Source organism: Massilia sp. LjRoot122 (assembly GCF_964252725.1).
In the GTDB taxonomy this organism is placed as follows: Bacteria; Pseudomonadota; Gammaproteobacteria; order Burkholderiales; family Burkholderiaceae_D; genus Telluria.
This window is the reverse complement of record NZ_CAXUPB020000001.1, coordinates 1302970-1359622: the sequence shown is the minus strand read 5'-3', so window position 1 is coordinate 1359622 and position 56653 is coordinate 1302970. Positions and strand designations below refer to the sequence as shown.

Genomic DNA, 56653 nt, shown 5'->3' with positions numbered 1-56653 from the left:
CTGCTCCCTGCAATGTATGCGCGCGACGTCTGCCACGACCTGCCGGACACAGCACGCATCATCTGCGTGGGCCGCGACGACTTCACGCAGGAAGACTTCCTTGCGTTTATCGAGAAGAATTCGAAGCCGCACATCAAGGAGGCGCCCGCCAGCGACACCTGGGCGCGCTTCCTGAAGCGCATCGTTTACGTGTCGCTGAACGCCACCGACGTCTCCAGCTTCGGCCCGCTGGCCGCGGCCCTGCGCCAGGACGAGGGACTGACCCGCGTCTACTACCTCGCGACTCCGCCGCATTTGTTCGCGACCATCTGCGACAACCTGGCCGAAACGAAGCTGGTGACGCCAAGCTCGCGCGTGGTGCTTGAAAAGCCGCTGGGGCGCGACCTGGCCTCGGCCAAGCAGATCAACCTGGATGTCGGCAAGGTGTTCGCCGAATCGCAGATCTACCGGATCGACCACTACCTGGGCAAGGAGACCGTGCAGAACCTGCTGGCCCTGCGCTTCGGGAACATCCTGTTCGAGCCGCTGTGGCGCCGCGAATGGATCTCGGACGTGCAGATCACCATCGCCGAGAAGATCGGCGTCGGCAACCGCCTGGGCTACTACGACACCTCGGGCGCCCTGCGCGACATGCTGCAGAACCACCTGCTGCAGCTGCTGTGCATCGTGGCGATGGAACCGCCGACCTCGATCGCGCCGGACGCCGTGCGCGACGCCAAGCTGCAGGTATTGAGGTCTTTGAAGCGCTTCACCCCGACCACCCTGGCGCAAAACATCGTGCGCGGCCAGTACCGCTCCGGCCACATCGACGGCCAGGCCGTGCCGGGCTACCGCGAAGAACCTGAGGCGCCGAAGGGTTCGAAGACCGAGACCTTCGTCGCGATGAAGGCCGAGATCGACACTTGGCGCTGGGCCGGCGTGCCCTTCTACCTGCGCACCGGCAAGCGCATGGCCGACCGCCTGGCCGAAATCGTGGTGCGCTTCAAGCAGATCCCGCATTCGATCTTCAACCAGCCGACGTCCAGCTTCCAGCCGAACAGCCTGGTGATCCGCCTGCAGCCGGACGAAGGCCTGTCGATGAACCTGATGGCCAAGACCCCGGGCGATTCGATGCGCCTGAAGCAGGCCGAGCTCGAACTCGACTTCCGCGAACAGTTCACCAGCCCGCGCATGGAAGCCTACGAACGCCTGCTGGTGGACGTGCTGCGCGGCCAGCTGACCCTGTTCATGCGCGGCGACGAGCTGGAAGCGGCCTGGGAATGGGTCGAGCCGATCCTGCAGCACTGGGAACAGAACGACAACGCACCGGTGCCCTATACCTCGGGCACCTGGGGCCCCGCCGCCGCGAGCGCGCTGATCGGCCGCGACGGGCTGCAGTGGCGCGAAGAAGTGCTGCCGGAAGACTGACCCTTAGGCCATCATGCTGCTCGATTCCATCCGCACCCAGCTCGACTCGCTCTCGAAATCCGAGCGCAAGGTGGCGCTCGCCGTGCTCGCCGCGCCTGCCAATACGGTGAGCCAGAACATCACGGCGCTGGCCAAGAGCGCCCAGGTGTCCGAACCCACCGTGGTGCGCTTCTGCCGCACCCTCGGCTACGACGGCTGGCACGAGTTCAAGCTCAAGCTGGCCCAGGGTCTCGCCCTGGCCCTGCCGGGTGCAAACGAGCAGCCGGCGCCGGACGACCTGGCGGCCGACCTGGTCAATAAAATTTGCAGCCGTTCGATCAACACCCTGCTCGACCTGCGCAACAACCTCAAGCCGGAGCTGGTCCAGAAGGCGCTCGACATCCTGTCTCGCGCCAACAAGATCGAGTTCTACGGCCAGGGCTCGTCGGGCTTCGTGGCGGCGGATGCCCAGCACAAGTTCTTCCGCTCGGGGGTGCCGACGGTGGCGTATACCGATCCGGCGATCCACTCGATCGCGGCGGCCCTGCTGCGCGAGGGCGATGCGGTGGTGGCGATTTCGCAGCGCGGCAACAATCCGGCGCTGACCCGCTCGGCCAAGCTGGCGCGGCGCGGCGGCGCCGACGTGATCGTGCTGGCGCCCTCCGGCACGCCGCTGGCGGACATCGCGACCCTGTTCATCCCGATCGACCTGGTGTTCGCGATCGATCCCTACACGCCGATTTCAGCGCGCCTGGCTTACCTGGTCGTGATCGACGTGCTGGCGGTGGGGCTGGCGCTCAAGCGCGGGCCGGAGTTCCGCAAGAAGATGCAGAACGCGCAGAAGGCGCTGCAGGAGTTTGACATGCAGTTTGATTCCTTCATCGGTTAACTCGACGCATACAAAATTGGGTACCGGCCTTCGCCGGTACGACGGCTCATCGTCAAGTGGTACTCTCAGCACGTCGTTCCGGCGAAGGCCGGAACCCAAGTTCTGGCGGAGCAACCGCAAAGCGTCCAACCCACCACCCGTGTAAAATACCCGGTTTCCATAGTATCCCGGGTCACGCCATGCACATCAATCCCGAACGCAGCTCCCGCCCTGACTACGCCCTGCTGGTGCGCCAGGTCGAAAGCGTCCTCGAAGGCGAACGCAATCTGATGGCGAACGCCGCGCAGTTCTCTGCCCTCGTGTACGACACCCTCGCCGACCTGAACTGGGCCGGCTTCTACTTCACCGTCCCGGCCCGCAAGGGCGACGGCCAGGATCTGCTGGTCGGCCCCTTCCAGGGCAAGCCGGCCTGCGCCCGCATTCCTTTCGGCCGCGGCGTCTGCGGCACCACCGCGGTCGAGCGCAAGACTATCGTGGTGCCGGACGTGCACGCCTTCCCGGGCCATATCGCCTGCGATTCGGCCTCGGCATCCGAGATCGTGATCCCGGTGATCAAGGACGGCGCGCTGCTGGGCGTGTTCGACATCGACAGCCCGGTACTGAACCGCTTCTCGGACGAAGACCGCGCCGGCCTGGAAGGCATGCTCGCCGCCTTCATCGACGGCACCGATTTCTCGTAATCCGTAGGGTGGGCAAGTTCCTTGCCCACGCGTCCAACCGCAGCGTGCACGGCTGCGCAAAAGCTGGTTGAACGCGTGGGCGGGAAACCCGCCCACCCTACGAAAACCAACTCCTATTGTGGATTCCCCGCCATGAACCAACTCGAACAACTCAAGCAATACACCACCGTCGTCGCCGACACCGGCGACTTCCAGTCGATCAAGGCCTACGCGCCGCAGGATGCGACCACCAACCCGTCGCTGATCCTGAAGGCCGTGCAGAAGCCGGAATACCGTCCGCTGCTGGAAAAGGCGATCGCCGACGCGCCGCACGCCACGGTCGATGAAATCGTCGACAACCTCCTGATCGGTTTCGGCGTCGAGATCCTGAAGTACGTGCCGGGCCGCGTCTCGACCGAGATCGATGCCGCCCTGTCTTTTGACACCGAAGCCACCGTCGCCAAGGGCCGCGAACTGATCGCCCTGTACGAAAAGGCCGGCGTGTCGCGCGAGCGCGTGCTGATCAAGATCGCTTCGACCTGGGAAGGCATCCGCGCCGCCGAGATCCTGGAGAAGGAAGGCATCCACTGCAACCTGACCCTGCTGTTCTCGCTGTGCCAGGCGGTCGCCTGCGCCGAAGCCGGCGTCCAGCTGATCTCGCCCTTCGTCGGCCGCATCTACGACTGGTACAAGAAGTCGACCGGCACCGACTACCAGGGCGCCGACGATCCGGGCGTGCAGTCGGTCAAGCGCATCTACCAGTACTACCGCAAGTTCGGCTACAAGACCGAAGTCATGGGCGCGAGCTTCCGCAACACCTCCCAGATCCTGGAACTGGCCGGCTGCGACCTGCTGACCATCTCGCCGGACCTGCTGCAGAAGCTGGCCGACACCCAGGCGCCGGTCGAGCGCAAGCTGGTGGCCGATGCCAATGCGGATATCCAGAAGATCGCAATCGACGAGAAGAGCTTCCGCTTCATGCTGAATGAAGACGCGATGGGAACCGAGAAGCTGGCCGAGGGCATTCGCGCCTTCGTGGCGGATTCGATCAAGCTGAAGAAGATGATCGAAGAAATGAAGTAACAAGGAAAACGCGCTGTCAACAGCGCGTTTTTTGTAGGGTGGTCGGCTATGCCGACCGCGCGTTCAAATCACGGACGCGCTGTGACGACGCATTCTTCAGTTGAACGCGCGGACGGCGAAGCCGTCCACCCTACCAGTCAGCAGTTCTGCAAGCCGGCCAGGTAAGTATCCATCATCGCCTCGCCGAGCGCGACCAGGTCGTAAGACTCGGTGTCGAACAGCCAGTTGCGGATCAAGCCGTCGAGAATGACCCACATGCCGTTCGCGACAGTGGCCGGGTCGAGTTCCTGCTTGACCAGTCCCAGCGCTTTCGCTTGCGCCAGACGGGTTTCCACGCGCTGCATCCAGGTCAACTGCTTCTCACGGCGGCCTTCACGCATGATGACGGCGTCCGCCACGAACTCCATTTTCAGCGTAACGATCTCGAAGACCCGGCGTGCCTTCTCGTCGCTGGCCGTGACCCGCAGCACGGTCATCACGTAATCGCGCAGATCCTGCATCGGATCGCCGCTCTCGCTGGTGTCGAGCAGGAGAAGCGCCTCTTCCAGCGGCATTTTGGCGCGCTCCATCATCGCCTGCAACAAGGCGCCCTTGTCCAGGAAATGCCAGTAAATTGCGCCACGAGTGACTCCCGCAGCGCTCGCAATATGTTGTAAAGTCGTTCTTGAAACGCCTTGTTCGGCGAACAATTTTTCTGCAGCGTCAAGGATGCTGTCGCGGGTCGCCGCAGCCTCCGCCTTGGTTTTACGTGCCATTTTTTCATTGCCCTCAAATTTGAATGGGCTCTCCAGCAATAAACATACAGCCGTGATAGTATATAAAACTGTCCCCAAAAGCCAGTAACAATTCTCGCGCCGTCCACGAGTCTGCGCCAGATATCGAAACAACAATGAGAAGGAAGCATACGTAATGCGCTCAGACCACTCCTCCCTGACCCTGACCCGCATCGCCGCAGGTACGCTAGTGGCCATCGCCCTGCTGTCGGGCTGCGGCAAGAAAGACGCCGCCCCGGCCGCCGGCGGCCCAGGCGGCGGCATGCCGGCACCGGAAGTCGGCGTCATCACCACCAAGTACGAGCCGGTGTCGCTGCTGACCGAATTGCCGGCACGCGCCGAGCCGGTCCGTACTTCCCAGGTCCGCGCACGCGTGGACGGCGTGGTGCTCAAGCGCCTGTTCACCGAAGGCAGCGAAGTCAAGCAGGGGCAGTCCCTGTACCAGATCGATCCGGCCCCCTACCAGGCGCGCCTCGCCGCGGCCCAGGCCGACGTCGGCAGCGCCCAGGCAACCCTGAACCAGGCCGCCGCCCAGGCCGAGCGCTACAAGCCGCTGGTCGAGGCCAACGCCATCAGCAAGCAGGAATACACCAACGCCGTGGCCGCGCAGAAGCAGGCGGAAGCGGCCGTGGCGGCCGCCAGGGCCCAGGTGCGCATCGCCCAGATCAACGCCGGATACGCCAATGTATACGCCCCGATCTCGGGTCGCATCGGCCGCGCGCTGGTGACCGAAGGCGCCCTCGTCTCGGCCACCCAGGCGACCGAAATGGCGCTGATCCAGCAAACCAATCCGATGTACCTGAACATCACCCAGTCGGCCACCGAACTGCAGCGCCTGCGCAAGCAGGCCGGCGGCGGCAATGCCAAGGACGCGCCGGTGACGGTGGTGCTGGACGACGGCACCGAGCTGGCCACGAAGGGCCGCCTGCTGTTCTCGGACGTCACCGTCGACCCGAGCACCGGCCAGGTCACCCTGCGCGCCCAGGTACCGAACCCGGACAACGCCCTGCTGCCGGGCCAGTACGTGCGCGTGCGCCTGGCCCAGTCCCAGCTCCCGAACGGCATCGTGGTGCCGCAGCAGGCGGTCACCCGCGGCGGCCCGCAAGGCGACACCCTGATGGTCGTCGGCGCGGACAACAAACCCACGCCGCGCACCGTCAAGATCGGCTCGCAGCAGGGCGCCAACTGGATCGTCACCGACGGCCTGAAGGAAGGCGAACGCGTGATGGTCGACGGCTTCCAGAAGCTGCAGATGCTGCCGCCGGGTACCCCGGTCAAGGTCGTACCATGGCAGGCTGCCAGCGCCGCGGCGCCTGGCGCAGCGCCGGCACCGGCCACCGCCTCGGCGCGCAACTGAGCCGCCGCAGGACAAGAACAGGACTAATTCATGGCACGTTTTTTTATTGACCGCCCTATTTTCGCCTGGGTGATCGCGCTCTTCATCATGGTGATCGGCGCGGTCTCGATCACCCAGCTGCCGATCGCCCAGTATCCGAACGTGGCCCCGCCATCGATCGTGATCAACGCCGCCTATCCGGGCGCGTCGGCCCAGACCCTGGAAGACTCGGTCATCTCCGTCATCGAACGCGAGATGAACGGTTCGCCGGGCCTCGTCTACATGGAATCGAGCAGCACCGCCAACGGCAGCGGCTCGATCACCCTGACCTTTGAAACCGGCACCAATCCGGAGCTGGCCCAGGTGGACGTCCAGAACCGCCTGTCGCGCGCGGCCCCGCGCCTGCCGGCGGCGGTGAACCAGCAGGGCGTGCGCGTCGACAAGGTGCGCGCGAACTTCCTGCTGTTTACCATCCTCTCGTCCGACGATCCGAAGTGGGACCCGATCGCGCTGGGCGACTACGCCTCGCGCACGGTGCTGCCCGAGATCCAGCGTATCAAGGGCGTCGGTACCGCGCAGCTGTTCGGTACCGAGCGCGCCATGCGCGTCTGGATCGACCCGGCCAAGCTGGTGGGCTTCCGCCTGTCGCCGGCCGACGTCAACGCCGCGATCCGCAGCCAGAACGCCCAGGTGGCTTCCGGCACCATCGGCGAACTGCCGCTGGCACGCGGCCAGGAAATCACCGCGACCGTGGTCGTGACCGGCCAGCTCTCCACCGTCGAACAGTTCGGCAACATCGTGCTGCGCGCGAATCCGGACGGTTCGACCGTCCGCCTGAAGGACGTGGCCCGCATCGAAATCGGCGGCCAGGCCTATGGCACCTCGGCGCGCCTGAACGGCAAGCCGTCCACCGGTATCGGCGTGCAGCTGGCCCCGAGCGGCAACGCGCTGGAAACCGCGCGCCTGGTACGCGAGCGCATGGACCAACTGTCGAAGTTCTTCCCGGCCGGGATGAAGGCCACCGTGCCTTTCGACAGCTCGAAGTTCATCGACATCTCGATCGAGCAGGTGCTGCATACCCTGGTCGAAGCGCTGGTGCTGGTGTTCCTGGTGATGTACCTGTTCCTGCAGAACTTCCGCTACACGATCATCCCGACCATCGTCGTTCCGGTCGCCCTGCTCGGTTCCCTCGGCACCCTGCTGGCGCTGGGCTATTCGATCAACGTGCTGACCATGTTCGGCATGGTGCTGGTGATCGGTATCGTGGTCGACGACGCCATCGTGGTCGTCGAGAACGTCGAACGCATCATGAGCGAAGAAGGTCTGAGCCCGCTGGCCGCGACCCGCAAGGCCATGGGCCAGATCTCGGGCGCCATCATCGGCGTGACCGTGGTCCTGATGTCGGTGTTCGTGCCGCTCGCCTTCTTCGGCGGCGCAGTGGGTAACATCTACCGCCAGTTCGCGGTCGTCATGGTGTCCTCGATCGCCTTCTCGGCCTTCCTGGCGCTGTCCCTGACCCCGGCCCTGTGCGCGCACCTGCTCAAGCCTGTCGAAGCCGGCCACCACCACGAGAAGAAGGGTTTCTTCGGCTGGTTCAACCGCCGCTTCGCCAAGACCGCCAAGGGCTATGAGGGCTGGGTCGGAAAGCTGATCCGCAACTCGGGCCGCGCGCTGCTCGCCTTCGTGCTGGTGATCGGCCTGGTGACGCTGTTCTTCACCCGCATGCCGAACTCCTTCCTGCCGAACGAAGACCAGGGCTACGTCATCGCCAACATCCAGCTGCCGCCGGGCGCCACGCTCGAACGCACCAACGAGGTGATGCGTACCGCCGAGGCCTTCATCATGAAGCAGCCGGAAGTGGCCAACATGGTCAGCGTGCTGGGCTTCTCGTTCTCGGGCGCCGGCCAGAACATGGCGCTGGCCTTCATCCCGCTGAAGGACTGGGACGAGCGCAAGGGCGAGAATTCGAGCGCCCAGGCCGTGGCCGGCCGCATCATCGGCGGCCTGTCCGGTGTGCGCGACGCCTTCATCTTCGCGCTGTCGCCGCCGCCGATCCCGGAACTGGGCCGCGGTACCGGCTTCAGCTTCCGCCTGCAGGACCGCGGCGGCAATGGCCACAACGCCCTGCTGGCAGCCCGCAACCAGCTGCTCGGCATGGCGTCGCAGAGCCCGATCCTGGCCGGCGTGCGTCCGGAAGGACTGGAAGACGCGCCCCAGGTCATGCTCGACATCGACCGCGACAAGGCCCAGGCCCTGGGCGTGAGCTTCGACGCGATCAACACCGCGATCTCGACCTCGCTCGGATCGAGCTACGTGAACGACTTCCCGAACGCCGGCCGCCTGCAGCGTGTCGTGGTGCAGGCCGATGCCGGCGCCCGCATGCAGCCGGACGACCTGCTGCGCCTGAACGCCATGAACGTCCAGGGCCAGCCGGTGCCGCTGTCCTCGTTCGCGACCACGCGCTGGGTGACCGGTCCGATGCAGACCCTGCGCTACAACGGCTATCCGGCAATGAGCATCTCGGGCGACGCCAAGCCGGGCTACTCGACCGGCGACGCGCTGGCCGAGATGGAGCGCCTGGCAGCCAAGCTGCCGCCGGGCTTCGCCTTCGAGTGGACCGGCCAGTCGCGCGAGGAACAGCTCTCGGGCGGCACCATGGGCATCCTGATGGCCTTCTCGCTGCTGGCGATCTTCCTGGCCCTGGCCGCGCTGTATGAAAGCTGGTCGATCCCGGTGTCGGTGCTGCTGGTGGTGCCTTTCGGTATCCTGGGCGCCGTGCTGGCGGCCATGCTGCGGGGCTACCCGAACGACGTGTACTTCAAGATCGGCCTGGTGACCATCATCGGCCTGGCGGCGAAGAACGCGGTGCTGATCATCGAGTTCGCGAAGGACCTGCAGGCGCAGGGCAAGTCGCCGATGGAAGCGGCGATCGAGGCGGCGCACCTGCGCTTCCGTCCGATCATCATGACCTCGCTGGCCTTCATCCTCGGCGTGCTGCCGCTGGTGATCGCGGGCGGCGCCGGCTCGGCCTCGCAGCGCGCGATCGGTACCGGCGTGATGGGCGGTATGATTACGGCTTCGACGCTGGGCGTGCTGTTCGTGCCGCTGTTCTTCGTCGTGGTCCGCAAGATCTTCAAGGGCAGCGAACGCCAGCGCAAGAAGTACGCGCATGAGGAAGACGCTGCAAGCGCAGTCCAGGAAAAAATATGATCGCCATGATGAAAAAAATGACCCGATTGACTCCGCTGGCTCTGGCATTGACGCTGGCAGGCTGCATGTCGCTGGCGCCGAAGTACGAGCGTCCGGCGCCGCCGGTGGCAGGGGCCTTCCCTGAACTGGCGAAGCCCGCCAGCGCCCCGGCCGCCCAGCTGGCGAACGAGACGCCGGCCACGATCGCCTGGCAGCGCTTCTTCCCGGACGCGCGCCTGCGCGGCCTGATCGAGCAGGCGCTGAGCAACAACCGCGACCTGCGCGTCGCGATCGCCAACATCGAGCAGGCCCGTGCGCAGTACCGCATCAGCCGCGCCGACCGCCTGCCGACCGTGGGCGTAGGCATCAGCGGCCAGCGCCAGACCACCGGCGAAGACGAGCCGATCTCGAGCCTGTACCAGTCGGGCTTCTCGGTATCAAGCTTCGAGCTCGACCTGTTCGGCCGCGTGCGCAACCTGTCGCAGGCGGCACTGGCCCAGTACCTGGCGACGGAAGAAGCGCGCAAGTCGGCGCAGATCAGCCTGGTCTCCTCGGTGGCCAGCGTCTACCTGCAGCTGCTGGCCGACGAAGAGCTGCTGGCGATCACCCAGCAGACCCTGGGCACGCGCCAGGAATCGCTGCGCCTGACCCAGCTGCGCTTCGACAACGGCGTGGCCTCGCGCTTCGAGCTGCAGCAGGCGCGCTCGCTGGTGGAAACCGCACTCGCCACGCTCGCGGCGCAGCAGCGCCAGCGCGCACAGGACCTCAACCTGCTGACGCTGCTGGTCGGCACCCCGGTGGAACCGGTGCCGAGCGGCACCACCCTGGCGACCACCGAGCTGCCGGACCTGCCGGCCGGCCTGCCCTCGGACCTGCTGGCCAGCCGCCCGGACATCCGTGCGGCCGAGCAGCAGCTGATCGCGGCCAACGCCAACATCGGCGCGGCGCGCGCCAACTTCTTCCCGCGCATTACGCTGACGGGCAGCGTGGGCAGCGCCAGCACCGAGCTGTCCGGCCTGTTCAAGAGCGGCACCTACGGCTGGACCTTCGCGCCGCAGGCGATCCTGCCGATCTTCGACTACGGCCGCAATACCGCCGTGCTGGGCAGCGCCCGTGCGCAGCGCGACGTCGCGGTGGCGCAGTACGAGCGCTCGATCCAGACCGCGTTCCGCGAAGTGGCGGATGCGCTGGCCGGGCAGTCGACCTTCAGCGAGCAGCTGCGCGCCCAGCGCGCGGTGGCCGAGGCCGAGGCCGACCGCTTCAACCTGGCCGACCTGCGCTACCGTAACGGCGCGGCCAGCTACCTCGAGCTGCTGGACGCCCAGCGCGCGCTGTTCCAGGCCCAGCAGGCGGCGGTGCAGGCCAACCTGCAGCGCCTGCAGAACCAGGTGACGCTGTACAGCGTGCTGGGCGGCGGCTGGACGGAACCGGGGACGCCGGTGGCGGCGCGCTGATCCGCTGCTTGTCCATGACATCGGGCCCTTCGCGGCCCGATTTTTTTTAGGTTCATGACCTGGCGAGCCTTTGGCTCGGCCCGGGCGCTGATCGCCTCTCCCCGCTTGCCGCCGGTGACGCTGTTGCCCAGGTGGTCATAGCCGAGGATGATCTTCCAGGCCCGACCGCTTCCGACCAGGGCTGGGCCGATCATCCAGACGAACGCGACGATGTGCGCGAGCTGGCAGGTTAGGAAGAGCACGGGTAATAAGAAAATCCTCGACATATTTACCCCTCCTAGAGAAGTTTAGAAAATAAGGACAATTGTCATCTTGCTAGGCTTTGTGACAAGTGCCATAGTCGACCTACTCAAAGTCAGGAGGCAGCATGAAGGAGAGGCATAACCTCGGTCCGCTGTGCCCCAACGTGGCTTGGACCATCGTGGTCGTTGTCGTGTGCATCGTGGCTGCCGGCTTGCCGCTCACTGGCCACCGGATCGCCGTGGACAACCTCGCGTTGCCAGTCCTTGGGCTCTCTGTGCTGGCAGCGCCCTTGCTACTACCCCGCTACCGCAAAGACCCGCGTCTCTCAAAGACCATATCAAGCGCGGTGTTGCTTCTGCTGTTCTCCACCGCCGGCGCCGTACTCAGCTATTTGGTGGTCGCTACAAATGCGCCACTTGTGGATGAGACGTTGGCGATGTGGGACCGCGCCTTGGGCTTCGACTGGATGGCTTTCAGCGCCTGGCTTCACGGACGACCCTGGCTGATGACATCACTTAACTTTGCCTACGCGAGCGGATTGCCGCAACTGGCGATCGTCGTCATCTTCTTGGGCATCAGTGAACGCCATGCGCGGCTGGATGAATTTCTGCGCCTGTACTTCATCGCTGTGCTGGCTGCCATCGCGATTTCCGGACCATTTCCAGCGGAGGGCACGTGGAAGTACTATGATGTCGATGCCACCGTGTTCGACCTCGCGTCGCTATCCCACTTTGATCTGCTGCGCCAGGGTCAGATGCCGGCCATCCCGCTAGGAATGGCATCTCAAGGCCTGGTCTCGATACCATCCCTCCATGCCGCAATGGCACTCCTGCTCGTGTACGCGATGCGTCGAACCGCCCTCTTCCCGCTATTTGCCCTGCTTAACGCGGCAATGTTGCTGTCGACCCCAACCGTCGGTAGTCACTATCTGGTTGACGTGATTGCGGGGCTTGGATTGATGGTTTGCCTGATCATGATTGACCGGGCAAGCCAACGCCGCGCTAACATCAGCCAGCCCATCGATCATCAGAATGGACGCGAAATGCAATTAGAGCGCCAGGATTTCGGCACCGCGCCCTTCGACAATCAGACCTGATGCTTCCAGCGCCTGCATGCCACTGACGGTAAGCGAATCAGTCAGTCTTGATTGTGAGATTGCCGCTACCGCCATTGCTAACCCCGTTGCCGGCCGCGACCTCAATGGCGCCGCCCGAATCAGTGGAGACATAGACTGCGCCGGTGCCGTCCCAGCCCCGCCTTTTAGGTGAAGGTCGCCGCAAGTGCCGTAGCTTGCCCTAATCCCACCCTGAACCCGCCGCCCCCGGCTCTGCTCGTCAACCCCGTCTTCCCCATTCCCCGCATAGAACCATTTTTTTTGCACTGTCGAATTGAAACGCGGAATCGAAACGATGCAGGTTTCACAAGCTCGCTACACTGGACGCATGAACGCTTGGGGGCCCGCTGCCCGACTGCCATGCGCAAATTCGCCCGCTCACACTGGAAAATCCTCATCGCGATCCTGCTTGCGATCGCGCTGGCGACGCTGACCCTGGAAACCGATTCCGCCCCGTCCGCTTCCGGCCCCGACCTGTCCGCCCGCCTGCGCGCGCACGTCACGGCGATCGCCAGCCAGGAACACAACACTGCCACGCCGCGCGCGCTGGAACAGGCCGCACGGCACATCGAGACCACGCTGCAAGGCTATGGCTACCGCCTGCGCCGCCAGGAATACCAGGCCGGCGGCCAGAAGGTGCGCAATATCGAGGTCTCGATCGCGAACACGGCGCCGGGCGCCAAGCCTGAACGCATCTTCATCGTCGGCGCCCATTATGATTCCGCGCGCGGCGCCCCGGGCGCCAACGACAATGGCAGCGGCACCGCCGCCGTGCTGGAGCTGGCGCGCCTGCTCAAGACCATGCAGCCGAGCCGCGGCACCGAAATCAAGTTCGTGTTCTTCGTGAACGAGGAGCCGCCCTGGTTCATGGGCGAAGAGATGGGCAGCATGCAGCATGCCCGCGAGCTGAAGAAAAACGGGCAGAACGTGGAAGGGGCCCTGATCCTGGAAACGGTCGGCTGGTACTCGCAGGCCCAGAACAGCCAGAAACTGCCGCCGGGGCTGGAGAAGCAGTACCCGAGCACCGGCAACTTCATTGCCTTCGTGGGCACGCTCGAATCGTCGGCGCTGGTGCGCCAGGCGCTGGCGGCGTTCAGGGCGCAGTCGGACTTCCCGGCCGAGGGCCTGGCGGCGCCGGCCCACGTGATGGGCGTGACCCTGTCGGACCATGCCTCCTATAACCGGCACGGCTACCCTGCCCTGATGATCACCGACACCGCCTTCCTGCGCTACCCCTACTATCACACGGCAGAGGATACGCCGGACAAGCTCGACTACACGGGCATGGCGCGCGTGGTCAAGGGACTGGCGCGCACCATTGAATCGCTCGCGGGTGCGGTGAAAACCTGAGCCTTACCCCGCCAGGAACATCTCCTGCAGGTCGTTCAAGAAACGCTGGCCGAGCTCGGTCGGCTTGATCAGTTTGTGGTCGCGGTAGAGCAGGCCCTTGCTTTCCGCCTCGTTGAGCGCCTTGCTGATGGCGCTGATGTTCATGCCGGTGCGCTCGCCGAATAGATTCGGATCGAAGCCGTCGACCAGGCGCAGGGCGTTGAGCATGAACTCGAAGCCCATGTCGGCGCGCGCGATCTCGTGCTCTTCCTGCACCGGGTTGCCGCGCTTCGCGGCGTCGATGAAGGAACCCGGCTGCTTGTAGCGCGCCTGGCGCAGCACGCGGTGCGGGAAGGAAATCTTCGAATGCGCGCCGGCGCCGATGCCCAGGTAGTCGCCGAACTGCCAGTAGTTCAGGTTGTGCTGCGCCTGGCGGCCTTCCCTGGCATAGGCCGAGACCTCGTAATGACCGTAGCCGGCGGCGGCCGTCGTTTCGAGGATCATGTCCTGCATGTCGGCGCTCAGGTCGTCGTCCGGCAGCGCCGGCGGATACTTGGCGAACACCGTGTTCGGTTCCATCGTCAGGTGGTACATCGACAGGTGCGGCGGGGCGAAGGACAGCGCAGTCTGCAGGTCGCGACGCGCTTCGTCGAGCGTCTGCGACGGCAGCGCGAACATCAGGTCGAGGTTGAAGTTATCGAAGGTCGAACGGGCGATCTCCACTGCGCGCAGGGCCTCGGCTTCGTCGTGGATGCGGCCCAGGGCCTTGAGGTGGGCGCCATTGAAGCTCTGGATGCCGATCGACAGGCGGTTCACGCCGCTGTCGCGGTAGGCCTTGAAGCGCTCGGCTTCGAAGGTGCCGGGATTGGCTTCCATCGTGATCTCGGCACCGATCTCCAGCGGCAGCAGGGTGCGCACGTCGGACAGCAGGCGATCGAGGCCGGCGGCCGACATCAGGCTGGGCGTGCCGCCGCCGATGAAGACGGTGTGGATCTTGCGGCCCCAGATCATGGGCAGCGATTGCTCCAGGTCGAGGCGCACGGCGTCCAGGTAGTCCTTTTCCGGCAGCTCGCCCTTGGCCTCGTGCGAATTGAAGTCGCAATACGGACACTTGCGCACGCACCAGGGGAAGTGGATGTAGAGCGACAGCGGCGGCAGGGCCGTCAGGTTCAGCGCGCCCGGCTGCAGGTATTGCAGGGCGGTCGTGGCGGGGGAACGCGGTTCGCTCGGCACTGGGCCGGCGACTTTAATCGGGATCATTTGGACAGTTTTTCCACGAGGGCGCGCAGGGCCTGGCCGCGGTGCGAGTGGGCGTTCTTGACGGCCGGCTCGAGTTCGGCGGTGGTCTTGCCGAGCGAAGGGATCAGGAAGTGCGGGTCGTAGCCGAAGCCGTTGGCGCCGCGTGGGGTGGCGATGATCTCGCCATGCCACTGGCCGTCGGCGATCACCGGCTGCGGGTCGTCGGCATGGCGCACGTAGACCAGCACGCAGTAGTAGTAGGCCGACTTGTCGGCGTGTTTCGCCAGGTCGGCCACCAGTTTCTCGTTGTTGCGGGCGTCGGATTTTGGTTCGCCGGCGTAGCGGGCCGAGTAGACGCCGGGCGCGCCGCCCAATGCGTTGACGCAGACGCCCGAGTCGTCGGCCAGGGCCGGCAGGCCGGTCAGGCGCGCGGCATGGCGGGCCTTGGCCAGGGCGTTTTCCACGAAAGTGCCGAAGGGCTCTTCCGCTTCCGGGACATTGAATTCGCCTTGCGGGTGCAGTGCGAAACCGATGGGTTCCAGCAATTGCGCGAATTCCTTCAGTTTGCCGGCGTTGTTGGAGGCGAGGATCAGGCGTTGGGTCATGGGGAGCTCAGGGCTTGGTTCTTGCGGAGGGTGGGTATTTTAGCGCGTTGGGCTAAAGGACGCTTTGGCGGCTGCAGCGCGAAATTGGGTTCCCGCCTCCGCGGGAACGACGGGCTTATGTTTGTGGCCACAATAATCGGCACGTCATTCCCGCGCAGGCGGGAATCCAAGTTCCTCACCGAAGTTAAAGGGCTGAATTACCCAACCAGTCCCAGCGACTGCTTCTGCAAACGAATCAACTCCGTAATCCCCAACTGCCCGAGATCCAGCAAACGGTTCATGCCCACGCGGTCGAAAGCCGCGCCCTCGGCCGTACCTTGGACTTCGATGAAATGCCCCTGGTCCGTCATCACGATATTCATGTCGGTATCGCAATCCGAATCCTCGACATAATCCAGGTCCAGCACCGGCGTGCCCTTGTAGACGCCCACCGAGATCGCCGCCACGAAGTGCTTCACCGGCACCGCCGCCAGCAGGCCCTGCCCCACCAGCACGCTGAAGGCATCATAGGCCGCCACCATGGCGCCGGTGATCGAGGCGGTGCGGGTGCCGCCGTCGGCCTGGATGACGTCGCAGTCCAGGTGCAGGGTGCGCTCGCCGAAGGCTTCCAGGTCGAAGGCGGCGCGCAGGGAGCGGCCGATCAGGCGCTGGATTTCCTGGGTGCGGCCGGTCTGCTTGCCGCGCGCGGCCTCGCGGTCCATGCGGGTGTGGGTCGAGCGCGGCAGCATGCCGTATTCGGCCGTCAGCCAGCCCTGCCCTTTGCCCTTCAGGAAGCCCGGCACCTTTTCTTCGATGCTGGCGGTGCAGATCACCTTGGTGTCGCCGCATTCGATCAGCACCGATCCCTCGGCATGCCGGGTGTACTGGCGGGTGATGCGGATGCTGCGCAGCTGGTCGACCGCGCGTCCGCTCGGGCGTTGTGCAAACGTCATGGGAGCCTTTGTTATTTAAGTAATTGGGAAGATTTTTCGATCGCCTCGCGGATCTCGGCAATCGCCTTTTCGATCTCGTCTTCGTCAAACGCGTCGGCGCCCGACGGCAAGGGCTGGCCGGCGGTGATCGTCGAGCTGACCTCGTCCTCGGGCAGCATCTGGGTCGAGATCACGTCCGGTCCCAGGCTGTCCTTCGCCTCCGCACCTTGCCAGGTGATCGCCAGCGCGGTCGTGTTGTCCGCGCGCGCGCCGCCGATCGCGGCCGCCATCGCCACCATGTCGGGCACGGCCTGCACGATGGTCGAGGTGGACAGCCGGTGCACGATCTCGGTCTCGGGCAGCATGCCCCACAGGCCATCCGAGCAAAGCAGCAGCGTGTCCCCCGGCTCCAGGCTGGCCTGGCGCGAGAGCTCGACTTTCGGCGCCTGGTTGGCGCCGAGGCAGTTCCACAGCTTGTTGCGGTCCGGGTGGGTGTTGCGGTCGGCCTCGCTGGCCTTGCCGCGGTCGATCAGGTATTCGAGGTGCGAATGGTCGCGCGTGCGCGCCAGTACCTGGTTGCGGCGTACCCAGTACAGGCGCGAATCGCCGCAATGCGCCCACACGGCGCAGTTGTGCTGCACCAGGCAGGCCACCACCGTGGTGCGCGGCGTCTCGGGCAGCTTGTTGGCCTCGGCGTAGGCGAGGATGTCCCAGTGGGCCTGGTTCAGGGCTTCTTCCAGGAAGCGCTCGGGCTTCTTCACGTAGGGCTTGGCCTGCATGCGGAACATCATCGACAGGGTCTGCAGCGTGATGGTGGCGGCGACCTCGCCGGCCAGGTGGCCACCCATGCCGTCGGCCAGCACCAGCAGCAGCGCGTCGCGCGTGAAGCTGTAGCCCATGCGGTCCTGGTTGACCTTGCGCCCACCGATGTGGGTCTGCTGGTAGACGGAAAACTGCATTTTCTGCTCTCCTAGCTGGCTTTACGCCCGAATCCGAGGCGTCCGGCCAGGCCGCGCCAGCCGGCGGCCGGCGCTTCGGGTTCTTCTTCCTCGGCCTGCGGCGCGATCGAGGGCGCGGCCTGCAGCACCTTCTGCATCGCGAACACGCTCTGCAGGCGCGCCAGCGGATCGAGCGCCATGCAGGAGCGGACCATGTCGACCAGTTCGGGCGAGTAGCTGCCCTCCAGCCTGGCCAGCGCGGCCTCGGTCTTGTCCTCGATCTTGCGGGCTTCCACCGGCTGCGGCATCGAACGCGTCATGCAGGCGTACATGGCCGCGCCGATGCTGTAGATGTCGGTCCAGGGTCCCAGTGCCGCCGCCTTGCTGTACAGCTCGGGCGCCGCGAAGCCCGGCGTGTACATCGGCGCCAGCATCGGCGCATCGATGTTGATGGTCTGGCGTGCCGCGCCGAAGTCGAGCAGCAGCGGCGAGCCGTCGCTGCGCAGGTAGATGTTGGCCGGCTTCAGGTCCAGGTGCAGCAGCTTGTTGGCGTGCACTTCGCGCACGCCGGCGCACACGCCCTTGAACAGCTGGCGAATCGAGGCTTCGCCCATGCGGCTGCCCCTGGCATGCAGGCGCGCGATATGGTCCTGCAGCGTGTGGCCGGATTCGTAGGCCATCACCATGTAGACCGTCTCGTGGGCGCGGAAGAAATTCACCACCCGCACCACGTTGGGATGAACGATGCGCGCCAGCGCCCGCCCCTCTTCGAAGAAGCACTTCAGGCCGATGCGGAAGACCGGCAGATTGGGCTTGGAAACCACTGGTATCAACTCGCCGGGCGCGCGCAAGGCGAGCTGGCTGGGCAGGTATTCCTTGATGGCGACCGCGTTGCCTTCGGCGTCATATGCCAGATAAACAATACTGAACCCACCGGACGCAATTTTCTTTACAATGCGATATCCGGCAATTTCCAGGCCATCCGGCAGGGGGGCGTTATTCTGTGCGGCCATTCAGGAGAATCCTTGCTTAAGACAAGGATTGTGTGGGATAAATGTCGCCTTTGTAAAGAATAAAAAAACGGGGATTTCATTGAGCATTTCAAGCATGACAGGTTATGCGGTGGCCACCAGCGAAGGCGCTGCCGGCACCCTCACGATCGAGATCAAGAGCGTCAATTCGCGCTTCCTCGACCTCCAGTTCCGCATCAATGACGACCTGCGCGCGCTCGAACCCGACCTGCGCTCCGCCATCATGGCCGCGATCACCCGCGGCAAGGTCGAGGTGCGGCTGTCCTTCGGCCGCAAGGCTGCCGGCGGCTCGCAGGCCCTCAACCAGGAATTGCTGTCCGACCTCGCGCGCCTGCAGGCCGAAGTGACGAAGCACTTCGCCGCGGCGCCGCAGATGACGGTGGCCGAGCTGCTGCGCTGGCCCGGCGTCATCGAAGAATCGACTGTCGGCCAGGAGTCCCTGCAGCTCGATGTCGCCGCCCTCACCGCCACCACCGTCGCCGCCTTCGTCGACAGCCGCAAGCGCGAAGGCGCGGCGCTCGAAGCGATGCTGCTCTCGCGCATCGATTCAATGGAAGCGATCGTCAAGCGCATCACGCCGCTGATCCCGCAGGTGATCTCGCAGTTCCAGCAGAAAGCCGTCGAGCGCATGCAGGACGCGCTGGGCCTGGCCGGCCACGGCAACCCCTCGGTGCTGAGCCGCCAGGAAGTACTGGAGCGCATCCGCCAGGAAGTGACGCTGTACGGCATCCGCATCGACGTCTCGGAAGAGCTGTCGCGCCTGTCGGCACACCTGAACGAAACCCGCCACATCCTCAAGAAGGGCGGCCAGGTCGGCAAGCGCCTCGACTTCATGATGCAGGAGCTGAACCGCGAGGCGAATACGCTGGGCGCCAAGGCTTCGGTCAAGGAGCTGGCCGATGCGTCGATGGAGCTCAAGTTGCTGATCGAACAGATGCGCGAGCAGGTGCAGAACCTGGAATAATTTGTTGTCGCCGCGCAACAATGCGCGAGCGATATTTGAACGCGCGGGCGGGGGACCCGCCCACCCTACGAAGGGTGGGTATGTTCCTTGCCCGCGCGTTCAACGTTATGATGACACCACGTACTAACAAGGAATACACATGATCACTCCCGCCCTCTCCGGCAGCCTGTTCGTCGTCGCCGCCCCGTCCGGCGCCGGTAAATCGACCCTGGTCAACGCCCTGCTGAAGCTGGAACCGGGCATCAAGCTGTCGATCTCGACCACCACGCGTCCGCCGCGTCCGGGCGAGCAGGACGGCCGCGAGTACCACTTCACGTCGGCGGAAGACTTCGTCTCACGCGCCGACCGCGGCGAATTCATGGAATGGGCGGAAGTCCACGGCAACTATTACGGCACCAGCCGCCTGACCGTGGAGCAGGAAATGAAGAACGGCACCGACATCCTGCTGGAAATCGACTGGCAGGGCGCGCGCCAGGTCAAGAAGCAGTTCCCCGATGCGGCCGGCATCTTCATTCTGCCGCCGTCGATCGAAGCCCTGGAGGAGCGCCTGCACAAGCGCGGCACCGACGAGCCCCACATCATCACCCGCCGCCTGCTGGCCGCCGGGGGGGAGATCGCTCACGCTCCGGAGTTCGAATATGCTATCATCAACGAAGAGTTCAACGTCGCCCTCGGGGAACTGCAGGCGATCGTCAAAGCGACACGTTGCCGTTTCGCCCAGCAGGCGGCCCGCAACGCCGACTTGTTTGCCCAACTGGGAATCCACGCGCATCAACCAACGTAAGAGCGCGGCGCCGTAAATGGCTTGCCGCACATTGTCTATTCAGGAGTGACCATGGCCCGTATTACCATCGAAGATTGCCTCAAGAATATCCCGAACCGCTTCCAGCTGACCCTGGCCGCGACCTATCGCGCACGCCAGCTGCTGCAGGGCCACACCCCGAAGGTCGAAGCCAAGGACAAGCCGACCGTCGTCGCGCTGCGCGAAATCGCCGCCGGCAAGGTCGGCCTCGAGATGCTGAAAAAGGTGCCGATGTAAGAGCCCCCGGGGTGGGCGGATTTAGGTATATCGATATTCTGTTATTCTGTGCCTACACTGGCTGATCGATAGAACGCATGAAACTGTCTTCCCCGGATTCGACCCATCCAGACACCACCCCTGCCCGCGGCAAGCGCCCGGGCAAACCGCAAGACGCCGAGGCACCGGCGCCCGCCCCGGGCGTTGCCTCGGTCACGCAGCTGATCAACAAGCTGTCCGACTACCTCACCCCCGCCGAGCTGAAAAAGGTCAAGGAAGCCTACCGCTTCTCCGACGAGATGCATCTCGGCCAGGTCCGCAAGTCCGGTGAGCCCTACATCTCCCATCCGATCGCCGTCGCCGAGATCTGCGCCGAGTGGAAGCTCGATGCCCAGGCCATCATGGCCGCGCTGCTGCACGACGTGATCGAAGACCAGGACGTCAAGAAGGACGAACTGATCGAGCGCTTCGGCGCCCAGGTCGCCAACATGGTCGACGGCCTGTCCAAGCTCGAGAAGATCGAATTCCAAAGCCAGATCGAGGCCCAGGCCGAGAACTTCCGCAAGATGCTGCTGGCCATGGCCTCGGACGTGCGCGTCATCCTGATCAAGCTCGCCGACCGCCTGCACAATATGCGGACCATGGGCGTGATGGTGCCTGCCAAGCGCCGCCGCATCTCGCGCGAGACCATGGAAGTCTACGTGCCGATCGCGCATCGCCTCGGCCTGAACGACATCTACCGCGAGCTGCAGGACCTGTCCTTTGCCCATCTCTACCCGCTGCGCTGGTCCACGCTGGCCAAGGCCATCAAGGCGGCGCGCGGCAACCGCCGCGAAGTGGTCAAGAAGATCCTCGAGTCGGTCAAGAACCAGCTGGCCAGCGCCGGCATCGAGGCCGAAGTCTACGGCCGCGAGAAGACCCTGTACGGCATCTACAAGAAGATGCGCAACAAGCACCTGTCGTTCTCGCAGGTGCTCGACGTGTACGGCTTCCGCGTGGTGGTCGACACGGTCCCGAACTGCTACGTGGCGCTCGGCACCCTGCACGCCCTGTACAAGCCGATGCCCGGCAAGTTCAAGGACTACATCGCGATCCGCAAGATCAACGGCTACCAGTCGCTGCACACGACCCTGATCGGCCCCTACGGCACCCCGGTCGAATTCCAGATCCGCACCCAGGACATGCACCGCACCGCCGAGAGCGGCGTGGCGGCGCACTGGCTGTACAAGACCGGCGACTCGAACATGTCGGACCTGCAGCAGCGTACCCACGCCTGGCTGCAGTCGCTGCTCGACATCCAGCAGCAGACCGGCGACTCGGCCGAATTCCTCGAGCACGTGAAGGTCGACCTGTTCCCGGATTCGGTCTACGTGTTCACGCCGAAGTCGAAGATCATCGCGCTGCCGCGCGGCGCCACCGCGCTCGACTTCGCCTACTCGATCCACACCGGCATCGGCGACCACACGGTCTCGGTCAAGATCAACAACGAGCCGGCGCAGCTGCGCAACGAACTGCACAACGGCGACATCGTCGAAATCGTCACCGACCCGGAATCGCGCCCGAGCCCGACCTGGCTGAGCTATGTCCGCACCGGCAAGGCCCGTTCGGCGATCCGCCACTACCTGCGCACGGTGAACGTCAACGAGTCGGTCGAGCTGGGCCAGGAACTGCTGGCCGGCGCCCTCGCCGCGCGTAACCTCGGTCCAGACCTGCCGCCTGCCACGATCGAAAAGCTGCTGGCCGAATCCTCGGCCAAGTCGATGGAAGAGCTGTATGCCGACATCGGCATCGGCAAGCGCATGCCGCAGCTGGTGGCGCGCCACATCTTCGGCCTGATGGACGCCGACCCCGAGCACAAGCCATCCAGCCTGCCGATGCCGGCCAGCGACATCGATCCCGTCACCATCTACGGCAGCGAAGGCGTGTCGGTGCAGCTGGCGCCCTGCTGCCTGCCGATCCCGGGCGACCAGATCGTCGGCCAGCTGCGCCGCGACCAGGGCCTGGTGGTGCATACCAAGGACTGCCTGCCGGCGGCGCGGATCCGCGCCAAGGAACCCGACCGCTGGATCGCGGTGCAATGGGGCGAGGAACTCAACCGCCGCTTCGACTGCCGCATCCGCCTGCTCATCAACAACGAGAAGGGCATCCTGGCGCGCGTCGCGGCCGAGATCGGCGAGTCCGACGCCAACATCACCTATGTCGGCATGGACGAGGACGACGAACACGTGATGACGCAGCTGCGCTTCACCATCCAGGTGAAGGACCGGGTGCACCTGGCACAGCTGATCCGCAACCTGCGGCGGGTGGCGGGTGTGAACCGGGTCGAGCGCGAGCGTTCCTAGGCTTGAGCACTGGATTCCTGTCCCTCCCCGTAATAAATGCCATTATTTACACATGCACGAGTCCGTTTCGTGGCTTGATTGCCATCATTGTGGCGTATGTACAGCATTTCATTGCAAAATTTATCACTCGTTCACTATCTTTTTGGAATTGGTGGTATATTTTTTAGTACAAGAGTTTGTCACGCGACCTAATTCCTAAACCCAATCATGGCGCGCGCAACTCGATGACGTGCACCTGATCCCGCCCTGAAAGCCGGCGGGATCTAGCCCGAATTTCCTGCTTTAACGATACCAATACCTGCGGGGGCCATGTGGGCAATGCATATTGCGGCGACACGTCCGTATGCGCGGATGTGGACGACCTGGTACTAATCGCAAGAATGCGAGCCCTCCTCGGGCTCGCGATTCTGTTGACGGCCATGGTGGATCCGGCCCGACTCGGCACAACCCATCCAGTTGCAAAACTGGTGCTGTGCGCATATACGTTTCAGAACATCGTAACCCTGGTGTTCCGGCAAAGCGGCACGACGGTCCACCATCCGCGGCTGAGTCACTGGCTCGACGTATTCTGGTTCACCTTGTTCCTCGCCGTGACGGGGCCGCTGTCCAGCGTCTTTGCCCTGTTCTTTTTCGCGATCGCCACTGCGGTATTTCGCTGGGGCTACGACGAAGGCGCGCGTGTCACCCTGGCCAGCACCGTTCTCTACCTGCTGACCTGCATCGATGACATTGGCCAGGTGCCCGCCGCCAATTTTTTGCTGCGCGCCATTCTCCTGCTCGCAGTCGGTTGCATGCTGTCGCACTGGGGCGAAGCCCTGCTTGACAGCCGGCGCCGTATCGCCCTGCTGCGGGACGTGAGCCGCCTGTCGAACCCACGTTTCGGCGTCGACCATACGATCGCGTCGGTACTCGAACACGTCCGCAGCTTTTTCGATGCGACGACCTGCCTGGTACTGGTCCGGGACGAAGAGACGCGCGACTGGCGCTTGCGCTCCGTGAGCGGCAAGAACAGCACTGCCCTCGCCGGCCAGGTGCTCGACGACGAGGTCGCCGGCCTGTTCGCCAGCCTTGCACCGCGTTCCAGCGCCATCTACAAGAGCGCCTGGCATGCTTCCCTGCCCTGGACCGAGTCGCTCGCGATACGCGACGAGGGCCTGGGTAAATGGCAGCGTACGGCGGCCGAAGCCGGCTGCCGGCTGGCAGACCTGCTCGGGGCACGCAGTTTCATCTGCGCACCCATTCCCTTGCGCGAAGGTGAAGGACGGATCTTCGTTCTGTCGCCCCGACGCGAGCTGCGCACGCAGGATGCAGCCTTCCTCGCACAGGTGGCGGCCCAGGCCTTTCCCGTCATCGAAAATATCGCCCTGCTCGACCGCATGGCGTCGGAAGCCGGCCACCAGGAACGCCTGAAATTCTCGAACGACCTGCACGACAGCACCGTGCAATCCACGATCGGCCTGTCGCACGCCCTGCGCGCGCTGCTGCGCGAAGCAGGCCAGGACCCCATGGCAGCCCGGATACGCCAGGTCGCCGACATGGCCGACCACATGGTGCACGACCTGCGCCGCTTTTCCATCGCCACCCGCAATGCCGAACCATCCGGCGAATCGGCCTTCCTGCTCGCCTTGCGCTCCCAGGCAGCCCACTTCAAGACCTACCACAACCTGGACGTCGACCTGAGCGGTGGCGACACCCTCGACATCAACGACCGCATGGGCGTCGAAGTCGTGCAGTTGGTCCGCGAAGGGATCAGCAACATCCGGCGCCACACCGCCGCCTCGCGTGCCGCGATCAGGCTGCATCGCGGCGACGGCTGGCTGCATATCCGGATCGAGAACGAATGTCCTTCCGGCCAGCCGGCGCCGTTCACGCCGCGCTCGATCTCCGAACGCGCCGCCATGCTCGGCGGCGTGGCCTACGTGGGCAACACCGGCACCGGTACCGCGGTCCATGTCGACATCCCGCTCTGAACAACGATGACATCAACCGCGTCCCGCGCCCCGATTTCCGTCCTGCTGGTCGACGACCACAAGACCATGCTATGGGGCCTGGAACGCCTGATCGACAGTGAACACAGCGGCATGCGCGTGGTCGCCTGCGCCAGCAACCGCCAGGAGGCGCTGGAACATGCGGCCCGGCACTCGCCCGATGTTATCCTGCTCGACATCGATCTCGGCGGCGAGTGCTCGCTCGACTTCCTGCCTGCCCTGCTCGTGAGCGGCGTGTCGCGCGCGCTGGTCTTCACCGGCGTACGCGAACAAGCCGTGCTCGACCGCGCCATCGTGGCCGGCGCGCGCGGCGTGCTGCGCAAGGACGCGCCTGCGGAGGTCGTCCTGCGCGCCATCGAGAAGGTGCACCAGGGTGAGATGTGGCTGGCGCATGACATGATGGCCCGCATCTTCGGCGACCTGACCCGCCCGCGCACACCGCCGCCCCCCGATCCCTACCAGCAGAAGCTCGCATCGCTGACGGCCAAGGAACGCAAGATCGTCGACGCCATCGTGCGCGGCAACGGCTTGACCAACAAGGCTCTCGCCGCAAGCCTGTTCATCTCCGAACATACGCTGCGCAATTACCTCGTCACCATCTACAAGAAGCTGGACGTGAGCAACCGGCTCGAGCTCTACGTACTCGCGTCCAGCCAGGGCGAGCGCAGCAAGTCGGTCTGAGCTTTCAGGCGCTTTGTCCTCCCGACACCGTGACATTTGTCCCGGTTCTCTCCCCAAAAAACAGCGCAAATGACACCCCCTGGAAGGGGCGTATGTTGGATGTCGTCCTGTCGGAGAACACCTACAGTGTCTACATCAGCGCTGACATCAAGGCCTGGTGAAATCCGAACGATGTGCGGCAGACGTGAAAGGTTGGTCATGGGCTTACCCGATCATCTTCCGCCGGCGCTTGTCGATTTCATCCGGACCGGGGCCGGCAGTTCGCGGTATGAACATGCCCTGGTCTGGTCGCTCGTCGCTGTCGTTTGCATCCTCGCGATCATCGTGTTGGTGTAGGACGGCTCGGCGGTACGGCAAGGCGCTGACAAACAACCACCTTTCGATGGACAACCTGGGAGAAATATCATGGAAATGATCACGAACTTTATTCAAGAAGAAGACGGTGTGACGGCGATCGAATATGGCCTAATTGCGGCGCTGATTGCAGTGGTGATTATTGGCTCCGTAACGTTAGTTGGTTCAAAGCTCGATGCAATCTTTGCATACATCGCTGGAAAGTTGGTAGTTCCAGCGTAAGCCTTGGCTCCCCACCCTGTTCAACAGGGTGGAATCCGATCACCTAACATCCGGCAACCATGAAATTTAGTCTTCCACTATTTGCTAGTGAGTTGCAAATTTTCAGCTCGTATGCCCTTGCTCTGCATCTTGCTGCTCTACTCATCCTCCTTTTCGTGGCTGCCCTGGTTGACGTACGCGAACGGCGCATTCCGAATTGGCTTGTCGCTACGGGCATGGTCATCGGTATTCTGTTCCATACAATCGCCCCGCAAGGATCAGGCGTATGGTTCGCATTGTCGGGACTAGGCGTGGGTATAGTCACGTTGTTCCCGCTGTTCGCGTTCGGCGTATTAGGTGCAGGCGACGTCAAGCTGGTCGGCATGATCGGCGCCTTCCTCGGAGTCGGTGAGATTCTCGGCGTCATCCTCTTCAGCATGGCAGCTGGCGGCATATTGGCACTCAGCATGGCTGCGAGAAAAAAAATGCTGCTCGAGCTGCTCGCCAACCTGCGCCTGATGCTAATTCAGCGCCATATCCGCCAGCTGAGCGGCTCCCCTGCCAACGCCATGCCCGACCCGCCCTCGGTCGGCAAGATGCCGTACGCGGTCGCCATCTGCGCCGGCACCCTGGTCCAGCTGTTTTTCCTCTCCTAGTACGGGTGCCGCCATGGATACCATCGAGATGCAGTCAAGCCCAGGCTCCCTGGGCAAGGCCGGCCAGCGCGGCGGACCTGCCGGAGCCACGCTCCCCCCCGCCCCGCGTACGGTGCAGGACACCGGCCTGCCCTTCATCTTCCTGATCGAACTGGCGGTCAAGACCCTCTTCCTCGGCGGCCAGCTGCGCCTGACCGAACTGGCCGGCCGCATGAAATTGAGCGTCGGCGTCATCGATGCCCTGATCGGCTACCTGCGCACCGAAAAACTCTGCGAGATCAACCGCTCGGGCAGCACTGGAACCGACGCAGACATCAGCTACCGCCTGACCGACCTGGGACGCATGCGCGGCGCCGAATTCCTGGGCCGCTGCGCCTATGCCGGCCCGGCACCCGTGAGCCTGGACGACTACTGCGCCACGGTCCGCTCGCACAGCGTCGGCAGCATGTGCATTCCACGGGCCAGGGTCCACGATCACTTCGGCGACATCGTCGTGAACGCGGGGATCCTCGACCAGCTGGGTGCGGCGATGAACTCCGGCCGCGCGATGTTCATCCACGGCCCGGCCGGCAGCGGCAAGACCTACCTGGCCGAGCGGCTGTCCGGGCTGCTGAGCGGTGACATCTGCGTACCGTATGCGATCTTTGCCGGTGGCGAAGTCGTCCAGGTGTACGACCCCGTCGTGCACGCCCCAGGCACCGTTTGCGATTCCAGCGGCGAGACGCTCTACCGCCGCGGCACGCGCGATGCGCGCTGGATCTGCTGCCGGCGCCCGGCCGTGCTGACCGGCGGCGAACTGACGCTCGACATGTTGGACCTGAAATTCGACCATACCACCCGCTACTACCAGGCGCCGCCACACCTGAAGGCGAACAACGGCATCTTCATCATCGACGACCTGGGCCGCCAGCGCTGCTCACCCACCGACCTGCTGAACCGCTGGATCGTCCCGATGGATCGCAAGATCGACTTCCTGGCCCTGCACACCGGCTACAAGTTCGAGGTGCCCTTTGACGTGATCGTAGTGTTCTCGTCCAACCTGCCGCCGGCGGAGCTGGGCGACGGCGCTTTCCTGCGCCGCATCGGCTACAAGATCCACGTCGGCCCCGTTGTCGAGGAGGACTACCGCAGTATCTTCAAGAGCGTGTGCGCCGGGGCCGGCATTGCCTGGGATGAAGACTCCTTCGTTTACCTCCTGCATGAGCGGCATGCGCGCGAAGGCCGCCCCCTGCTGGCCTGCTATCCGCGCGACCTGGTGGGACAGGTGCGCGACCGCGCCGCCTACGACGGCGAGGAAGCCGCCCTGACGCCGCAGGCCCTCGAATGGGCATGGAACAACTACTTTACCGGGGTCCAGGCGGCGCCGGCCCACATGACCGAAGGTGAATGACATGAAAAATACGCGTGGACTTCTCATGCTCGGGCTCGCCCTGCTGCTTGCACTCGGCGCCGTGTTCGTGGCGGTGCGCTGGATCAATCAGCGTGCTTCCGGCAATACAGGCAAGGTTGCCGTCGCCATGGTCGACGTCGGCCTCGGCTCGCGCCTGACGCCCGAGATGGTGCGCCTGGTCGACTGGCCAACCGGCGCCATGCCTCCCGGTGCATTTTCGGATCCGAAAGCGCTAGCTGGCCGGGTCGTGCATACGACGCTCCAGCGCGGCGAACCCGTCATGGAATCCAAGCTGGCGCCGCCGGGTACGCTCGGCGGCCTGTCCGCCGTCGTCGCCAGCGGCAAGCGCGCCATGACCGTGCGGGTGAACGATGTGGTCGGCGTGGCCGGCTTCGCCCTCCCCGGCAATTTCGTCGACGTCCTGGTGAGCACCCAGAATGCGGCGCCGCGCGGCGGCCAGAACGAGGATGCGTCGATCTCGAAGATCGTCCTTGAACGCATCCTGGTGCTGGCGGTCGCCCAGGATCCCAACCGCGACGAGACCAAGGCCAAGGTCGTCAATGCGGTGACCCTCGAACTGACGCCCGAGCAGACCGAGAAGCTCGACCTCGCCCGCAGCGTCGGCACGCTCTCGCTGGTGCTGCGCAACCAGATCGATCCCGACCCGGTGAGCACGCAGGGCGCGACCAAGCACGCCCTGCTCGGACTGGTGCGTCCGGTGGTGGCGCGGCCGCGTCCGGCGGTGCGCAAGCTCATCGTGGCGCGCGAGCCGCAACACAAGGTCGATGTCATCAAGGGCCTCGAACGCAGCACCCAACACTTCTGACGAGGGCGGACCATGCAAGCGACCTGGACACACAAGGCAGTAAAGACACCCTGCGCGGGGCTGGCAGCGGCCTTGCTGGCGGCACTGGCATGCACCGCGCCGGCAGCGGCTGCTGACCGGGCAGCACGCGTGACGGCACTGGAGAAGAGCACCTTGCCACGTCCGTCCACATCGACCATCGCACCCAAGGTCACCCTGTCGGAAGGCAAATCGACGCTCATGCGCCTGCCGTTTCCGGCGGCCCGCCTGTCGGTCGGCGACGCGCGCGTGGCCGATGTCATCCTGCTCAACCCCGGTGAGCTCTACATGCTGGGCAAGTCGGTCGGCAGCACCAACCTGATCCTCTGGAACAAGGCGGGCGACGCCACCATCATCGACATTGCGGTGGACCTCGACACCAGCGGACTCGCCGCACGTTTCGAGCAGCTGCTGGCTGGCGAAAAGGACGTGAAGATCACGACGGCTGCGGATTCCGTGATCCTGTCCGGCGTGGTGTCGGATGCGGTAAAACTAGACCAGATGCTCTCGCTCGCGAACGCCTATGCGCAGCGCGGCGGCCAGACCGGCGGCAGCGGCGACGCAGCCGGCGCGGCTGCCGGAGCCGCAGGTGCCGGCGCCCAAGGCAAGGTCAAGGTCATCAATATGCTGTCGGTCGCGGCACCCCAGCAGGTCATGCTGGAAGTGAAGGTTGCCGAGATCTCGAAAACTCTGATCGACCAGCTCGGCGTCAGCATCGGGGCGAGCCGGACCAATGGCAGCTGGACCTACAGCTTCCTCTCCAATCTGCTTTCCGGCAATCCCAGCGTGCTCGACGCCTTCAACAACCGCAACGGCAACTTCCTGAGCATCGATGCGCAAAAGCGCGATGGCCTGATCAAGGTGCTGGCGGAGCCGAACATCATGGCCATCAGCGGACAGGAAGCCAGTTTCCTGGCTGGCGGCAAGATTTTTATCCCGGTCAGCCAGACCCAGAACAACGGTATTCCGACCATTACCCTGGAAGAGAAGGAGTACGGGGTGGCGGTGAAATTCACGCCGACCGTCCTCGAAGGCGGCAGGATCAACCTAAAAGTGGCGCCGGAGGTGTCCGACCTGAACAAGGAAGGGGTGGGCATCACCGCCACCGGGATCTCGACCACAGCGATCCTGCCCTCGTTCACGACCCGGCGCGCGACCACGACCGTGCAATTGTTCGACGGCCAGAGCTTCGCCATCGGCGGCCTGATCAAGAATAACGTCACGACCAACGTCAAGGCATTCCCGATGCTGGGCGAGATTCCTGTGCTCGGCGCCCTGTTCCGCAGCAGCGAATTCCAGACCGACCGTTCCGAGCTCGTCTTCATCATCACGCCGCGCTTGGTCAAGCCGCTACCGACGGACTACCGCCTGCCGACCGACGACTACGTGGAACCGAGCCGTTCCGAATTCTTCCTCGGCGGCCGCCAGGAGGGCAAGACCAGGGCCGACGCGAAGCCTCCGGTCACCGCCGCCGCGCCAACGGGTTTCGACCTGAAATAGGAGCGATCATGCGCATGCAACCGCTACTTTCCGCCGTCCTGACCGGGCTCGCCCTGGCCGTATCCGGATGCGCCATGCAGAACACCAACGCAGCGCTCGGCAGCAGCGTTGGCCTGACCATGGCGCAGCAGATCATGTATCCACAGGCCGGCGTCGAGCGCCGCGCCATCAGCGGCATCGACGGCCAAGCAGCCAAGAGCGCCTACGACGCCTATCAGAAAACCTATCGCGCACCGCAGCCGCAGCCGAACGTGTTCACGATCGGCGTCGGAGGCGCACGCTAAGTGGTGGACATCATGGCCCTCCCTCATTTGTCCAAGGTACTTGTCCGACGCCGCATGCCCGGCCACGAGGGTGGTGGCGTTGCCATCCTGATTGCGCTGACCCTTGCAGTCCTGATCGGCTTTGCCGGCATTGTGTTGGACCTCGGACGCCTGTTCGTCAACAAGACCGAATTGCAAAATGCGGCCGACGCTTGCGCGCTCGCCGCAGCCGGACAATTGGTATGCGATCCAGCGGGCGGCCTTTGTGAGGTTGGATTTTTGCATGATGCTGAGGCAGCCGGTATCTTCGTTGCTGCGCGTAACACCAGCGATTTCCAGGACGCTGCGGTGACGATCGCACCTGACGATGTCAAATTTCATACTGAGGTCGGGCCAATCGAAGACTTCAAAACGCGTTTAAGTGCTCATCCCAATTCAAAATTCGTCATGTGCACTGCCAGGTCCGCAGCGATCCCCCCCCGCTTCATGCAGGTGCTAAGAGCCTATCTTTCAGTTGTGTCCGAGCCAAGAGTAATCCAGGCGAGCGCGGTTGCTACCTTGGCACCAGGTCAGAGCGCCTGCAATGCTGCCCCGATTGGCATATGTACCAAGACGGGCGCAGCCGCTCCCAATTTTGGGTATGAAACCACTGCAGGTGCCGATGATGGCACAGTCAAGGTCGGCCAATGGATCACCGAGAGCTTCAACCGTGGGACAGGTGCGGACGATGATGCCGAGCTAGCGGGCACCACCTTCCGCTGGGTCGATTTCACCCCAAGCGCCGGTGGTGCCAGCGAGATCCGCGATCAGCTGCTCGGAAAAGGTTCGGTGTGCAATATCAGGGTCGACGAAAGCGACGTGCGGGAACAGGGAGTCAAGCAAGGAGCAAAAAGCGCCTGGAATACGCGCTTCGGCATCTACCCGAACGGCGCCAATGCTCCCACACCTGCCGATGTCGCACCGGACAAGACCGGCTACGCCTACCCAAGTGCCACGATTGGTTTTAACCAATCCGCCTACACGGACTACCGGGCCAGACAAGCTGCACATACCCCGTTCTCGAAGCAGGACTATGCGGAAAAAGGCCCGAATGGGAATGTCAACGGTAATCCGTTGTCGCAGTCCGAGCATCTGGAGTATGGAGCAGAGCGCCGTCTGGTGCCAGTTCCCCTCATCGAATGCGGCAAGGCACCGGCACCTACCAGGATTCGTGGCATGGGTTGCGTACTGATGCTGAACCCGATGTCGAACGGTTCGATCGGAACGATCTACCTGGAGTGGCGCGGCATGGCGAATTCTCCAAGCAGCCCATGCCGCAGCACCGGGCTGGCGGGTGGCACCAACGGCCCCCTCGTGCCAACCCTGGTCCAGTAGGAGAGCAATGTGCGTGCCGCAAAATCACAATCTGGTGCCGTCCTTATCGAACTTTCCCTGTTGCTGGTTCCCCTGCTTTTGCTGGTGTTCGGCATTACCGAGTTCGGCCGCGCCATCTACCAGTACAACGCGTTGACGAAAGGTGTGCGCGATGGTGTTCGCTATCTGTCGCAATATGCGCCGGGGAACGACGCCGACATTCGTGTGGCGCGGTCGTTGGTGGTCTGCGGGCTTCCACAAGAGTCATGCGGCGACGTCAAACCACTCGTACCGGGCATGTCCGCAGACTACGTACGCGTGATCGACCGGATCTCGGATCCAGACGGTTATGACCTCCAGTCCACCGGCCGCGGCACGCTCAACCTGGTACGTATTGAGATATCCGGGTTCACGTTCCGCAGCATGGCACCAGCCTTCGTTCCGGATGTCGTGTTCGGCCCTATTCACGCCACGATGATGCAGGCGCCATGAACTCTTCCATCTACCGTTATCGACACAGCCAGGGAGGCCTGGCCGCAGTTGAATTCGCGCTGATTGCTGCCCTCATCCTGTTTCCCCTGCTATTCGGGATCATCGAGTTTGGCAAGATCCTCTTCTATTGGAACGCTGCCACCGAAGCCACGCGCCTGGGAGCCCGCCTGGCAGTCGTTTGCGACCTCGCCGACAGTGCGGTCAAAAGCAGGATGAATGCCTTGTTCCCTGTGATTGAGACCGATCACATTGATATTGCCTACAAACCGGATGGCTGCACGACGAGTACCTGCATTCAGGTGGAGGTCTCCATCAAGCCAATCAATGTACCTACCTTTAATCCGTTCATGGATTCATCGATGAAATTCCAGCCATTTCGTACCACGCTGCCCAGGGAAAGCATGCGTAGCAGCGTCATCGGCTTGAGCGGTGTAGAAGTACCCAATCCGGTGTGTACGTGAACATCTGTGTATCTAGCAGACTAGCGCAAGAAAAGGAGTCATCGTGAAAATAGCCGTCGTATCGCGTAGTGAAAAACACCTGCTGGAGATCGCCAGGCTGCTGCGCGAACGCAGCGCGGCCGACGAGGTCGGCGTCGTCTCCGGTTCGCTCGAACGCTTCAGTAGCGGCGCCGTCGCCGCCATGCCGGACCTGCTGCTGCTCGACCAGCCGCTTGGCCCCGACCTGGCGCGGCTGGAGCGGCTGGTCGCCGCCCATCCGCGCATGACGGCGGTGGTCCTGTCCAGCATGCAAACCGTCGAGTTCATGATGGAAGCCATGCGCGCCGGGGTGCGCGAAGTGCTGCCGGCGCCGGTCAGCGCGGCCAGTCTCCTGCCTGCCGTGGCGCGCGTCGCCGACAAGCTCAACCTGCACGAACAGGCGAACGGCAAGGTGTTCGCCTTCGTGTCCTGCAAGGGCGGCAGCGGCGCCACCTTCCTCGCGACCAACCTGGCCTATACCCTGGCTGCGCTCCCCGGGAAGAAAGTGGCCCTGATCGACCTGAACCTGCAGTTCGGGGATGCCTCGCTGTTCCTCGCCGACCAGAAGCCGTTGGCCACGCTGGCCGACGTCTCACTGCAGATGCACCGCCTCGACGCTTCGCTGCTCGGCGCCAGCATGATGACGATCACGCCGACCCTGTCGGTACTGGCCGCGCCGGACGACCCGGTGCATGCAGGCGACGTCAGGCCGGAACACGTCGATACGCTGCTGTCCCTGGCACGCCGCCAGTTCGACTTCGTGGTCCTGGACGTCGCGCGTACCCTCGATCCGGTAGGGCTGCGCGGACTCGACCTGGCTGACACCATCTTCCCCGTCCTGCAGACCACCCTGCCCTATGTCCGCGACGGCAAGCGCCTGCTCGAAGTCTTCCGTTCGCTCGGCTATCCGGCCGAGAAGGTCAAGGTGATCGTCAACCGCCACCAGAAGAAAGCCCAGATCGGACTGCAGCACCTGGAGACGGCCTGCGGCGCACCGGTGTGGCGCCTGGTCCCCAACCATTACGAGACCGCCGCGGCCTCGGTCAACCAGGGCGTGCCCATCCTGAAGCTGGCGAAAAAGAGCCCGATCGCCAAGGCGCTCGACGAACTGGCGCACGTGCTGGCCGGGGACGATGCCGCCGTCAAGGAGAGCTGGCTATCACGGCTGCTGAAAAAGACGAAGCGCACAGCGCCCGAAGCGGTGCATGCCGCGCCAGCGGTAGTGGCACCGGCAGCGACCGCCAAGGAACCAGTATTCGAGGAGAAACAGGCATGGATTCCGAAATCCTGACGCTCAGGGACCGGCTGGCCAAAGCCAACGGCGCGCCAGCCGCACTGGCCTGCCAGCGGGCGGCCAACGCGGCTGGCTATGCCCAGGTCAAGCACCGCATCCACCAGGCCCTGCTCGACCGGGTCGACCTGGAAAGCCTGCAGAAGCTGTCGCCCGAACGCATCCGCGAGGAACTGCGGCTGCTGGTCGAGGAAATGCTCGACGAAGAGACGGCGCCGATCAACGACATCGAGCGACGCAGCCTGATCCGCGACATCCAGAACGAGATGCTGGGCCTGGGGCCGCTCGAACTGCTGCTGGATGATCCCTCGGTGTCCGACATCCTGATCAACACCCACAGCCAGGTCTACGTCGAGCGGCGCGGCAAGCTCGAACTGACGGACGTGCGCTTCAGCGACGACGCCCACCTTCTGAAGATCATCGACAAGATCGTCTCGCGGGTCGGCCGCCGCATCGACGAATCCTGCCCGATGGTGGATGCGCGCCTGCCGGACGGCTCGCGCGTGAACGCCATCATCCCGCCGCTGGCCATCGACGGTCCGATCGTGTCGATCCGGCGCTTTTCCGCCGACCCGCTGCGCCTGCAGGACCTGGTGGCCTACAAAAGCATGACGCCGGGCATGGCCGACATCCTACAGGGGCTGGGCAAGGCCGAAGTCAACATCTTGATCTCGGGCGGCACCGGCAGCGGCAAGACCACGATGCTGAACGTGATCTCCGGTTTCATCAGCTCGGAAGAACGGATCGTGACGATCGAGGACGCGGCCGAACTGCAGCTGCAGCAGCCGCACATCGTGCGCCTCGAGACGCGCCCGCCGAACATCGAGGGCCAGGGCGAGGTGACCCAGCGCGCCCTGGTGCGCAACGCGCTGCGGATGCGTCCGGACCGCATCATCCTGGGCGAAGTGCGCGGCGGCGAGGCGCTGGACATGCTGCAGGCGATGAACACCGGCCACGAGGGCTCGATGGCGACCATCCACGCGAATACCCCGCGCGACGCCCTGACCCGCCTGGAAAACATGATCAGCATGGCGGCCTCCTCCCTGCCGAGCAAGGCGATGCGCCAGCAGATCAGCTCCGCGGTGGGCGTGGTGCTGCAGGTATCGCGACTGACTGACGGCAAGCGCAAGCTGGTGTCGCTGCAGGAAGTGACTGGCATGGAGGGCGATGTCATCACGATGCAGGAAATCTTCCAGTTCAAGCAGACCGGCCTGGGCGAGAACGGTACGGTGATCGGCCATTTCTGCGCCACCGGCATCCGACCACGCTTCCTCGAGCGGCTGCGTACCTATGGGGTGAGCATCCCGGACAGCGTGTTCGATCCGACCCGCCAGTTCGCCTAGGAGCGCCCCATGGACTACCTGTATTTCGTGTTCGCCACCCTGATCTTTGTAGCCGTGGTGTTGCTGATCGAAGGCTTGTATGTGGCTTGGAACGCGTCGAAAGGCCCCGAGGCCCAACGTCTGGCCAAGCGGGTCCAAGCCATGTCCGCAGGCCTGGACGAAAAAGAGGCCGTGTCTATAACCAAGAAGCAGATGGCCAGCGCTAGCCCTGTCCTGCAACGTCTCATGGCGGTGTTGCCCCATGGAGCCCGTCTGGAAAGATTGCTGGCCCAATCCGGCAAGCAATGGACCTTGGGGGGCTTCGGCGCAGCATCGCTGGCGGCAGCATTGCTAGCCTGGGCCGCCGCCGCGTGGTTCGCGCTGCCCTTCCCGCTGCAACTGGCCGCCGCCGCCGCCGCAATGTCGCTGCCCTTCCAGGTGCTCCTGCGCGCACGCAACAAGCGCCTGCAGCGGATCGAGACCCAGCTGCCGGACGCACTCGACCTGATGGGCCGCGCCCTGCGCGCCGGCCATGCTTTTCCAACGGCGCTGAAGATGGTGGGCGACGAGATGAAGGATCCGCTCGGCGGGGAATTCGCGACCGTGTTCGACGAGGTCAACTTCGGCGTGGCTATGGGCGACGCGCTGATGTCCATGGCGAACCGGGTCGACAGCACCGACCTGCGCTATTTCGTGGTCGCCGTACTGATCCAGCGCGAGACCGGCGGCAACCTGTCCGAGCTGCTCGACAACATCTCGAAGATCATCCGTGACCGTCTCAAGCTGCTGGGCCAGGTCAGGGTGCTGTCGGCAGAAGGAAAAATGTCGGCCTGGGTGCTCGGTCTGCTGCCCTTCGGCGCGGCCGGCATGATCCAGCTCACCAATCCAAAATTCCTCCATGTACTGTTCACAGACCCAGCCGGCCAGAAAATGGTCGGGTTTGCGTTATTCATGATGATTCTCGGCTTTTTTTTCATGCGCAAGATCATCAAGATCCGCGTCTAACCAACCAAGGAGTATGCCATGACACTACTCGAGATCGGCTTCCTGGGATTGGTCTTCTGCATGGTATTTGGACTGGCCCTTTTCGCTTTCCGCGTCCTCGGCGCTTCGCCCATCCAGGAACGGCTCAACGCCGTGGGCATAAGCGTGGAGGTCCCGGGAGACGGCACGCCATCGTGGCTGACGAAAGTGGTTGCCGCCGCCGGACCGGTCGCCAAGCTGTCGCTGCCGGATGCAGAGGCCGAGAACTCGGCGGTGCGCGTACGCTTCATGACTGCTGGTTTTCGCCAAGCCTCAGCTCCCATCATCTTCTTCGCCACCAAAACCGTACTAGCGCTGGGCTTGCCGCTGGTGGTCTTCTTCGCGATGAGCGTGAAGAGCGGAAGCTCTTCCACCACGGTCATGCTGTTCTATGTGCTAAGCGCGGCCACCTTCGGCAACTACCTCCCAAACCTGGTCCTGAACAAGATGATCAAGCAGCGCCAGCGCGAGATCTTCGAGAACTTCCCCGACGCGCTTGACCTGATGACGATCTGCGTGGAAGCGGGCCTCGGCATGGATGCCGCGATCGCGCGCGTGGCGACCGAGATCTGCCTGAAGAGCCGCGTCCTCGGTGATGAAATGAACCTGGTGACGCTGGAACTGCGCGCCGGCAGCAGCAAGGAAAAGGCCCTGCGCGGGCTGGCGACCCGCACCGGGGTCGAGGACGTCGATGCGCTGGTGACCATGCTGATCCAGGCCGAGCGCTTCGGCACCAGCATCGCGGCATCGCTGCGGATCCAGTCCGAGCTGTTGCGTACCAAGCGCCGCCAGCGCGCCGAGGAGATGGCCGCCAAGATTGCGCTCAAGCTGCTGTTCCCGCTGATCTTCTTCATTTTCCCGTCGCTGCTGGTGGTGCTGATGGGCCCCGCCTTCATCCAGATCTACCGCGTCTTGCTGCCGACCTTCGCCGGCAACCAGTGAAAGGACACACCATGCGCACACCTACCGTCCTGGCCTTGCTCGCCGTGACCCTGCTGCCCGCCTGCAGGAACGTTCCCGCCCCGTTGCAGGCGCTGTTCCACCCCGCGCAGCAGGTGCGGCACGGCGGTAACGACGCCGCATCGAGTTATTACCGCCTCGGCCGCTACCACCAGGAGCGCGGAGAACTCGAGCAGGCCATGACGGCCTACAACTATGCCACCGCGCGCGATCCGCGCGCCCCCCTGCCGCGCATGGCGGCCGCGGTAATCCACGCCCAGCAGGGACGGCTGGCCCAGGCCAGGGCCATGCTGCTGGCGGTGTGCGCCGACCACCCTGCACTGGTGCAGCCGCTGAACAACCTCGGCTACGTGTACTACCTGCAGGGCGACTATGCCGCCGCCGCCGACGCCTTCCGCGCGGTGCTTGCCCTCCAGCCAGGCAACGAGCGCGCGCTGAACAACCTGCAGCTGGCCGAAGGCGGCGGCCAGCGCGGCGCCGCACCGACCGCGGTATTGGCGGCAACGCCGCAGCCTGCGCCTGCCCCCGCTTCAGCGCCCGCCGCAACGGAGCCCGCAGCCGGCGGCCTGCGCCTGGTGCAAAGCGCGCCCAATGTCTACGAACTGCGCCAGGTACAGGCCGCCCCGCCTTCGCCGGAGCTTGCGCCGGCGGCGCGCAAGGACCTGCGCCTGGAAATCGCCAACGGCAACGGCGCCACCGGCCTGGCGAAGCGCTTCCGCGATGCGCTGGCCACGCAGGGACACCGGGCGACCCGCCTGACCAACGCCAAACCCTTCGGCCAACCGAAGACGCGGATCGAATTCCGTCCCGGCTTCGAAACCGAGGCACAAGGACTGCGCCTTGCGCTGGGCGGCAAAGCCGTCCTGGCGCCGGCCGCGCCGCAGGCAGCTGCCGACTTGCGCCTGCTGCTCGGCAAGGATGCCGCGCTGGCGCCAGCCCCTGCGCTGCTGACCGCTGCCACCAACAAATAATCAATCCATCCTAGAGGAGCGTCCATGAGAACAACGACGAAGCGCACAGCCCTGGCAACGGCCGCCGGCACGCTTGCCTGCCTGCTGGCAGCCTGCGGCGGCGGTGGCGACGGAGGAGATGGCTGCCGGACACTCGACGGCACCCGCAATTCGGCCCTACCGTCCTGTACGGCAGCGGCCGGTCCCGGAACACCCGCCGCCCCCGCCGCGCTGGCGCCGCTCGTCGTCACGCTCACCGATGCCGCCGGCGCGGCCACCACCATGGTGACGCCAAATGCGCCGGCTACGGTGAAAGCGCTGGTCAAGGACGGCAATGGCAATCCCGTTCAGAACGTGGCAGTCCGCTTTACCAGTACCGACGCGAGCGCGGTCATGGTCCCCACGGCAGGCAGCGCGCTGACCGACGCCTCGGGCATGGCGAGCATCAAGCTGGGGACTGGCAGCCAGGCCGGCGCCTTCACGGTGACTGCCACCGCCAGCCGCGACGGCGCCAACGCCACCGGCAGCGTCAGCTATGCCGTGGCCTTCCCGAAGCTGACGATGAGCACCCTGTCGGTCAGCCCCACGCCCCTGCCCGCCGGCGCCACCGCGCGGCTGTCGGTGACCCTGCTGGATGGCGGCACGCCCTTCGCACCGGCGCAGTCGGTCAGCTTCACGTCCCCCTGCGCCGCCGCGGGCAAGGCCGAAATCAGTTCTCCGGTGACCACGATTGGCGGGGTGGCGACGACCTCGTATGTCGACAAGGGCTGCGGCGCGCCCGACGTGGTCACCGCCTCGACCATCCTGGCGGGCGCCTCGACCACCCAGACCGCGACCGTCAGCGTCGAGGCTGCGCTGCCCGGCCAGCTGGCCTTCGTGTCGGCCCTGCCGCAGAACATCTCGCTGAAGGGCACGGGCGGCGCCGGGCGCCAAGAATCCTCGACCGTCGTGTTCAAGCTGCGCGACAGGAACGGCAATCCCCTGTCGGGCCAGCGCATCGATTTCTCGCTCACCACGACGGTCGGCGGACTGTCCCTCAATCCGGCTTCGTCCACCACGGGCGCCGACGGCACCGCCAGTACCACGGTCGCCGGCGGCACCGTGAACACGCCGGTGCGCGTCATCGCGACGGTGCCCGGAACGGCAATCACGACCATGTCGGACCAGCTGGTGGTCTCCACCGGCGTGCCGGACCAGAACAGCTTCACCCTGGCGACCGAAATCTTCAACGTCGAAGGCATGAACGTCAGCGGCTGTCCCGCGCCGACCGGGTCGCTGGTCACGGTACGGCTGGCCGACCACTTCAACAATCCGGCGCCGGACGGCACCGCCGTCAGCTTTACCGCGGAAGGTGGCACGATCGACGGTTCCTGCCTTACGGGGCTGGTGAACACCACACTGACCGACGGTACCGTCGTTCAGCAAAAAGGAATACCTGGCTCCTGCACTGTGCGCTTCTGCGCCGCCAACCCGCGTCCCGCGGACGGCCGCGTGACCGTGCTGGCCTATGCGCTGGGCGAGGAAAGCTTCGACGATGCCGCGGGAACCAATATTTATTTCGACGAGGCCAAGGACGCCTTCCAGGACCTGGGCGAACCCTTCCGCAACGACCGCGCCATCACCCACCGCAACGCGAATGCGAATTGGGCGCCGGACGCCAACTGGATTCCGGCACGCACCACCGCCGGACCGGACGATGGCTGGTCGAGCGGGAACGCGGCGCGCGGTACCAACGAGATCTTCATCGATTCGAACGCCAGCGGCGGCTGGGATAGCAAAGGGGATGGCGTCTACAACGGCGTGCTGAAGCAGCCTGTTGGCGCGACCCGCCTGGTCACCCACGTGCGCAGTGCCCTGGTCCAGGTGATGTCAACCAGTACAGCCGCCATCACCTCGCTCGGGCCGCAGTCGGTGGCGCTGAGCCACTGCGTCCACGGCACGCCCTTCGTCAACACGGCAGTCACGCTGCAGTTGGCCATTCGCGACACCAACCCGACCTTGTTCGTCCTGAACCGCGCCGGGGTCGAGCCGCTGCGGCTACCGCTCGATCTGCCGGGGAATATCCTCCCGGCCGGTTCGAAGATCGAATTCCTGGCATCGAACGGTACAATCCTGAGCGAACGCAGCTACGTCGTGCCGAATACCAGCGAACCGAGCGCCCAGGCCTGGATCTATACGATCCAGATGCAGAGCGATGCCACCCAGACCTCGCCGGCCGGCCTGCCGCCGCTGTACTGCTCCAACCCGGTCACCAATGGCGCGCTCACCGTCAAGGTCACCTCGCCCTCGGGCATGGTCACGACCAAGTCCTACCCGGTGACCGACTGAGCGAGTGCCGAGGTCCACGACCCTCAGTGCCTGCGCCCGGTGCCAGGCACTGAGGGAACAAGTTCGGTGAACGCGAGCGTCTCCCCGGACAGCAGCGCCACCTCGTCGTGGCGATATCCACACAGCGCGTTCGCCAGCATGAGCGGCACTTCGAACAGGCAGTCCACGTCGGCATCGGCGCCGCCTTCCTCATCCTGAGTCGCCTTCATTTCGGCATGGATGGTATCCAGCAGCGGGGGAGGCGTTCCGTCCACCGCAAGATGGTAGAGACCTTCTTCCGCCAGGTGGACGACGTCCCAGACCTTGGCGCCATCCTTGTACATGAACGCCGCGCTGGCCATGACGTGCTCCTCCACCTGGCAACCGAGTGCTTCGCATCCATCGGACAACAGGGCCATGTTCGCCGCCTGCGTGGCCGGATGCGCCATGTCGTTGAAGAAGACCAGGTAGGCCCCTCCCGGCAGTGCCGCGCCGGAGACCGGACTCTCGTTGGCGTCGTCGGTATCGCCCGTGTCGGCCAATGACAAGCGGTCGAGAATCTGGTCTTTCGTCGCGCCGCGTACGGCGATCCAGGCGATGGAATAGCCCATGTGTGCGTCCTTTCGGGTCCAGCGGAGTTGCCGGGCTTGGGCTAGTGTGAAGCAATCACCCATCCTCCGCAATCGCAGGCCGACACGACGTTGGCTGGACCGTAGCCCGTTCGAAGCCCAAACCACGCCTGCGGGGAACCGCTGAGCAGTAAAGCAGATGCGCTCAAGTCGAAGAGCACTCCGGAATAACCCTAACTCAGCATCGGCCTCTAGCTGCGCGCGATGCCTCCGCAGCCGGGGCGGCTAGATGAGCGAGCGGCAATGTGCGGCGATCACCTACCATGTCGATTTCGGCGAGGTGTGCCGTAATACTGTCACGCCGAAATTCGGGAAGTGTCCTGACAGTCTAAATGAAATGTTGACGATCGGGACAACGCACGCATTGAGCATTTTCGGTTGATTAGCACCCGCAGAAAATGGCATTTGTCACTTTCTGCATCGGTCCACCGCATGTATTGTTTAGTCTAGTGGACCACGGAGTACGACATGCTACCAATCTCGAACATTGCAGGATCACGCGGCGTCAGTATCGCGAGTGGCTTCTGCCTCGCTATCTTGTGGTTGTTCTTCTCGGTAGTTCATCTGCAAAAGTATCTAGAGACTGGTGAGTTGTCTCTCATCCTACTTGTAATCGCCGAAACGCTGAGCGCAGTGTTCTACCTTCTCCGAACAGACCCGGCAACAGTTTCCACGAGGCCGCTGGACTGGTTGATAGCTGTCGCTGGCACTTTTTCCACTTTCTTCTTCCGCCCGGCCGACTACAGCCTCCTTCACTCCGCGAATTACCTCACCAGCGCAGGCGCGGTAATGCTGATCTTCGGCCTGGTCTCTCTTAACCGAAGTTTTGCCCTCGTTCCAGCAAAGCGGGTAATTAAAACCAGCAACATGTATCGATATATTAGGCATCCGCTCTACGCCAGCTATTTTGTGATGCTGTCTGGCTACCTCCTGGCCAATTTTTCTATCACCAATGCGCTCGTATATTTTGCGGTCATCTCTTTGCTTGTGGCCAGAATTCATCGGGAAGAGGAGCATCTGATGAAGGACGAAGCGTACCGCACCTATGCTGGGAGTACGCGGTACAGAATAATCCCATTTGTTTACTGACTCGGCGGTTCAGCTGGCGCCGATACACTGAACGCGTGTATAGCACTATCGAGCGACTACCCGACCGCGGCCGGCGCAAGCACTTCCGCGACATCCGGTCCGAGCCCGGCGTCCCAGCGACCTGAGTCTAGCCCTGTGCGGCGCCGTGTACGAACAAGATCTACGACCCCACAATCGCGCCGCGCCGGGACGGTGCTCAAGCCGCCTGCACGGCCAGGGAAAGCTGCCCGCGCATCGCACGCGTCCCGTGCTCTTCGCGCTCCAGCCTGAAGGTCCCCACCACCTGCGACAGTCCGGCCGCCTGCTCCTGCATCGCCACCGCCGCCGCCGCGGCTTCCTCGACCAGGGCCGCATTCTGCTGGGTCACGCGGTCCATCTCGACGATGGCCCCGTTGACCTGCTCGATCCCGGCGCGCTGCTCTTCGCTGGCGTTGGCGATCTCGTTCATGATCGTGGTCACCTGCCCGATGCTGCGCACGATCTCGTTCATGGTCACGCCGGTGCGGTCGACCTGCTCGCTGCCTTCCGCCACCTTGGCCACCGAGTCGTCGATCAGCAGCTTGATTTCCTTGGCCGCGCTGGCCGATCGGTGGGCCAGGCTGCGCACCTCGGAGGCGACTACCGCAAAGCCGCGCCCCTGCTCGCCGGCGCGCGCCGCCTCCACCGCCGCGTTCAGCGCGAGGATGTTGGTCTGGAAGGCGATGCCGTCGATGACGCCGATGATGTCGGCGATGCGGCGCGAGGACGCGTTGATGGCGCCCATGGTCTCCACCACTTCGGCCACCATCTCGCCGCCCTGGCCGGCGATCATCGCGGCCTCGCCGGCCAGCCGATTGGCCTGGCGCGCGTTGTCCGCGTTCTGCTTCACGGTCGAGGTCAGCTCTTCCATCGATGCCGCGGTTTCCTCGAGCGCGCTGGCCTGCTGCTCGGTGCGCGCCGACAGGTCCTGGTTGCCGGCCGCGATTTCGCTCGACGCCACCGCGATGGTGCCGGTGCCCTCGCGCACACGGCCGACGATGCCGGCCAGGCTGTCGTTCATGGCACCAAGTGCGCGCATCAGCTGGCCCGTTTCGTCGCGGCTGCCTGCCGTGATGCGGCTGGCAAGGTCGCCGGATGCGACTTTCTCGGCCACGGCAACCGCTTCCCGGATCGGCACGGTGATCGAACGGCTGATCAGCCAGGCGCAGGCGATGCCCAGCGCGAGGGCGGCCAGGCCCAGCGCGACCAGCAGCACACGGGTGTTCGCGTAGGAGTCGAGGATGGAATTGGCGACGCCGTCGGCGGCGGTGATCTGCATGGCGGCGAGCTTGTCGACCGCGCCCTGGAAGGATGCGGTGTGGGGCAGCATCTGCTCCCGGTAGACGGTCGTCGCCAACTCGTGCTCGCCGGCCAGCTTGGCCTTGAACAGGGCGTCGCGCGCCGCCAGGTAGCCGACCCGCTCCTGCTTGACGACCTTGAACTGCTCCTTCACCGCTTCGTTGCGCAGCGAGCGTTCGATCGCATCCTGCAGCTCGTTCGAGCGGGCCGATACCGCTTTCATGCGCTCCGCCATGTCGGCCGCCACTGCCGCGTCGGCTACCAGGAACACGGTTTCGATCCTGGCATTGTTCAGTTCGATGAGCTTGCCCCATTCCGCCACATTGCGCTGGTTCTTGATGCTGGTATGCACCAGGCGCGAGGTGAGATCGCCCGCGGACTGCATGCGCGCAATGGCGGTCAGGGTCACGATGAACAGCAGGGACAGGACGATGGCAAAGCCGATGCCAAGCCGGACACCGATCTTGAGGTTTTTCACTGTGGGATTCCTTCTAAATGGGAAACGTGCCGCGCCAAGACAGGGGAATGGGAGCAGCCGTACAGCATAACATTTCTGAAAAGCAACTATGCTGCATTGCGGCAATTCCACAACTGAGGGATAGTACGTATTTCGTTCGCCTGGACGGGCAAAAGCGATTTCTTCACACCGCCACGCAGCCGGGCCGCCAGCTTCGACTTCTACAGGTTGCAAACAGGAAGCATCGGGTGCTAATGTTGTCAATCACGCGTCGCAGCAGCAGGCACGCGCCATTCAGAAATAGGGGTCCACATGAAACGGGTTACTGGCATCGGCGGCATTTTCTTTCACGCGCAAGACCCGGCGGCGCTACGCGCCTGGTACGCGCGCCACCTCGGCGTCGACGTGCTGGACTGGGGCGGCGCGGCCTTCACCTGGAGCGATGAAGCGCGCAAGCCGGACGGAGGCGTGACCATCTGGTCGATCGGCCAGGCCGGCAACGAGCACTTCGCGCCCGGCAAGGCAAACTTCATGATCAACTACCGGGTCGCCGACCTGGACGCCCTGCTGCAAGCCCTGCGCGACGAAGGCTGCCATGTGCTGGAGCAGAGCGACGATTCGGAATTCGGGAAGTTCGGCTGGGTCATCGACCCCGAGGGCAACAAGGTCGAGCTCTGGGAGCCGCCTGCCGGGCAATAAGCGGGGCGATGTCGGAAACGTTCAAGACGCCGGCAGCCTGCGGTCCTATCCTCGGGCCATGGACATCCTGCGCCCGGCCCTTGGGGCCCGCCCCTTCCTTTCCACTCCCGCGCTGCTGACGCTGCACGGCTGCTCCGGCCTGGTCCTCGCCGGCTTCGTGCTGCTGCATCTGAGCTATCACGCGATCCTGGTCGCCGGCGTCGACGCGGCCTTCGCGCTGATGCACACGCTGCGCGTGTTCTACCGCTGGCTGCCGGTCGAGGCACTGATCCTCGGCAGCGTGCTGGTCCAGCTCGCGACGGGGCCCGTGCTGGCGCGGCGCCAGGCGCAGCGTCCGCAGCGAAACCGGGTGGCGGCGCTGTCCGGGTATTACCTGTTCTTCTTCAGCATCGTCCACGTGGCCGCCGTCCTGTGGGGGCGCCTGGGCATGGAGGTGGACACCAGCATCCATTTCGCGGCGGCCGGCCTGCATGCCTGGCCGGCCGCGGCGTTTTTCTTTCCCTATTATTTCCTGGCGGTGGTCGCGGCCTTCGTCCATCTGGGCCATGCGCTGTCGCGCCGGCTGGGCCGCCCTGCCGTGCTGCTGCCCCTGGTGGTGGGAACGACAGTTGCCGGCCTCGTCCTGGCCGGCATGGCGGGCGTCGCGGGCGGGCTGACGATCCCCACCGCCTACCGCTAAGCGCCGCTCAGCCGGCCAGCGCGGCGCGCTGGCGTTCTTCCTGCTCGCGCAGCTCGGGCGTCATGGCCTCACCGAAGTCTTCCATGTCGAAGATCTGGCGGATCTCGATCTCGGCTTCGCCGCCGAGCATCGGCATCGGCACCCGCTTGACCCAGTCTATCGCTTCTTCCTTCGATTTCACCTGCCAGATCCAGAAGCCGGCCAGCAATTCCTTGGTCTCGGCGAAGGGGCCATCGACCACGCGCAGCTTGCCGTCCTTGCCGAAGTGGACGCGCGCACCGCGCGAGGAAGGATGCAGGCCTTCGCCCGACACCATCACGCCGGCCTTGATCAGTTCATCGTTGAAGTTGCCCATGTCCGTGAGCAGCTTCTCGTCCGGCATTTCGCCCGCTTCACTGTGCTTGTCCGCCTTCAGCAGAATCATGAATCGCATCGCATCCTCCGTTTGGTGTGGTTTGACCGCTATTGCCATGACGACGATCGGCGCGGTGCGGAATCGACACCGCGCCGGCATTTTTTTCAATTATTTTTGAGCGGCGCCAGTTCCAGGATGGCATCGAAGGCTGCGCAGGCGCCGGCGCAGGCTTCGGCGATCTCTTGCGGACTGGTGACGCGTGCGCGCAGGGCCTGCATGAAGGCGCGCCAGCGCGGACCCGGGCCGCCCTCCTCGCCGCGCAGGTAGCGCAGCGGATGCGGCGCCAGCGGCCCGGCCAGCCTGCCGTACAGGACGGCGCCGCCGAGCTGCGAACCTTCGATCACGTAGGCGACGCCCCAGCGCCAGGCGGCGCCGGCATCGGCCGGCCAGGCGGCCGCCGGCCGCAAGGGCGCGACCTCCGGCATGCCGGGCTCGGCAAGGTCGGCTTGAATGGCGGGCAGGCGCGCAGTGGCGGGCAGCGAGGGCTCGGCCTGGGGGCCATCGGCGAAGCCGCCCAGCCAGCGCTCGAGCGGCGCCAGCCAGTCGCGCACCATGCACAGGTGGACGGCGTAATCGTCGAGAGTAGGAAATGGGGCGGACAGCGGCAAGCCGCTGTCGAGCCGCTCGTGCCGCGCGGCAGTCGCAGTCCGCAGCGCGGCCAGTACATCGGTGTCGCGCACGGCGTCGTCGGAACGGTTCATGGGGGCGGGGAAAGCGGCGAATCGCTCATCTTAACAGCCCCCACCCTATTTAATCCGTGACGGGTTCGGGGTAGTCGACCGACAGGATCTCGAGCTCGTCCGTACCGAGCGGGGTCTGCAGCGTGATCACATCGCCCTCGCGCGCCTTGGTCAGGGCGCGCGCCACCGGCGAGACCCAGCTGATCTTGCCGCGCAGCGGATCGAGCTCGTCGATGCCGACGATGGTCACGGTATGCTCCTCGCCCGCCTTGTTCAGGTAAGAAACGGTGGCGCCGAAGAAGACCTGGTCGTTGCCATAGTGCACGCTGGGGTCGACCACGAAGGCCGAATCCATGCGCTTGGTGAGGAAGCGGATGCGGCGGTCGATCTCGCGCAGGCGGCGCTTGCCATAGATATAATCGCCGTTCTCGGACCGGTCGCCGTTCGAGGCGGCCCAGTGCACGATTTTCACCACCTCGGGACGGTCGACGTCGATCAGCTGCAGCAGCTCGTCCTTGATGGCCTGGTAGCCGGCCGGGGTGATGTAGTTCTTGGCCCCGGCGGGGATCGCCTGGGCCAGCGCCAACGCCTCCGCGTCGTCTTCGTCGTTGTCCGACTCTTTTACGAATGCCTTGTTCATGGCCTTATTGTAACGGCAGCGGCGCCCCGATCGCATTGCTTGCCGTATCATGCGCATCATGAGACGAGCAAACCCGCCGCCCCGTCCGTCCGCCAGGTCCCTTGCCGCGCTGCGCGCCGGGGGCTTGCTGCGCCTGCTGCGCTCGGCCCTCGCGGGCGGGCGCCGCGGCTTGCGCGGGCTGCTGCGCCGCCTGCGACACCAGCCCGGCCACCTGCTGCGCGTGCTGGGCCGGCTCCGGACGCGCGCCAGGGCGCGCCGCCAGGACAAGACGGAGACCGAACTTCCATGAGTCCACTGCCCGCCCTGGCCGCCGAAATGCAGGCGGCCGCCTCGGAAATCTACCTGCTCGACGCTAGCACCCTGCAGGTGGTGGACGCCAACCAGGCCGCGCGCCTGAACCTCGGCATGGATGCCGCCGCGCTGGAGGCGGTCGACGTATATGCGCTTGCGCCCACCCTCGACCGCGCCGCGCTCGGCGAACTGCTGGCAGGACTGGGCGAGGAAGTCGGCGCCCAGGTCAGCCTGCGTACGCAACTGCGGCGCGCCAACGGCAGCAGCTATCCGGTCCGGCTGTGCTTCCTGCGCATCGTGCGCGACGGCCATGCCCTGCTGCTGGCCATCGCCGACGACCTGAGCCTGGAACAGGCGGCCGCCCAGGCCCTGGCCCAGTCGCAGGCGCGCTTCGACGCCATCGTGCGCAATACGCCCGGCCTGGTGTTCCAGTTCCTGTCGTATCCCGACGGGCGCATCGACTTCCCCTGGCTGAGCGAAGGCTGTTCGGCCCTGCTCGGCCTGTCGGTGCTGGAACTGCAGCACGATGCCACCCTATTCGAAGGCCTGATCCTGGCCGAAGACCGCAAGGGCTACCTGGAATCGATGCAGGCCTCGCGCGCCGCCATGACGGGCTGGAACTGGGAAGGACGGATCTGGATCGATGCCTGGAAAGACGTCAAGTGGATCAACCTGCGCGCCACCCCGAACCTCGTCGACGGCGGCGCGGTGCAGTGGGACGGCATCATGACCAACATCAGCGCCAGCAAGCAGGAGCAGCAGGAAGTGATGCGCTCGCGCGCCCGCCTGGCCGAGCTGACCGACCACATCGAGCAGGTCAAGGAACAGGAAAGGACGCGCATCGCGCGCGAGATCCACGACGACCTGGGCGGCAACCTGACCGCCATCAAGATGGCGCTCGCCATGCTGAGCGCGCGCCTGCCCGACAACCAGCCTGCCCTGCTGGAAAAGGCAAACTATGTGGACGACCTGGTCGACCGCACGATCGAGGCGGTGCACCGCATCTCGCTCGACCTGCGCCCGACCATGCTCGACCTCGGCATCGTGGCCGCGCTCGAATGGCAGGCCCGTGAATTCGAGAAGCAGATGGGCATCGCCTGCATCTTCCGCTGCCCCGAGAAGGAAATTTTGCTGGACGACGACCACGCCACCGCCCTGTTCCGTATCTTCCAGGAAGCGCTGACCAATATCGCCAAGCATGCCGGCGCGACCCGGGTGACGGTGACGCTGCGGCCCCAGCGCGCCCACCTGACCCTGAGCATCAGCGACAACGGACGCGGGATCCAGGCGGCCGACCGCCTCAAGCCCCATTCCTTCGGCCTGCGCGGCATGAGCGAGCGCGCCAAGGCGCTGGGCGGAACGCTGGCCTTGTCGGCGGCGCCGGGAGGTGGCACGATGGTAACTATCAAGACCAGGCTGGCATCAACAGACACAGGCAAGAATGAGTGACAAGGCAACAATCCGGGTATTCATCGCCGACGACCATGCGATCGTCCGCGAGGGCCTGAAGCAGATCCTGGCCGAGCAGCGCGACCTCATCGTCGCCGGCGAAGCCGAAAACGGGCTCGACGCCATCAAGCTGGTGGGCAAGGCCAAGCCGCACGTGATGCTGCTCGACATCTCGCTGCCGGACCGCAACGGCATCGAGGTGCTCAAGCAGATCAAGAAGGACAAGCCCGAACTGGCGGTGCTGATGCTGTCGATGCACCGCGAAGACCAATATGCGATCCGCTCGCTGAAGGCGGGCGCGGCCGGCTACATGACCAAGCAGAGCGCCCCGCGCGAGCTGGTGACGGCGATCCGCCAGGTCGCCGCCGGCCAGAAATACGTCAGCGCCGCGCTGGCCCAAACCCTGGCGGCCCAGGTCGGCGAAGACCACGAGGCGCCCCCGCACGACAGCCTGTCCGACCGCGAATACCAGACCCTGACCATGATCGCCTCCGGGATGACGGTCAGCGACATCGCGCGCGAACTGTCATTGTCGGTGAAGACGGTGAGCGAATACCGCGCCCGGCTGCTGGCGAAGATGAAGCTGAAGAACAGTGCGGAACTGACCCACTACGCGATCCGCAACCAGTTGGTGGGATGACACTGTTGTGTGGCGCCCGTTTAAAACACTTTGTTTCCGTTTTTTAATTGATGATTGGCAAAGAAGCTGCTTATCATTACGCCAAACAGCAATCCGCGTCTTTACACCATGTCCATCTCGTCCCCGCCTGCCGGCACCGGCCTGAATCCCGCCGATATCGCCCGCGAAGCCTTCCGCCGCCTCGCAACGCGCCGCATCGCGCCCACGCCGGACGCCTACCGGGCCATCTATGACGAGATCGCCGGCATTCCTCCCGCCCCGCCCGCGCCTCCGGCCGGCAGCGCGGCGGCCGAGGTACTGGAGAGCTTCGCGCGCCGCCTGGCCGACACGCCGGGCGAAGTGTCCGAGTACGGCCGCCGCCTGATACGCGCCGCGAAAGCCGGCGACTGGACCGCTTATGCCCAGGCGCTGGGCCAGGTGGCCGACCGCCACCTGCGGCGCAACACGCCGGTGATGGCGCTCGGCGACGAGGATCCCGAGGCGCGCCAGCTGCGCGAGATGCTGAACCGCGCGCTGGCCTATGCGCTCGCGACCCTGCTGGCCGGCAGCCCGGACCTGGTCACCGAGGCCGAAACGCTGGGCGCCGAGGTCCGCCTGGCGCGCGGCGAGGAAATGGGCGAATTGTCCGGTCGCCTGAAGCAGCTGTGCTACCAGATCGAACTGCGCAGCGGCGACAGCGCCGAGCAGCAGGAACTGCTTCTGCGCCTGTTCCGCCTACTGCTCGACAACGTCAACGAGCTGCTCGACGACGACAGCTGGATGCGCGGCCAGATCGCGGCCGTGCAGGACCTGATCGCCGGCCCGCTCGACGTGCGCGCCCTGGAAGACGCGACGCGCAGCCTGAAGGACGTGATCCTCAAGCAGGGCCAGCTGCGCCACAGCATCTCGGACGTGCGCGCCACCGTCAAGAACATGATGATGAGCTTCATCGACCGCCTCGGCTCGGTGGCGGCTTCGACCGGCGACCACCATGCGAAACTGGCCGGCTACTCGGAACGCATCGGCAGCGCCGCCAATATCGGCGAGCTGAACGAGGTGATGAACGAAGTGCTGCGCGAGATGCGCGCCGCCCAGGACGAGGCGCTGGCCTCGCGCGACCGCATGGTGGCGGTGCACCGCGAGGTGCAGGAAGCCGAGGAACGCATCCGCACGCTGGAGGCGGAGCTGCAGCACATGAGCGAGCTGGTGCGCGAAGACCAGCTGACGGGCAGCCTCAACCGGCGCGGCCTGGACGACGTCTTCGAGCGCGAAAGCGCGCGCGCCGACCGCCGCGATACGCCGCTGTGCGTGGCCATGCTCGACCTCGACAATTTCAAGAGGCTGAACGACACCTACGGCCACCTGGCCGGCGACGGCGCCCTCAAGCACCTGGTCAAGGTGGTGCGCGACACCCTGCGCTCGATGGATGTGATCGCCCGCTTCGGCGGCGAGGAATTCCTGATCCTGATGCCGGAAACCCCGGTCGAGGCGGCGGCGGCGGCGATGGTGCGCGTGCAGCGCGAGCTGACCCGCCACTTCTTCTTGCACGACAACGAGAAGATGTTGATCACCTTCTCCTGCGGCGTGGCCCTGCGCACCCCGAACGAGGACCAGGCCAGCCTGATGGCGCGGGCCGACCGCGCCATGTACCAGGCCAAGCAGAGCGGCAAGAACCGCGTCGTGGTCGCCGATTAAGCTGCGTTTAGTTTGTCATGGCGCCGGGCCGCGGTGCATTGCGCATCTCGTCGCGTGCGCCCTGGGCGCCGACCGCCTTCAGCATGCGGTCGGTCGAGGTACGGTCTTTCAGGCGGCTGCCGGTCATCTGGTGTCCGTCCTGGCCGGCGGTGTTGCCGGCATTGGCGATCAGTTCGGCTTCGGTCGGGCCCTCCGGCACCTCCTGCGTGGCGCATCCTGCCAGTATCAGTACGGCACACACTGCTGCAATCCTCTTCATCTTGTTCTCCATGCAAGAAAACCGGTGGGTGGACCCGTCAATACGTCCGAGCTTGTCAAAATACTAGCATTTCGACGAGGCCAAGGGGCGGGATCGTCAAGGCTTGAGAATAAAAATAAATTTTTTTTGACCCTAAAGTTCGCATTTTCACTGTCGTCTATACGCGCCGCCCAAGAGAACTTGAGCGAAAAAGCGCGGATTTATTTTCAGTGCCGTACATAAAGTTTTTGCCGTGGAGCACGTTACCAGCATCAACAGCGGTGTGATCGTCACGGAACAGCGTGGCGCACCAAAGTGAACAGGGCGCGGTAGCCCACCCCAAGACAAGTTTGGAGAATCACCATGGCATCTGTTATCAATACCAACATCGCGTCGTTGAATGCACAGCGTAACCTGACCACGTCGCAGTCGGCCCTGTCGAATTCGCTGCAGCGCCTGTCCTCGGGCCTGCGCATCAACAGCGCCAAGGACGACGCGGCTGGTATGGCGATCGCCGACCGGATGACCAGCCAGATCAATGGCCTGAACCAGGCAAGCCGCAACGCGAACGACGGCATCTCGCTGGCACAAACCGCCGAAGGCGCCCTGTCGTCGATCGACGAAGGCCTGCAGCGTATCCGCACCCTGGCCCTGCAGTCGGCCAACGCCACCAACTCGGCATCGGACCGCGCCTCGCTGAACGCCGAAGTCCAGTCGGCCCTGGCTGAAATCAGCCGCGTGTCGTCGACCACCCAGTTCAACGGCCTGAACCTGCTGGACGGCACCTTCCAGAACTCGCAGTTCCAGGTCGGCGCCAACGCCAACCAGACCATCAGCGTCAGCATTGCCGGCGCCTCGACCACCCAGATCGGCGCCTACCAGCAAAAAGGTGCGGCCGTCAGCGGTAACCCGTTCACCGGCGCCGGCTTCACCATCACCCCGAACGGCAGCACGACTGCCGTCACCATCGGCGCATCGGTCCAGACCGGCACCGCCGGCAACAACCTGGTGACCGCCGACAGCGCCGCCGCGAAAGCAGCCGCGATCAACGCCAAGAGCGCCGAAACCGGCGTCACCGCGAGCGCATCGAGCAGCGTGACCGGCTCCGCGCCGACGGCACGTGCCGGCCTGGCTTCGGGCGACCTGGTCATCAACGGCGTGTCGATCGGCGCTGTTGCCGCCAGCACCAGCGCGGTTACCCAGGGAAAGAATGCGGAAGCCGCCATCAATGCGCAGAGCTCGCTGACCGGCGTCTCGGCCAAGGTCGACCTGTCGACCGGCGCGCTGACCCTGTCCGCAGCCGACGGCCGCAACATCGAGATCACCTCGAAGACGGGCGACGCCAACGGCGCCACCGCGATCCAGAACGCGACCGGTCTGAAGGCGAACGGCGCGGCAGACGCAATGGCAACCGGAAACGACACCTTCGGCGTAACCGTCGGCGGCGCATTCGACGCCAGCGCCCCGGCTGCGGGTTCGCTGACCAACGGTGACACCTTCGAACTCGACGGTATCACCTACGAGTTCGGCACCTCGAGCCATACCTTCGGCGAGGGCAATGTCCGAGTCGAGGTCGCCGACGCCGCCGCCGCCGGAACTGTCGCCAGCGCTATCGAAACTGCTGTTGACGCTCAATATGCAGCAGGCAATACTTCGGTTTCCGCAGCTGTAGCTGGCGCAGTCGTTACCTTTACCAACTCCAAGCTCGGTAACAGCGGCACACAAGCATCGTTTATTGACACCGGTGTGGCCGGCGGCGGTGGCACGACCGCACTGGCGGAGGCTGCTGGCACTACCGGTACCGACGCTGCCCGCAGTGCCAACGCCGTGAACCGCGGCACCCTGACCCTGAGCTCGGGCACCGACTTCTCGATCAGCGGCGGCGCCGAAGCCGGCCTGACCGGTACCTCGTCGGGTCTGACCACGCTGAGCACCACCAACATCTCGACCGTGGAAGGCGCCAACGCCGCGATCGCCCTGGTGGACGGTGCGCTGAGCCAGGTGAACTCGATGCGTGCAGGCCTGGGCGCGGTGCAGAACCGCTTCTCGTCGACCATCAGCAACCTGCAGGCGAGCTCGGAAAACATCACCGCAGCCCGCAGCCGTATCCAGGACACCGACTTCGCAGCCGAAACCGCCGCGATGACCCGTGGCCAGATCCTGCAGCAGGCCGGTACCGCGATGCTGGCCCAGGCTAACTCGCTGCCGAACGGCGTGCTGAGCCTGCTGCGCGGCTGATCGTCCTTCGCTTCGCAAGCAACCCCCGGCTGGCTTTTGCCCGCCGGGGTTTTTTCGTAAGGAGATTCCATGGAATTGCGTGCAAACGGCATGGCGCTGCCAGCCTCCCTGCGCCCGGCTGACAAGCCACAGGCTGCCGTCCAGCCCACCCCGCAGCAGGACATCGCAGGTATCGTATCGCCACAGGCGGCGCAGGCAGTGCAGCCACCCCCACCGGGCGCCCCGACGGAGCTGGACGACGCGCTGCGCAACATCAATGAGTCGATGCGCACCATGTCGCAGTCGCTCGAATTTTCGATCGACCCCGACAGCGACCGTACCGTCGTCAAGGTCATCGATCAGCAGACCAAGGAAGTCATCCGCCAGATGCCATCGGTGGAAGCACTCGAGATCGCCAAGGCGCTGGACCGGCTCCAGGGCTTGCTCATTCGACAGCAAGCCTGAGCAATCCGGAAAACAGAGCGGCAAAATGCCCTCTTAAGTCCGACTGATCCCTGCCGTTAAACAAGTATATTCATGTTTTCAACGGGAGAATCACTTGGCTACATCCGGCATCGGCTCCGGCCTCGATGTGAATGGCATTGTCAGCCAGCTGATGGCGATCGAGGCACGCCCCCTGACCGTCCTGGCGAGGAAGGAAGCCAGCTACCAGGCCAAGCTGTCGGCCTACGGCAGCGTGAGCGGTGCGCTCAGTTCGTTTCAGTCTGCGCTCAAGTCGCTCAGCTCGCCGGACCGCTTCCAGACGGTGACGGCTACGCCGGGCGACGCCACCATCTTCACGGGCACCGCCACCGTCAAGGCAGTCGCCGGCAATTATTCGGTCAACGTCACCCAATTGGCGAAAGCACAGACGGTCTCGTCGGCAGGCATGGCCAGCCCGACGACGACCATCGGTGATGGCGCCAAGACAACACTCACCTTCGAATTCGGTACGATCTCCGGCGGCAAGCTGGTCGACGGAAAATACACCACCGACCCCAGCGCCACCTCGCCGACGCCCGCATTCACCCAGGATGCCAAGCGCAGTGTCGGCACGGTCGTCATCGACGCCTCGAACAACTCGCTGCAAGGCATTCGCGATGCGATCAACAAGGCGGGCATCGGCGTAACAGCCAGTATCATTTCGGACGGCAGCGATACACCGAACCGCCTGGTGCTCACTTCCGACAAGACCGGCGCCTCGTCCAGCATGAAGATCAGCGTCGCGCGTGCCGATGGCGCACCGCCCGATTCCTCGATCAGCGACCTGCTGGCCTATGACCCTGCCGGAACCCAGCAGCTGAAGCAGACCAGCGCTGCGCTCGATACCAAGCTGAGCGTCAACGGCGTGGACGTGAGCAGCCCCACCAATACAGTCGAGGGCGCGATCCAGGGCGTCAACCTGACTGTGAGCAAGGTCGGTGAGAGCAGCCTCAAGGTCGAGCGTGACACCGGCGCGGTACGGGGTGCCATCAATACTTTCGTCAAGGCGTTCAACGACCTCGACAAGACCATCAAAGGTGTTTCTTCCTACGATGCAGCAACCAAGCAGGCAGGATTGCTGCTGGGCGACAGCAGCGTGCGCGGCATCCGCTCGCAGATCCGGGGCATGCTGAGCGAAGAGGTCGAAGGAAGCAAGCTGAAGAACCTCATGCAGCTCGGCATGGGTTTCAAGAAGGATGGCACGCTCGAGGTGGACTCAGCCAAGCTCGACAAGATTATCGCCAACAATTTCGATGACATCGCCGGCCTGTTCGCCTCGATGGGCTCGACCACGGACAGCCTGGTCAGCTATACCAGCTCCACCAGCGCAACCCGGCCGGGCGAATGGGCCCTGAACGTGGACGCGCTCGCGACCCAGGGTTCGCTGAAGGCTGCGGCCGCCCCCGCGGACCTGAACATCGTGCAAGGCGTGAATGACCAGCTTGCCATGACGATCGATGGCGTCAGCGCCACCATCACGCTGCCCGCGCGGACCTATACACCCGCCTCGCTGGCGCTGGCCCTGCAGTCCGCTGTCAACAGTGCGAGCGAGTTCGCATCGAAGGACGTCGCGATCAGCGTCGAGGCCGATGCCGACGGCAAGCTGGGCATCACGTCCAAACGCTATGGTTCCGCATCGACCGTCACGGTCGGCGGCAACGGTGCGGAGAACCTGTTCGGCACGAGCCCGGAAATACGCGGCGGCGCCGATATCGCCGCCACCATCAACGGCATCAAGGCCGAGGGATCCGGCCAGTCGCTCACCGGCGCACGCGGTACGCCCGCGGAAGGCTTGAAGCTCCTGATCGCCGGGGGCGCGACCGGGGCGCGCGGCACGGTCGGCTTTTCCCAGGGCTTCGCGCACCAGCTGAGCGCAATCGTCGACAACTTCGTCGGCAGCAAGGGCCTGGTCGCTTCCCAGACCGACAGCATCAACAGCAACATCAAGGCGCTCGGCAAGCAGAAAGAAGCGCTCAACGTACGGCTGGAAGCCATGGAAAAACGCTACCGCGCCCAGTACGTCGCGCTCGACGCGATGCTCACCAATATGAGCAACACCAGCAACTATCTGACCCAACAATTACAACAGATCAGCAACCTGTCCAGCCAGTCAAGCTGACGCATCGATAAATAAGGAAATCAACCATGTTCGGTTCAATGAAAAACGGCGCCAACGCCTACGCGAAAGTCGGCGTCGAAACCGGCGTCCTGGCAGCCAGTCCGCACCGCCTGATCGTCATGCTGTTCGAAGGCGCCGAAACTGCGCTGCGCATGGCGCTGGCGCAAATGGCTTCGGGAGACATTCCCGGCAAGGGACGCTCGATTTCGAAGGCCATCAACATCATCGATAACGGCCTGCGCGCGAGCCTCGATACCAAGGCGGGCGGCGAGATCGCCACCAACCTGGAATCCCTGTACGAATACATGAACAACCGTTTGCTGCAGGCAAACCTGAACAATTCCGCCGACATGGTTCAAGAAATAATGAAACTCCTGGGC

53 protein-coding genes (2 of these 53 running past the window's edge) are annotated in these 56653 nt (G+C 64.5%); 41 read left to right on the top strand and 12 right to left on the bottom strand.

Features of this window, described 5'->3' with window-relative positions:
* The 4 genes from zwf to tal all read left to right on the top strand — a co-directional run.
* Positions 1–1407 carry the 3' portion of a glucose-6-phosphate dehydrogenase gene (zwf, locus tag ACSQ25_RS05950; protein ID WP_436104788.1) on the top strand. The gene continues 63 nt to the left of window position 1, outside the view, so only the last 1407 of its 1470 coding nucleotides appear in the window; its start codon lies off the left edge, out of view; its stop codon occupies positions 1405–1407.
* Positions 1408–1420: 13 nt separating this feature from the next.
* Positions 1421–2275 carry an SIS domain-containing protein gene (locus ACSQ25_RS05945; RefSeq protein ID WP_436104787.1) on the top strand — a complete coding sequence of 285 codons (855 nt, stop codon included), beginning with the start codon at positions 1421–1423 and terminating at the stop codon, positions 2273–2275.
* 179 nt (positions 2276–2454) lie between these two features.
* Positions 2455–2955: a GAF domain-containing protein gene (locus ACSQ25_RS05940; protein WP_436104786.1), complete on the top strand. Its 501-nt coding sequence runs from the start codon at positions 2455–2457 to the stop codon at positions 2953–2955.
* Positions 2956–3087: 132 nt separating this feature from the next.
* On the top strand, positions 3088–4017 hold the full coding sequence (gene tal, locus ACSQ25_RS05935; RefSeq protein WP_436104785.1) for a transaldolase: 930 nt from the start codon (positions 3088–3090) through the stop codon (positions 4015–4017).
* A gap of 137 nt (positions 4018–4154) precedes the next feature.
* Here the strand turns inward: tal and ACSQ25_RS05930 are convergent, their stop codons facing one another.
* Complete coding sequence (locus ACSQ25_RS05930) at positions 4155–4772, bottom strand: TetR family transcriptional regulator (protein WP_436104784.1); 618 nt, start codon at positions 4770–4772, stop codon at positions 4155–4157.
* 154 nt (positions 4773–4926) lie between these two features.
* Between ACSQ25_RS05930 and ACSQ25_RS05925 the strand changes: the two genes are divergently transcribed.
* The 5 genes from ACSQ25_RS05925 to ACSQ25_RS05905 all read left to right on the top strand — a co-directional run bounded on the left by ACSQ25_RS05925 (position 4927) and on the right by ACSQ25_RS05905 (position 13476).
* Complete coding sequence (locus ACSQ25_RS05925; protein ID WP_436104783.1) at positions 4927–6147, top strand: efflux RND transporter periplasmic adaptor subunit; 1221 nt, start codon at positions 4927–4929, stop codon at positions 6145–6147.
* 30 nt (positions 6148–6177) lie between these two features.
* Positions 6178–9336 (top strand): efflux RND transporter permease subunit, encoded by a 3159-nt coding sequence (locus tag ACSQ25_RS05920; RefSeq protein WP_436104782.1) that lies wholly within the window; start codon positions 6178–6180, stop codon positions 9334–9336.
* Between the two features lie 8 nt (positions 9337–9344).
* Positions 9345–10769, top strand: coding sequence for an efflux transporter outer membrane subunit (locus ACSQ25_RS05915; RefSeq protein WP_436108027.1), 1425 nt, complete (start codon positions 9345–9347; stop codon positions 10767–10769).
* A 367-nt stretch (positions 10770–11136) separates the two neighbouring features.
* Positions 11137–12108, top strand: a complete 972-nt coding sequence (locus ACSQ25_RS05910) for a phosphatase PAP2 family protein (RefSeq protein ID WP_436104781.1) — start codon at positions 11137–11139, stop codon at positions 12106–12108.
* Between the two features lie 378 nt (positions 12109–12486).
* Positions 12487–13476, top strand: a complete 990-nt coding sequence (locus ACSQ25_RS05905) for a M28 family peptidase (protein WP_436104780.1) — start codon at positions 12487–12489, stop codon at positions 13474–13476.
* A gap of 3 nt (positions 13477–13479) precedes the next feature.
* Here the strand turns inward: ACSQ25_RS05905 and hemW are convergent, their stop codons facing one another.
* The 5 genes from hemW to ACSQ25_RS05880 all read right to left on the bottom strand — a co-directional run bounded on the left by hemW (position 13480) and on the right by ACSQ25_RS05880 (position 18161).
* The gene (hemW, locus tag ACSQ25_RS05900; RefSeq protein ID WP_436104779.1) at positions 13480–14715 is read right to left on the bottom strand and encodes a radical SAM family heme chaperone HemW; all 1236 of its coding nucleotides are present in this window, start codon (positions 14713–14715) and stop codon (positions 13480–13482) included.
* Entirely contained in the window at positions 14712–15299 is a 588-nt protein-coding gene (rdgB, locus tag ACSQ25_RS05895) for an RdgB/HAM1 family non-canonical purine NTP pyrophosphatase (RefSeq protein ID WP_436104778.1), read from the bottom strand. The genes hemW and rdgB overlap by 4 nt, the downstream gene beginning before the upstream one ends.
* Before the next feature lie 197 nt (positions 15300–15496).
* Positions 15497–16231, bottom strand: a complete 735-nt coding sequence (rph, locus tag ACSQ25_RS05890) for a ribonuclease PH (protein WP_436104777.1) — start codon at positions 16229–16231, stop codon at positions 15497–15499.
* An 11-nt stretch (positions 16232–16242) separates the two neighbouring features.
* Positions 16243–17169 carry a PP2C family protein-serine/threonine phosphatase gene (locus ACSQ25_RS05885; protein ID WP_436104776.1) on the bottom strand — a complete coding sequence of 309 codons (927 nt, stop codon included), beginning with the start codon at positions 17167–17169 and terminating at the stop codon, positions 16243–16245.
* An 11-nt stretch (positions 17170–17180) separates the two neighbouring features.
* On the bottom strand, positions 17181–18161 hold the full coding sequence (locus tag ACSQ25_RS05880; RefSeq protein WP_436104775.1) for a serine/threonine protein kinase: 981 nt from the start codon (positions 18159–18161) through the stop codon (positions 17181–17183).
* Between the two features lie 94 nt (positions 18162–18255).
* Between ACSQ25_RS05880 and ACSQ25_RS05875 the strand changes: the two genes are divergently transcribed.
* The 21 genes from ACSQ25_RS05875 (at position 18256) to ACSQ25_RS05775 (ending at position 40578) form a co-directional block, all read left to right on the top strand.
* Positions 18256–19143: a YicC/YloC family endoribonuclease gene (locus ACSQ25_RS05875; protein WP_436104774.1), complete on the top strand. Its 888-nt coding sequence runs from the start codon at positions 18256–18258 to the stop codon at positions 19141–19143.
* A gap of 139 nt (positions 19144–19282) precedes the next feature.
* Entirely contained in the window at positions 19283–19927 is a 645-nt protein-coding gene (gene gmk / locus ACSQ25_RS05870; RefSeq protein ID WP_436104773.1) for a guanylate kinase, read from the top strand.
* 51 nt (positions 19928–19978) lie between these two features.
* Positions 19979–20182, top strand: a complete 204-nt coding sequence (gene rpoZ / locus ACSQ25_RS05865; RefSeq protein ID WP_056443456.1) for a DNA-directed RNA polymerase subunit omega — start codon at positions 19979–19981, stop codon at positions 20180–20182.
* A 77-nt stretch (positions 20183–20259) separates the two neighbouring features.
* Positions 20260–22503, top strand: a complete 2244-nt coding sequence (locus tag ACSQ25_RS05860) for a RelA/SpoT family protein (RefSeq protein WP_436104772.1) — start codon at positions 20260–20262, stop codon at positions 22501–22503.
* Between the two features lie 506 nt (positions 22504–23009).
* Entirely contained in the window at positions 23010–24473 is a 1464-nt protein-coding gene (locus tag ACSQ25_RS05855) for a sensor histidine kinase (protein ID WP_436104771.1), read from the top strand.
* Positions 24474–24479: 6 nt separating this feature from the next.
* Positions 24480–25172 (top strand): response regulator, encoded by a 693-nt coding sequence (locus ACSQ25_RS05850; RefSeq protein WP_436104770.1) that lies wholly within the window; start codon positions 24480–24482, stop codon positions 25170–25172.
* A 405-nt stretch (positions 25173–25577) separates the two neighbouring features.
* Entirely contained in the window at positions 25578–25748 is a 171-nt protein-coding gene (locus ACSQ25_RS05845; protein ID WP_436104769.1) for a Flp family type IVb pilin, read from the top strand.
* A 59-nt stretch (positions 25749–25807) separates the two neighbouring features.
* Positions 25808–26383: an A24 family peptidase gene (locus tag ACSQ25_RS05840; protein WP_436104768.1), complete on the top strand. Its 576-nt coding sequence runs from the start codon at positions 25808–25810 to the stop codon at positions 26381–26383.
* A gap of 13 nt (positions 26384–26396) precedes the next feature.
* Positions 26397–27773, top strand: a complete 1377-nt coding sequence (locus tag ACSQ25_RS05835) for an ATP-binding protein (protein WP_436104767.1) — start codon at positions 26397–26399, stop codon at positions 27771–27773.
* 1 nt (position 27774) lies between these two features.
* Complete coding sequence (gene cpaB, locus ACSQ25_RS05830; RefSeq protein WP_436104766.1) at positions 27775–28599, top strand: Flp pilus assembly protein CpaB; 825 nt, start codon at positions 27775–27777, stop codon at positions 28597–28599.
* A gap of 12 nt (positions 28600–28611) precedes the next feature.
* Complete coding sequence (locus tag ACSQ25_RS05825) at positions 28612–30117, top strand: type II and III secretion system protein family protein (protein ID WP_436104765.1); 1506 nt, start codon at positions 28612–28614, stop codon at positions 30115–30117.
* An 8-nt stretch (positions 30118–30125) separates the two neighbouring features.
* Positions 30126–30401, top strand: coding sequence for a pilus assembly protein (locus ACSQ25_RS05820; protein ID WP_436104764.1), 276 nt, complete (start codon positions 30126–30128; stop codon positions 30399–30401).
* Positions 30402–31754: a pilus assembly protein TadG-related protein gene (locus tag ACSQ25_RS05815; protein WP_436104763.1), complete on the top strand. Its 1353-nt coding sequence runs from the start codon at positions 30402–30404 to the stop codon at positions 31752–31754.
* Between the two features lie 9 nt (positions 31755–31763).
* Complete coding sequence (locus tag ACSQ25_RS05810) at positions 31764–32225, top strand: TadE/TadG family type IV pilus assembly protein (RefSeq protein WP_436104762.1); 462 nt, start codon at positions 31764–31766, stop codon at positions 32223–32225.
* Positions 32222–32686: a TadE/TadG family type IV pilus assembly protein gene (locus tag ACSQ25_RS05805; RefSeq protein ID WP_436104761.1), complete on the top strand. Its 465-nt coding sequence runs from the start codon at positions 32222–32224 to the stop codon at positions 32684–32686. The genes ACSQ25_RS05810 and ACSQ25_RS05805 overlap by 4 nt, the downstream gene beginning before the upstream one ends.
* Before the next feature lie 43 nt (positions 32687–32729).
* On the top strand, positions 32730–33995 hold the full coding sequence (locus ACSQ25_RS05800) for an AAA family ATPase (RefSeq protein WP_436104760.1): 1266 nt from the start codon (positions 32730–32732) through the stop codon (positions 33993–33995).
* Positions 33977–35338, top strand: a complete 1362-nt coding sequence (locus ACSQ25_RS05795) for a CpaF family protein (protein WP_436104759.1) — start codon at positions 33977–33979, stop codon at positions 35336–35338. Before ACSQ25_RS05800 ends, ACSQ25_RS05795 begins: the two co-directional genes overlap by 19 nt.
* A 9-nt stretch (positions 35339–35347) precedes the next feature.
* Complete coding sequence (locus ACSQ25_RS05790) at positions 35348–36322, top strand: type II secretion system F family protein (RefSeq protein ID WP_436104758.1); 975 nt, start codon at positions 35348–35350, stop codon at positions 36320–36322.
* An 18-nt stretch (positions 36323–36340) separates the two neighbouring features.
* Positions 36341–37282: a type II secretion system F family protein gene (locus ACSQ25_RS05785; protein WP_436104757.1), complete on the top strand. Its 942-nt coding sequence runs from the start codon at positions 36341–36343 to the stop codon at positions 37280–37282.
* 11 nt (positions 37283–37293) lie between these two features.
* Positions 37294–38271, top strand: a complete 978-nt coding sequence (locus tag ACSQ25_RS05780; protein ID WP_436104756.1) for a tetratricopeptide repeat protein — start codon at positions 37294–37296, stop codon at positions 38269–38271.
* 24 nt (positions 38272–38295) lie between these two features.
* Positions 38296–40578 carry an Ig-like domain-containing protein gene (locus tag ACSQ25_RS05775; protein ID WP_436104755.1) on the top strand — a complete coding sequence of 761 codons (2283 nt, stop codon included), beginning with the start codon at positions 38296–38298 and terminating at the stop codon, positions 40576–40578.
* Positions 40579–40601: 23 nt separating this feature from the next.
* Here the strand turns inward: ACSQ25_RS05775 and ACSQ25_RS05770 are convergent, their stop codons facing one another.
* Positions 40602–41168, bottom strand: a complete 567-nt coding sequence (locus tag ACSQ25_RS05770; protein WP_436104754.1) for a hypothetical protein — start codon at positions 41166–41168, stop codon at positions 40602–40604.
* Positions 41169–41654: 486 nt separating this feature from the next.
* Here ACSQ25_RS05770 and ACSQ25_RS05765 point away from each other — a divergent pair, with 486 nt between their 5' ends.
* Positions 41655–42275, top strand: coding sequence for a methyltransferase family protein (locus ACSQ25_RS05765; protein WP_436104753.1), 621 nt, complete (start codon positions 41655–41657; stop codon positions 42273–42275).
* Positions 42276–42471: 196 nt separating this feature from the next.
* On the opposite strand, the gene ACSQ25_RS05760 is transcribed toward ACSQ25_RS05765, so the two are convergent.
* On the bottom strand, positions 42472–44070 hold the full coding sequence (locus tag ACSQ25_RS05760; RefSeq protein ID WP_436104752.1) for a methyl-accepting chemotaxis protein: 1599 nt from the start codon (positions 44068–44070) through the stop codon (positions 42472–42474).
* 291 nt (positions 44071–44361) lie between these two features.
* Here ACSQ25_RS05760 and ACSQ25_RS05755 point away from each other — a divergent pair, with 291 nt between their 5' ends.
* Complete coding sequence (locus ACSQ25_RS05755) at positions 44362–44748, top strand: VOC family protein (protein ID WP_436104751.1); 387 nt, start codon at positions 44362–44364, stop codon at positions 44746–44748.
* 157 nt (positions 44749–44905) lie between these two features.
* Positions 44906–45427 (top strand): hypothetical protein, encoded by a 522-nt coding sequence (locus ACSQ25_RS05750; RefSeq protein WP_436104750.1) that lies wholly within the window; start codon positions 44906–44908, stop codon positions 45425–45427.
* Positions 45428–45434: 7 nt separating this feature from the next.
* Here ACSQ25_RS05750 and ACSQ25_RS05745 read toward each other — a convergent pair whose 3' ends face one another.
* The 3 genes from ACSQ25_RS05745 to greB all read right to left on the bottom strand — a co-directional run bounded on the left by ACSQ25_RS05745 (position 45435) and on the right by greB (position 47162).
* On the bottom strand, positions 45435–45860 hold the full coding sequence (locus ACSQ25_RS05745; RefSeq protein ID WP_436104749.1) for a YciI family protein: 426 nt from the start codon (positions 45858–45860) through the stop codon (positions 45435–45437).
* An 86-nt stretch (positions 45861–45946) separates the two neighbouring features.
* Positions 45947–46543: a biliverdin-producing heme oxygenase gene (locus ACSQ25_RS05740; RefSeq protein ID WP_436104748.1), complete on the bottom strand. Its 597-nt coding sequence runs from the start codon at positions 46541–46543 to the stop codon at positions 45947–45949.
* 49 nt (positions 46544–46592) lie between these two features.
* Positions 46593–47162 carry a transcription elongation factor GreB gene (gene greB / locus ACSQ25_RS05735; protein ID WP_436104747.1) on the bottom strand — a complete coding sequence of 190 codons (570 nt, stop codon included), beginning with the start codon at positions 47160–47162 and terminating at the stop codon, positions 46593–46595.
* A gap of 58 nt (positions 47163–47220) precedes the next feature.
* Between greB and ACSQ25_RS05730 the strand changes: the two genes are divergently transcribed.
* The 4 genes from ACSQ25_RS05730 to ACSQ25_RS05715 all read left to right on the top strand — a co-directional run bounded on the left by ACSQ25_RS05730 (position 47221) and on the right by ACSQ25_RS05715 (position 51216).
* Complete coding sequence (locus ACSQ25_RS05730; RefSeq protein WP_436104746.1) at positions 47221–47451, top strand: hypothetical protein; 231 nt, start codon at positions 47221–47223, stop codon at positions 47449–47451.
* Complete coding sequence (locus ACSQ25_RS05725) at positions 47448–48902, top strand: ATP-binding protein (protein ID WP_436104745.1); 1455 nt, start codon at positions 47448–47450, stop codon at positions 48900–48902. The genes ACSQ25_RS05730 and ACSQ25_RS05725 overlap by 4 nt, the downstream gene beginning before the upstream one ends.
* Positions 48895–49542, top strand: a complete 648-nt coding sequence (locus tag ACSQ25_RS05720) for a response regulator (RefSeq protein ID WP_436104744.1) — start codon at positions 48895–48897, stop codon at positions 49540–49542. Before ACSQ25_RS05725 ends, ACSQ25_RS05720 begins: the two co-directional genes overlap by 8 nt.
* 108 nt (positions 49543–49650) lie before the next feature.
* The gene (locus tag ACSQ25_RS05715) at positions 49651–51216 is read left to right on the top strand and encodes a GGDEF domain-containing protein (protein ID WP_436104743.1); all 1566 of its coding nucleotides are present in this window, start codon (positions 49651–49653) and stop codon (positions 51214–51216) included.
* 7 nt (positions 51217–51223) lie between these two features.
* Here the strand turns inward: ACSQ25_RS05715 and ACSQ25_RS05710 are convergent, their stop codons facing one another.
* Positions 51224–51475: a hypothetical protein gene (locus ACSQ25_RS05710; RefSeq protein WP_436104742.1), complete on the bottom strand. Its 252-nt coding sequence runs from the start codon at positions 51473–51475 to the stop codon at positions 51224–51226.
* A gap of 342 nt (positions 51476–51817) precedes the next feature.
* Here ACSQ25_RS05710 and ACSQ25_RS05705 point away from each other — a divergent pair, with 342 nt between their 5' ends.
* The 4 genes from ACSQ25_RS05705 to fliS all read left to right on the top strand — a co-directional run.
* Complete coding sequence (locus ACSQ25_RS05705) at positions 51818–53692, top strand: flagellin (RefSeq protein WP_436104741.1); 1875 nt, start codon at positions 51818–51820, stop codon at positions 53690–53692.
* Between the two features lie 69 nt (positions 53693–53761).
* Positions 53762–54136, top strand: coding sequence for a flagellar protein FlaG (locus ACSQ25_RS05700; RefSeq protein WP_436104740.1), 375 nt, complete (start codon positions 53762–53764; stop codon positions 54134–54136).
* A 94-nt stretch (positions 54137–54230) separates the two neighbouring features.
* A complete protein-coding gene (gene fliD, locus ACSQ25_RS05695; RefSeq protein WP_436104739.1) occupies positions 54231–56273 on the top strand; it encodes a flagellar filament capping protein FliD in 2043 nt (680 codons plus the stop codon).
* Positions 56274–56299: 26 nt separating this feature from the next.
* Positions 56300–56653, top strand: partial view of a flagellar export chaperone FliS gene (fliS, locus tag ACSQ25_RS05690; RefSeq protein WP_436104738.1) — the 5' portion only. It continues 135 nt past the right edge of the window; 354 of the gene's 489 nt are visible here — the first part of the coding sequence; it begins with the start codon at positions 56300–56302; the stop codon falls past the right edge of the window.

Bases quoted from the DNA above. Each gene is read 5' to 3' on its own strand.
- ACSQ25_RS05945 (WP_436104787.1), top strand. From the start codon at position 1,421: ATGCTGCTCGATTCCATCCGCACCCAGCTCGACTCGCTCTCGAAATCC.
- ACSQ25_RS05940 (WP_436104786.1), top strand. From the start codon at position 2,455: ATGCACATCAATCCCGAACGCAGCTCCCGCCCTGACTACGCCCTGCTG.
- tal (WP_436104785.1), top strand. From the start codon at position 3,088: ATGAACCAACTCGAACAACTCAAGCAATACACCACCGTCGTCGCCGAC.
- ACSQ25_RS05930 (WP_436104784.1), bottom strand. From the start codon at position 4,772: ATGGCACGTAAAACCAAGGCGGAGGCTGCGGCGACCCGCGACAGCATC.
- ACSQ25_RS05925 (WP_436104783.1), top strand. From the start codon at position 4,927: ATGCGCTCAGACCACTCCTCCCTGACCCTGACCCGCATCGCCGCAGGT.
- ACSQ25_RS05920 (WP_436104782.1), top strand. From the start codon at position 6,178: ATGGCACGTTTTTTTATTGACCGCCCTATTTTCGCCTGGGTGATCGCG.
- ACSQ25_RS05915 (WP_436108027.1), top strand. From the start codon at position 9,345: ATGAAAAAAATGACCCGATTGACTCCGCTGGCTCTGGCATTGACGCTG.
- ACSQ25_RS05910 (WP_436104781.1), top strand. From the start codon at position 11,137: ATGAAGGAGAGGCATAACCTCGGTCCGCTGTGCCCCAACGTGGCTTGG.
- ACSQ25_RS05905 (WP_436104780.1), top strand. From the start codon at position 12,487: ATGCGCAAATTCGCCCGCTCACACTGGAAAATCCTCATCGCGATCCTG.
- hemW (WP_436104779.1), bottom strand. From the start codon at position 14,715: ATGATCCCGATTAAAGTCGCCGGCCCAGTGCCGAGCGAACCGCGTTCC.
- rdgB (WP_436104778.1), bottom strand. From the start codon at position 15,299: ATGACCCAACGCCTGATCCTCGCCTCCAACAACGCCGGCAAACTGAAG.
- rph (WP_436104777.1), bottom strand. From the start codon at position 16,231: ATGACGTTTGCACAACGCCCGAGCGGACGCGCGGTCGACCAGCTGCGC.
- ACSQ25_RS05885 (WP_436104776.1), bottom strand. From the start codon at position 17,169: ATGCAGTTTTCCGTCTACCAGCAGACCCACATCGGTGGGCGCAAGGTC.
- ACSQ25_RS05880 (WP_436104775.1), bottom strand. From the start codon at position 18,161: ATGGCCGCACAGAATAACGCCCCCCTGCCGGATGGCCTGGAAATTGCC.
- ACSQ25_RS05875 (WP_436104774.1), top strand. From the start codon at position 18,256: ATGACAGGTTATGCGGTGGCCACCAGCGAAGGCGCTGCCGGCACCCTC.
- gmk (WP_436104773.1), top strand. From the start codon at position 19,283: ATGATCACTCCCGCCCTCTCCGGCAGCCTGTTCGTCGTCGCCGCCCCG.
- rpoZ (WP_056443456.1), top strand. From the start codon at position 19,979: ATGGCCCGTATTACCATCGAAGATTGCCTCAAGAATATCCCGAACCGC.
- ACSQ25_RS05860 (WP_436104772.1), top strand. From the start codon at position 20,260: ATGAAACTGTCTTCCCCGGATTCGACCCATCCAGACACCACCCCTGCC.
- ACSQ25_RS05850 (WP_436104770.1), top strand. From the start codon at position 24,480: ATGACATCAACCGCGTCCCGCGCCCCGATTTCCGTCCTGCTGGTCGAC.
- ACSQ25_RS05845 (WP_436104769.1), top strand. From the start codon at position 25,578: ATGGAAATGATCACGAACTTTATTCAAGAAGAAGACGGTGTGACGGCG.
- ACSQ25_RS05840 (WP_436104768.1), top strand. From the start codon at position 25,808: ATGAAATTTAGTCTTCCACTATTTGCTAGTGAGTTGCAAATTTTCAGC.
- ACSQ25_RS05835 (WP_436104767.1), top strand. From the start codon at position 26,397: ATGGATACCATCGAGATGCAGTCAAGCCCAGGCTCCCTGGGCAAGGCC.
- cpaB (WP_436104766.1), top strand. From the start codon at position 27,775: ATGAAAAATACGCGTGGACTTCTCATGCTCGGGCTCGCCCTGCTGCTT.
- ACSQ25_RS05825 (WP_436104765.1), top strand. From the start codon at position 28,612: ATGCAAGCGACCTGGACACACAAGGCAGTAAAGACACCCTGCGCGGGG.
- ACSQ25_RS05820 (WP_436104764.1), top strand. From the start codon at position 30,126: ATGCGCATGCAACCGCTACTTTCCGCCGTCCTGACCGGGCTCGCCCTG.
- ACSQ25_RS05805 (WP_436104761.1), top strand. From the start codon at position 32,222: ATGAACTCTTCCATCTACCGTTATCGACACAGCCAGGGAGGCCTGGCC.
- ACSQ25_RS05795 (WP_436104759.1), top strand. From the start codon at position 33,977: ATGGATTCCGAAATCCTGACGCTCAGGGACCGGCTGGCCAAAGCCAAC.
- ACSQ25_RS05790 (WP_436104758.1), top strand. From the start codon at position 35,348: ATGGACTACCTGTATTTCGTGTTCGCCACCCTGATCTTTGTAGCCGTG.
- ACSQ25_RS05785 (WP_436104757.1), top strand. From the start codon at position 36,341: ATGACACTACTCGAGATCGGCTTCCTGGGATTGGTCTTCTGCATGGTA.
- ACSQ25_RS05780 (WP_436104756.1), top strand. From the start codon at position 37,294: ATGCGCACACCTACCGTCCTGGCCTTGCTCGCCGTGACCCTGCTGCCC.
- ACSQ25_RS05775 (WP_436104755.1), top strand. From the start codon at position 38,296: ATGAGAACAACGACGAAGCGCACAGCCCTGGCAACGGCCGCCGGCACG.
- ACSQ25_RS05770 (WP_436104754.1), bottom strand. From the start codon at position 41,168: ATGGGCTATTCCATCGCCTGGATCGCCGTACGCGGCGCGACGAAAGAC.
- ACSQ25_RS05765 (WP_436104753.1), top strand. From the start codon at position 41,655: ATGCTACCAATCTCGAACATTGCAGGATCACGCGGCGTCAGTATCGCG.
- ACSQ25_RS05755 (WP_436104751.1), top strand. From the start codon at position 44,362: ATGAAACGGGTTACTGGCATCGGCGGCATTTTCTTTCACGCGCAAGAC.
- ACSQ25_RS05745 (WP_436104749.1), bottom strand. From the start codon at position 45,860: ATGCGATTCATGATTCTGCTGAAGGCGGACAAGCACAGTGAAGCGGGC.
- ACSQ25_RS05740 (WP_436104748.1), bottom strand. From the start codon at position 46,543: ATGAACCGTTCCGACGACGCCGTGCGCGACACCGATGTACTGGCCGCG.
- greB (WP_436104747.1), bottom strand. From the start codon at position 47,162: ATGAACAAGGCATTCGTAAAAGAGTCGGACAACGACGAAGACGACGCG.
- ACSQ25_RS05730 (WP_436104746.1), top strand. From the start codon at position 47,221: ATGAGACGAGCAAACCCGCCGCCCCGTCCGTCCGCCAGGTCCCTTGCC.
- ACSQ25_RS05725 (WP_436104745.1), top strand. From the start codon at position 47,448: ATGAGTCCACTGCCCGCCCTGGCCGCCGAAATGCAGGCGGCCGCCTCG.
- ACSQ25_RS05720 (WP_436104744.1), top strand. From the start codon at position 48,895: ATGAGTGACAAGGCAACAATCCGGGTATTCATCGCCGACGACCATGCG.
- ACSQ25_RS05715 (WP_436104743.1), top strand. From the start codon at position 49,651: ATGTCCATCTCGTCCCCGCCTGCCGGCACCGGCCTGAATCCCGCCGAT.
- ACSQ25_RS05710 (WP_436104742.1), bottom strand. From the start codon at position 51,475: ATGAAGAGGATTGCAGCAGTGTGTGCCGTACTGATACTGGCAGGATGC.
- ACSQ25_RS05705 (WP_436104741.1), top strand. From the start codon at position 51,818: ATGGCATCTGTTATCAATACCAACATCGCGTCGTTGAATGCACAGCGT.
- ACSQ25_RS05700 (WP_436104740.1), top strand. From the start codon at position 53,762: ATGGAATTGCGTGCAAACGGCATGGCGCTGCCAGCCTCCCTGCGCCCG.